This is a genomic window from Thiohalocapsa marina, from assembly GCF_008632335.1.
Lineage (GTDB): Bacteria > Pseudomonadota > Gammaproteobacteria > Chromatiales > Chromatiaceae > Thiohalocapsa > Thiohalocapsa marina.
In genome coordinates, this window is sequence record NZ_VWXX01000009.1 from 1 (window position 1) to 56,500 (window position 56,500).

The window sequence follows — 56,500 nt, forward strand, 5'->3', positions numbered from 1 at the left end:
GTTGTGGCCTGTGGCGGATGCGCTTCGCTTATCCGCCCTACCGTGCATCCGTGTAGGTTATTTCTGAATCGTGCCTAAGTATGTTGTCCCGGTGTTTTTACTGGGCGGCGCCGGCGCGCATCAGGTCTGCGAGATCGTCGTAGACTGATACCCAGGCGGCCCTGACTTTGGGGGTGAAGGCCTCTCCAAGCTGTTGCTGCAGGGCCCAGAACAAGGCCTCGCCGACCTTCTCGTAGTCCTCGTCGCGCACGCCGTAACCGCAATGGCGGGCACCCATCATCTTGATCACCCGATCCAGCGGCTCCAGGTCGTCCAGCGCCTGCACCGCGCGGCCGATCATGCGCATCAGTTTCAGGCCCTGCTCATCCATCTCACCCTTGAACAGAGGCTGCAGTTCCGGATAGAGCTGGAACAAGCGGTTGTATAACAGGCCGGCGGCCTGTTCCGGTGTCGACACGAGCCTGTTCCAGGAGTCACGAACAAGGGTGGTCTCTTCGGGGGTCATGTACGAATATCTCCGGTGCGTGGCCGCAGGCCCTTGCCCGTCCGGCCGTGGATGACGAAAGGCGTGTCGGAACCATCGCAGGCCGACCGCCGGACCGGCCAGGGTCCGTTGTGGCCGCCCCCAGTCGCTGTACTCAGCGGTTGCCCCAGTGACAATCCTGACTGACTGGCCTGACTGACCCGGCTGATCACCCTGCTGCTGGCCGGGCTCAGTGGCGCTCTGACGAATGGACCAGGCTCAGGGCCGCGCCGGCGCGCAGGCGGCAGGCGGCGGCGTATTCCTCGTCGGTCATCTGGCTGCCGACGATATTGCGCAGCAGGTCCGCATCGCGGTCGCCCTGGGCAATGGCCAGCGACAGCCAGTAGTGCGCCTGCGCCAGATCGATCTCCACGCCGCGGCCCTCGGCATAGATCAGACCCATGGCGTACTGGGCGTCCACCTCGCCGCGCAGGGCCGCCTCGCGCACGGCACCGACCTTGCTTGGGTCATTGCGCAGCAGGACCAGATCCTTCAGATAGCCGTTGTCGGGATAACGGTTGTTGTTCATTGGCTTGCGTCCTGATCGACGTCAGATTGATCGCAGTTCGACGGGGCGTCCTCGTGCCGGTACTGATCGAGCAGGGCATCGTAGGCATCAAAGCCGACGATGCCCCGCAGGGTCGCGAAATCCACCCGTGCGGCGGGCGTCTGCCCAAGCTGCAACTGTTGCAACGCCGCCTGCATGGCATGCACGGCACAGGACAGCAGGGTCAGCGGATAGGCGGCGATGCGGAAGCCGATCTCCGCCAGCCGGGTCGGCGGCAGCACCGGCGTGATGCCCTCCTCCAGCATGTTGGCCATGCGCAGTCCGGGCACCTCGCGGCAGATGCGCGCCATCTCCGCCTCAGAGCGTGGCGCCTCCAGAAACAGTACCTCGGCGCCCAGATCGGCAAAGGCCTGCAGGCGCCAGATCGCCTCGTCCAGCGCCCGACGCGGACCATGCACGGCCTCCAACGCGCTGCGGGCATCGGTGCGTGCCACGATCACCAGATCGGCGCCGGCGTCGCGGGCATCGACGGCGGCACGGATACGCCGCAGCGCCTCGGTGCGACTCACCACCTCCTTCACGCCGGTGTGGCCGCAGCGCTTGGGCGCCAGTTGATCTTCCAGCATGATGCCGGCAAACCCGGCCCGGGCGTACTGGGTCACCGTGCGCCGCACATTGGCCGGATTGCCATGGCCGGTGTCACCGTCACCGATGACCGGAATGGACACCGCATCGCAGATGGAGCGCCCCTGATCGAGCATCTCGCTCACGGACAGAAGCCCGGTATCCGGCAGCGCCGCCCGGGCGGCCGAGACGGCGAAGCCGCTCATGAACGTCAGCGGGAACCCGGCGTGCTCCACCAGCCGCGCGGACAGCGCATCGAAACAGCAAGGCATGACCCGACAGCCTGCGGGTTGCAACACCTTGCGCAGCTGTTGCGCCGGCGTCATGTCGCCTGGGCCGGCCGGATCGTCGACGGGCGTATCCGCAGGTGTGACTGGATGCATGACGGGATGTAAAAGGCGTGCTTGTCTGGAGACCTGTCTGGCGGCATGGCGCTGGCAGCATGCGAGAGAGGCATGTCCGCATCGGGCGGCACACCCTTGTGTGCGCGGCATTAAAAAAGGCGGGGTTGGCCCGCCTTTCCAGTCCTGGACGACCGCTGATTGGTTCAGCGCCCGCCGTGCAAGGCAGGATCTCCCCGCCCTGTGCGCCGGCTCAGGCCTTGGCCCACTTGGAGAAGTTGTCTGTGCTCTTCTCCTCGCCGTCGGTGTAGCCGGCCTCGTAGGCCTCGGTCAGACGTTGCTCCTCGCGTTTCGGGTTCTGCAGAAAACCGCACTGCCAGCCCTGGATGTACTCGTCATCGACACCCAGCTGTTCCATCTTGGTGACAGCGTCATAGTAGAACTGGTTCATATCCGCTCTCCAATCGTTCTCTCATCATTTGCTTCTATCGTTCACCAGTCGGCCGGCGATCAGGTGGCCGTCGTCGGCGCGCCGCGCGTCGCGACGATCCGCCTGCAAGAATGCGCCTCTGTGGCCTGCAACCGCATAAGAATACCGCTTTGTACTTATGCGTGCCAGTCCACGACCACCAATTCCGGCGGCCCACAGCGCTGGGCCTTGCCTATCGTGCGGACCGTTCCCAATTGATGCTGACAGGCTGGTATTCCAGGGTCACCAGCACAGATTTCGAGGAGACCAACCGCCGATGCGCCCCGCCCAACTGCTCCGCGTGCTTGACCGCGAATTCCTCAGCGCCGCCGAAGGTCATCACACGCCGGTGATGCTGTGGGGCCCCCCGGGCGTGGGCAAGTCGCAGATGGTGGCGCACATCGGCCAGCGCCATCAGGTGCCGGTGATCGACATCCGGCTGTCGCAGATGGAGCCGAGCGACCTGCGCGGCATCCCGTTTCGGGTCGACAACCAGGTGGAGTGGGCCATCCCGGCCATGCTGCCGGACGCGCGGCGACACGCCCCCGCCGGCGTGCTGTTTCTGGACGAGATTACGTCCGCGCCGCCCGCCGTCTCCGCCGCCGCCTACCAGCTCATCCTGGACCGGCGGCTCGGCGAATACCGCGTGCCCGAGCACTGGGCGATCTTCGCCGCCGGCAACCGCCAGGGCGACCGCGGCGTCACCTACAGCATGCCCGCACCGCTGGCCAACCGGTTCTCGCACTTCGAGGCGGACACACACCTGGACGACTGGGTGGCCTGGGCCTATGCCAGCGGCATCGACGAGCGCATCATCGCCTTCCTGCGGTTCCGCCCGGAACTGCTGTTCGACTTCGACCCGGCACACAACCCCGTCGCCTTTCCGTCACCGCGCTCCTGGGAGTTCGCCCACCGGGCGTTGCAGAAGTTCCAGGACAATGCCGATCTGCTGCAGGGCACGCTGCAGGCCTGCGTCGGCCCCGCCGCCGGCATCGAGGTCACGGCATTCGTCAACAGCCTGGACCAGATGCCGGACCTGGACGCCATCTGCCGCGGCGAGACCGTGCCGGTGCCGACGGAGATCGACCTGCAGTACGCCGTGGCCGCAGCCCTGGTGGGCAAGGCCATCCGCGCCCGCGACGCTGCCGATGCGCAGCAGGTCACCGGCCACATCCTGGACTACGCCGGACGCTTCCCCCAGCGCGAGATGGGGGTGATGCTGGTGTCGGACCTGCACCGCGCCATCGGCAACGCCCTGTTCGAGGTGCCCGCCTTCGCCGACTGGGCCAACGCCATCGCCGACGTCATGCTCTACGAGTGACGCCATGCCGGATTCCCCCGCCCCGGACCTGAGCGCCATCGAGACCAAACTGGCCTCGGCACGCACGCGCCTGATCCTGGACAAGCCCTTCCTCGGCGCCCTGGTGCTGCGCCTGCCCATGGAGCCCGCCCGAGCGGACTGGTGCCCCACCACGGCCACCGACGCCCGCGCCTTCTACTACAACCCCGACTACATCCAGGCCCTGTCGCTGGACGAGACCCAGTTCATGCTCGCCCACGAGGCGCTGCACTGCGCCCTGTCGCATTTCGCCCGGCGCCGGCACCGGGTGCGCCACCGCTGGGACCTGGCCTGCGACTACGCCATCAACCCGCTGCTGGTGGACGACGGACTGACGCCCCCGCCCAATGCCCTGCTGATGCCGATGTACAAGGGCATGACGGCGGAGGAGATCTATCCGCTGCTGGACGACAACGACCAGTCCGAGACCCTCGACACCCACGCCTACGACCGGGACAGCCAGGACCGGCAGGGTCGCGGCAGCGCCGACGGCAACCCGGACGGCAGTCCGAACGAACGCGACATCCAGCGCCGCCAACAAGCCGAGCGTCAGGCCGAGCGCCAGTCGCAACAGGACCGCCGAGACCCGGGCTCCGGACCGCCAACCCGGAGCGACGCCGCTGCCGACAGCGGCGGCCGCCCGGATCCCGATGACAGCCCCGACATGCACGCCGCCGGCCCGGATGAGCCGCCGCCGGACAAGGCGCCTGCCCCCGCGCTGGCCGACGCGCCCCAGCCGCTGACGCCGGACGAGCGCGAGACCCTGCAGGTGCAGTGGCAGCAACGCCTGGCCGGCGCCGCCCAGCAGGCCATGCAGGCGGGCAAGCTCGGCGGCGAACTGCGGCGCATGATCGACCACCTGCTGCAGCCGCAGCTGCCCTGGCGCATGCTGCTGGCGCGGTACATGAACAGCCTGTCGCGGGACGACTACAGCTGGTCGCGGCCGTCGCGGCGCGAGGGCGACTACCTGATGCCCAGCCTGCGCAGCCACCAGCTCGACATCATCGTCGCGCTGGACACCTCCGGTTCCATCCACGATGGCGAGATGCAGGAGTTCATCGACGAGATCGACGCCCTCAAGGGGCAGGTGCGCGCCCGCGTGACCCTGCTGCCCTGTGACGCCGCTCTCTGCCCCGGCGCGCCCTTCCGCTTCGAGCCCTGGGAGCAGTTCTGCCGCCCCCGGGACCTGGCCGGCGGTGGCGGCACCAGCTTCCGGCCGGTGTTCGACTGGGTGGAACAGGCCGGCCAGCGGCCGGACCTGCTGGTCTACTTTACCGACGCCGAGGGCGAATTCCCCCACACGGAACCGAACTATCCGGTGATCTGGCTGGTCAAAGGCAAGCACCAGGTACCCTGGGGTCAGCGCATCCAGTTGAACTGAGGCAGCAACACCGGGGCACTCCAACCGGCCGCAATCCCGCCGCGCACAGGTCGCGGCCCAGCCCATGCGACACATCCGCCCATCCGCGCCATTCATCCCGCTGCTGCTCTTCGTCCTGGTCGTCGGCACCGCCGGCCGGTCCAGCCAGGCACCGGCGGACAGCTTCGATCTGCCGGACATCGGCAGCAGCGCCGGCACCCTGATGAGCCCGGCCGAGGAACGCCAGCTGGGCCGCGAATTCATGAAATGGCTGCGCAAGGCACTGGAGGTCAGCGACGACCCGCTGCTGACCGACTACATCCAGAGCCTGGGCAAGCAGCTGGCCGCCGCGAGCGGCGAAGGCAGCGGCAACTACGACTTCTTCATCGTCGACGACCCGACCATCAACGCCTTCGCCGGCCCCAGCGGCCACATCGGCGTCAATGCCGGTCTGATCCTGGCCGCCGAGACCGAGTCGGAACTGGCCGCCGTGGTGGCCCACGAAATCGCCCATGTCAGCCAGGATCACCTGCTGCGCCGGTTCGAGTCGCAAAAACAGATGTCCATCCCGACCATCGCCATGATGCTGGCCGCGGCAGCGATCGGCGCCGCGCTGGACCCCCAGGCCGGCGTTGCCGCGATGATGGGTGTGCAGGGCATGGCGGCGCAGCAGCAGATCAACTTCACCCGCGCCAACGAGGAAGAGGCCGACCGCATCGGCATCGAGACCCTGGCGCGCGCCGGGCACGACCCCTACGCCATGCCGGGCTTCTTCCAGAAGCTGACCCGCGCCACACGCATCTACGAGAGCGGCGCGCCGGAACTGCTGCGTACCCACCCGGTGACCACCGACCGCATCGCCGACGCCGTGGCGCGGGCGGATCAGTACGGCCATCGCCAGCAGCCGGACAGCCTGCGCTTTCACCTGACCCGGGCCGATCTGCGCCAGCGCAACGAGTACAACCCCCAGCGCGCCGTCGACCGCTTCGAGGACACCCTGTCCCGCGGGCGCTACCGCAACGAACTGGCCGAGCGCTACGGCTATGCGCTGGCCCTGCTGCGCGCCGGGCGCACCACAGAGGCGGCGGCACAGACGCAGAAACTGCTGGCCAGTCACCCGAGCCAGGTGGAGTTCGTGGTGTTGCAGGCGCGTATCGATCGCCAGAACGGCAACGCCGCCAAGGCGGCCAGGGACCTCAAGGGCAGCGTCGGCCTGGCGCCGGGCAACTGGCCGCTGCGCCAGGCCTATGCCGAGGCCCTGCTGGACGCCGGCCGGCCGAAGGAGGCCCTGAACACGCTGGAGGGCTTCGTCGCCCTGCGCCCCGGCATCGCGCAGATCTACCGCCTCATGGCCGATGCCGCCGGCAAGTCCGGCCGCCGCACCGACACCCTGCGCTGGCGTGCCGAGGCCCTGTATGCCGAGGGCGACCTGGAACCGGCCATCCGGCAACTGGAATTGGCCCTGCGCCAACCCAATATCGATTTTCATCTGGCATCCAGGATCCAGGTCCGTTTGGACGAACTGCAGGCCGAACAACGCACCCTCGACAAGAAGGAGCGTGCCCGGGATTGACCCATGGCCGGACGCGTTTCACGGTTTGCAGTCTGTGACGGATGCGCTAAAGTACAAACGCGCTCAAGCGATGCCCGGATACACCGGACGCAGCGCCAGACGCAGATAGAACTAGAACAAGAACGAGAACGACATGATAGGAGGCATGCCCCGGGCGCCGTTTCCGCGCGCAGCCCAACGCAATGCGCAGGTTCCCTGACCGGATTCCGTCCCGGCCCGCCAAGGGGCCAGGCTCAGCGACCCGACATGCCGCCGGATCAACAACCACCGATCGCAACCTGAAACCGACACCTGGAACCACGGCCTGCGGTCAACACAGACCCGGTTCGATGACACGCAGCGAAACAACAGGCATCCGGTCGCGGTTGCCTTGGCACTAGAGCGGACACCAGGCACGGAGGCCGGCAGAAGCCGCACCACTCAACCGTCAATCCCTGCTCGATAGGAGAATCCCATGATCGACGCAAAACGCAGAATTCTGTTGAAGGGCTCACTCGGCGCCGGCGCCATCGGCGTTGCCGTCACCGCGGGTCTCATCACCCCGAGCACCGTGCTCGCCGCCTGGCCGGAGGCCGCCTTCAAGGCCACTGATCCGGCCAGCGCCCTGAAGGGGCTGCTCGGCACCGATGCCACCGAGACCAGTGATCAGGTCATGATCAAGGCCCCGGACATCGCCGAGAACGGCGCTGTGGTCCCGGTCACCGTGGAGAGCTCCGCCGAGGGGGTCAAGTCCATCTCGATCATCGCGTCCGGCAACGGCACGCCGCTGATCGCCTCCTTCGAGCTGGGCGAGAATGCCGCCCCGTTCGTGTCCACCCGCATCAAGATGGCCAAGACCGCCGACGTGGTTGCAGTCGTGCAGACGGACGCCGGCATTCTCAGCGCGGCCAAGCCCGTCAAGGTCACCATCGGCGGCTGCGGCGGCTGATTCGACACCGGACCACCCAGAGGGAGCACTAGACCATGAGCAATATCAAGATCCGCGCCAAGGCCAGCAACGGCGTCACCACCGTCAAGTCGCTGATGAGCCACGAGATGGAAACCGGTCTGCGCAAGGACAAGAAGACCGGCGAGGCGATTCCGGCGCACTTCATCCAGGAAGTCACCGCCAAGTGGAACGATCAGGTGGTGATGACCGCCCTGTGGAGCAGCGGCGTGTCCAAGAACCCCTATCTGTCGTTCAAGTTCAACGGCGGCGCTGCGGGCGACACCGTCGAGATCACCTGGGTCGACAACAAGGGTGCGAGCGAGTCTGCCACCGCCGAGATCAGCTGATCTTCGGCCGGGCGCGCACGAGGCCCGATTCCGGCCGGCTTCCGGCCGGCCTCCTGACCCGCCCTCCGGCGGGTTTCTTTTTTCCTCATCCGCACAGGCGAAGGCCACCATGATCGAGCTGCACATCGAAGGCATGAGCTGCCAGCATTGCGTCCGGGCCGTCACCGAGGCCATCGGCGCCGTTGCGGGCGTGAACGGCCCACCGGAGATCGACCTGGACACCGGCAGCGCCCGGATCGCCGGCAACGCAGACCCGGCGGCCCTGATCGCCGCCATCGCCGCGGCGGGCTACCAGGCGCGCCCGCGCGACTGACCCCGGCGGCAGGAGACGGTTGCATGTCCCATGCCCTGCGACTGCGCGTCGGCGGCCTGTCCTGCGCGGCCTGTGTGGCTCGGGTGGAACGCGCGCTGCAGGCCGTGCCCGGCGTCGAGCGCGCCACGGTCAACCTGAGCACTGGACGCGCCGACATCCGGTACCAGCCGGAGGCGGTCGGCGCCGAGCGCATCGCCCAGGCCATCCGCGATGCCGGCTACGAGCCCGCCCCGGTGGCAGCGGGCGCCGACCGCGCGGACGACACGCAGCGCGACACCGAAAGACGCGCGCTGGCGCGAGATCTGGGCATCGCCGCCGCCTTCACCCTGCCGCTGCTGGTGATCAGCATGGGGCCGATGCTGCTGCCCGCCATCGGCGAGGGCCTGCACCGGCTGGCCCCGGCGGCCATCTGGCATTGGGCCGAGCTGGCCCTGGCCGCTCCCGTGCTGCTGTGGGCCGGGCAGCGCTTCCTCACCAGCGGCTGGCGCGAACTGCGCCATCTGGCGCCGGGCATGAACAGCCTGGTCATGCTTGGCAGCTCGGCGGCCTTTCTCTACTCCAGCCTGGCCCTGACCATCCCGTCGCTGTTTCCGCCGGGTACCGCCAACCTGTATTTCGAGGCGGCGGCGGTCATCGTCACACTGATCCTGCTCGGGCGTTTTCTTGAGGCCCTGGCCAAGGGGCGCACCTCCGCCGCCATTCGCCGGCTGATCCATCTGCAACCCAAGACCGCCCGGGTGGTGTCCGACCAGGGCGAGCTGGAACTGCCGGTGGAGCAACTGGTCGCCGGCGATGTCATCGCCGTACGTCCGGGAGAACGCATTCCCGCAGACGGCATTCTGCTCCAGGGCACCAGCCATGTGGACGAGTCCATGCTTACCGGCGAGCCGGTGCCGGTACGCAAGGGACCCGACGACGCGGTGGTGGGCGGCACGGTCAACCAGACCGGTGCCTTTCGCTACCGGACCACGCGTGTCGGCGCTGAGACGGTGCTGGCGCAGATCATCCGTCTGGTGGAGGACGCCCAGGCCGGCAAGCCGCCGATCCAGCAGCTGGCGGACCGCATCGCGGCGGTCTTCGTGCCGCTGGTGCTGGCCATCGCGGCGCTCACCTTTGGCTTCTGGCTCTGGCTCGGCCCCACGCCGTCGCTCAGCTACGCCTTCGTCGCCGGCGTCAGCGTGCTGCTCATCGCCTGCCCCTGCGCCATGGGGCTGGCGGCGCCCACGGCCATCATGGTGGGCACCGGGCGCGGCGCGTCGCTGGGGGTGCTGTTCCGGCGCGGCGCGGCACTGGAGACCCTGGCCGGGGTCGACACCGTGTTGCTGGACAAGACCGGAACCCTCACCGAGGGTCGGCCGGCACTGACGGACCTGATCGCCTTCGACCGGCCGGACGCGGAGGCCCTGCGGCTGGCCGCCGCCGTCGAACAACACAGCGAGCATCCCATCGCCGCGGCCATCGTGCAGGCGGCGCAGACCCAGGGTCTGACCCTGCCCGAGGTGCAGGCGGTGCAGGCCCTGCCCGGGCTGGGGATGCAGGCCATGGACCAGTCCACGGGGCAACGCCTGGCCATCGGCAACGTGCGCCTGATGCAGCAACTGGGGGTATCCTTGCAGGCCGCCGGCGACGCCGCCCGAGGGCTCGCTGCCGCGGCCCGGGCGCCGCTCTATCTGGCGCTGGATGACCGCCTGGTCGCCGTGCTGGCGGTGGCCGATCCCATCCGCGCCAGCAGCCCGGCCGCCATCGAGCGCCTGCGCGGCCTGGGCCTGCGCACCGTGATGGTCACCGGCGACGGCCGCGCCACCGCCGAGGCCGTGGCGCGGCAGACCGGCATCGACCAGGTCATCGCCGAGGTGCTGCCCGCGGACAAGGCGGCGGTGGTCCGGCAACTGCAGGAAGAAGACCGACGGCTCGCCTTCGTCGGCGACGGCATCAACGACGCCCCCGCGCTGGCCCGGGCCGATGTCGGCATCGCCGTCGGCAGCGGCACCGACATCGCCATCGAGGCTGGCGAGGTGATCCTGATGTCCGGCGACCTGCGCGGCGTAGCCGACGCCATCCGGCTGTCCCGCCGCACCCTGCGCACCATTCGCACAAACTTCTTCTGGGCCTATGCCTACAACCTGGCGCTGATCCCGCTGGCCGCCGGCGCCTTCTATCCGCTGTTCGGCTGGCTGCTCAACCCCATGCTCGCCGCCGGCGCCATGAGCCTGTCCAGCCTGTTCGTCCTCGGCAACAGCCTGCGGCTGCAACGCGGCCGACTCTGAGTCGGACAAACTGGCCCCGACAAACTGGCCCGGACCAGCGCCGGTCTGCGCTACAATTGATGCACCGCAGCAAACCCCGTCTTCGCCATGCCTGCCCCCATGTCTGACCCTGCTTCCGTCCCCCAGCCAGCGCCCCGGCCCGCCGCAGAGCGCATCCGCGAGATCCCGTACAACTACACCTCCTTCTCCGACCGCGAGATCGTCATCCGCTTTCTCGGCGAGGACAACTGGCGGCTCATCGAGGCGCTGCGCGGCACGCGACGCACCGGGCGCTCGGCGCGCATGCTGTTCGAGGTGCTGGGCGACATGTGGGTGGTCACGCGCAACCCCTACCTGCAGGACGACCTGCTGGAAGACCCAAGGCGGCGCCGGCTGCTCATCGAGGCGCTGCAACACCGGCTGGACCAGTTCGAACAGCGCCTGAACGACAATGCCCAGGCCGCGCGGCTGCTGGCCGCGGCCCGCACCGCGGTGCAGCGCTTCGCCGAGCAGTTCGATCAGGACAAGGCCCTGCGCGCACGGGTGCGCAAGCGCCTGGCCGGCATCACGCGCAAGGACAACATCGACTTCGGCGGCCTGGCCCGCGTCTCCCATGCCACCGACGCCACCGACTGGCGCGTGGAGATGCCCTTCGTCGTCATCTCGCCGGACAGCGAGGCCGAGGTCGGCCCCATCGTCGCCGCCTGCATCGACTGCGGCCTGCCGCTGATCCCCCGCGGCGGCGGCACCGGCTACACCGGCTCGGCGGTGCCCCTGGACGCGCGCACAGCGGTGATCAACACAGAGAAGCTCGAAGACCTCTCCGGCGTCGAGCGCATCACCCTGCCGGGCGTCGAAGGCGCCGTGCCGACGGTACGCTGCGGCGCCGGCGTGGTCACGCGCCGGGTCTCGGACCTGGCCGATGCCAACGGCCTGGCCTTTGCCGTCGATCCCACCTCCCAGGACGCCTCCTGCATCGGCGGCAACGTGGCCATGAACGCCGGCGGCAAGAAGGCCGTGCTCTGGGGCACGGCACTGGACAATCTGGCCTCCTGGCGCATGGTCACGCCGGACGCAGACTGGCTCGAGGTGGAGCGCCTGGGGCACAACCTGGGCAAGATCCACGATGCCGAGCAGGTGCGCTTTCGCATCAGCCGCTTCGCCGCCGACGGCGTCACGCCGAAAGGCGAGCCGGAACTGCTGGAGATGCCCGGCAGCGCCTTCCGCAAGCTGGGCCTGGGCAAGGACGTCACCGACAAGTTCCTGTCCGGCCTGCCCGGGGTGCAGAAAGAGGGCTGCGACGGCATCATCACCTCGGCCCGGTTCGTGCTGCACCGGATGCCGGAGCATGTGCGCACCGTCTGCCTGGAGTTCTTCGGCACCGATCTGGACCAGGCCGTGCCGGCCATCGTCGAGGTCAAGGATTTCGTCGACGCCAGCCCGGACGTGCAGATCGCCGGACTGGAGCACCTGGACGAGCGCTATGTGCGCGCCGTCAACTACGCCACCAAGGCCAACCGGCCCGAGTTGCCCAAGATGGTGCTGATCGCCGACCTGGTCTCGGACGACGCCGAGGCCCTGGCCGGCATCGCCGATGAGGTCATCCGGTTGGCCAACGCCCGCGACGGCGAGGGCTTCATCGCCACCAGCCCCGAGGCGCGCAAGCGCTTCTGGCTCGACCGCGCCCGCACGGCGGCCATCTCGCGACACACCAACGCCTTCAAGATCAACGAGGACGTGGTCATCCCGCTGGACCAGCTCAGCGCCTATAGCCGCGGCATCGAGCGGCTCAACATCGAGCAGTCCATCAAGAACAAGGACGCCATCATGGCCGCGGTGCTGGACTATCTGGCCGGCCCCATGGTCGAGGCGCGACCGGCGGGGCAATACAGCACCTCGGAGGAGGCCGCCGCCATCCTGAGCACCAAGCGCGAGGCCGCGCGCGCGCTGGTGGAGCAGGCCCGCGCACGCTGGCAGCAGATCCTGCAGCGGCTGGACGCCCCCGCCATCGAACACCTGGAGCTGCTGCGCGAGCCGGAGCGCGAGCTCGTGCACGGCGGTGACAGTCTGCTCGACCTGATGCTGCGCCGCGACCTGCGCCAGCGCTACACCCGGGAGGTCGGTGGCCGGCTGTGCGAGCTGTTCGCCGGCCAGGACCTGAGCGCCGTGCGCGAGCGACTCGCCGAGATCCACCGCCAGACCCGCGACTCGCGGCTGTTCGTGGCACTGCACATGCACGCCGGCGACGGCAACGTGCACACTAACATCCCCGTGCACTCGGACAACTATGCCATGCTGCACGAGGCCGATCGCCTGGTGGACCGCATCATGGCGCTGGCCACCGGCCTGGGCGGCGTCATCTCTGGCGAGCATGGCATCGGCCTGACCAAGGTGCGCTATCTGGAGCCGGACAAGCTCGCGGCCTTCGCCGACTACAAGCGCCGCGTGGACCCGCACAACCGTTTCAACCCCGGCAAGCTCGCGGCCAGCTCCGGCCTGGAGGGCGCCTACACGCCGTCGCTGCGCCTGGTGGAGCAGGAGGCCATCATCCTCGAGGAGACCGAGCTCGGCGCGCTCAATGATGATGTCAAGCACTGCCTGCGCTGCGGCAAGTGCAAGCCCAAGTGCATGACCCATGTGCCCCGGGCCAACCTGCTCTACTCGCCGCGCAACAAGATCCTCGGTACCGGACTCATCATCGAGGCCTTCCTGTACGAGGAGCAGACCCGCCGCGGCCTGTCCGAGCGCCACTTCGACGAGATGAACGACGTGGCAGACCATTGCACCATCTGCCACAAGTGCCTGACGCCCTGCCCGGTGGACATCGACTTTGGCGACGTGACCATGCGCATGCGCCGTATCCTGGTGGACCGCGGCAAGAAACGCAGCAGCCCGGGCGCCATGGCCGCCATGCAGTTCCTCAACAGCCAGAGCCCCCAGGCCATCCATCTGCTGCGCAAGGGCATCGCCGGGCTGGGCTTCGCCGGGCTCAATGCGGCCCATGCCGTCGCCAAGGGGCTGCACCTGACCGAGGGGCCAACCAAGCACCCGGGGACCAGCACCGGCAAGCCCAATCCAATCGGCCAGGCGGTGAACCTGGTCAGCCGGCCGGTTCGGGTGGAGCTTCCCAAACGCACCTTCCGCCAGGAACTCGACCTGGAGGACAAGACCCAGGTGCCCATCCTGCGCGACCCGGCCAAGATCGGTGACGACACCGAGGCGGTCTTCTACTTCCCGGGCTGCGGCTCCGAGCGGCTGTTCTCCGACGTCGGTCTGGCCACGCTGGCCCTGCTGTTCGACCAGGGCGTGCAGACCGTGCTGCCGCCCGGCTATCTCTGCTGCGGCTATCCGCAGCGCGCCGCCGGGCTGGAGGCACGCGGGCAGCGCATCACGATGGAAAACCGGGTGCTCTTCCATCGCGTGGCCAATACCCTGAACTACCTGGACATCCGAACCGTCATCGTCTCCTGCGGCACCTGCATGGATCAGCTGCTGAAGTACGAGTTCCAGCGCATCTTCCCCGGCTGCCGGCTGCTGGACATCCACGAATACCTGATGGAGAAGGGCGTCGGCCTGGAGACGGTCAGCGGCGTCCGGTACCTCTACCACGACCCCTGCCACACGCCAATGAAGACCTACCAGCCGACCGCGGTGGCCTCGAAGCTGATGGGGGTCACGGTGCCGTTGTCCGATCGCTGCTGCGGCGAGGCCGGCACTCTCGGCACCGCGCGCCCGGACATCGCCAACCAGGTGCGCTTCCGCAAGCAGGAGGAACTGGAGAAGGGCATCCAGGCCCTGACCGGCAAGGCGCGTGTCGAGCACGGCGAGGTGAAGCTGCTGACCAGTTGCCCTGCCTGCCAGCAGGGTCTGGCCAAGTATGCCGACGACACCGGCCTCAAGACCGACTACATCGTCGTCGAACTGGCGCGCCGACTGCTGGGCGAGGACTGGCAGCAGCGCTTCATGGAACGGGTGCGCAACGGCGGCATCGAGCGGGTGCTGCTGTAGCCGCCGGACCCGATCCGGCGAGGGAAACGCTGATTTGTTCAGCGCCTCCCTAAGCCCCAAGCAGTTCCCGCGGCGTCAGGCCGCGCACATTGCTGGTGATCAGGTCCGGCGCATTCAGCGACACGATCACCGGCAGCTGGTGCTCGACGGCGGTCTGGATGGTGATCGCATCGTCCAGACGCAGAAAGTCGCCGGCGGCGGCGTTGCCGTTGCTGCGCGCGCACAGCGTCTGCAGCGCCTCGTCCAGCATGCCGTCGGTGGTCGGCACCACCCGCAGATAGCCGCGCAGTGCCGCCAGCCGCTGCTGGGCCAGGGCCTCGCCGCAATTCAGGGCCAGCTCCTCGATCGCCCGCTGCAACGCGCTGCCGCCGATGTGGCCGCGTAGTTCCCCGCGCTGCGCCAGGGCCAGAACGGTGTGGCAGTCGTCGCTGTCCGGCGGGTCCGCCAGCTCTGCACCGATAATGACCGTGCTGTCGAGCAGAATGTCTCTAAGATCCATGCATGCCTCCTGATGGATGGCCGTAACGGCCCTACGCCACGTCCTCCCGAGCCTCATACTGGCCGCGGATCATCGCCGCTGCCTTCGGCCAGCAGCAGGCCCTGACAGCCGCGATGATCGACGCCGAGGTTCGAAGACGCGTACTGCCGGGGATTCCGCTGCGGAGACCCGGCGCTAGCCGCTATCATGTAATGTCCGCCGCCGCCCGACCATCACACAAACCGGCTAGTACCCGATTAGACGAACTATTTCGTTTGGGTTAGCCGGTTTGGGTTACACTAGGCGGTGGAGCGTGCACGGTCGCCGCTAGAACACGAAAAGCAAGCGCGGAAGCCAGACTCAGCAGCGTCTCCCTGGGCGCTCCCGAACCAGGAACAATCCGGCAACCAGCCCTCCAGCGCCGCTGCAGACCTGCACGGGGCGGCCTGGGTCCTGTGGCGATACCGGACGCAGAGACGGCGCGCCATCGCGTCGGGAGATCTTTTCTTGCAAGTCATCGTGGCAGACGATCACGCGCTTTTGCGTCTGGGGCTGATCGATGCCCTGACGCAGATGGACCCGCAATTGCAGGCCCATGAGGCCGCGGACGCGACACAGGTGCTGGAACAGCTCGCCGCCGTGCCGGATGCGGACCTGATCCTGCTGGATCTGTTCATGCCCGGGGCCAACGGCTTCGAGTTACTGAGCCAGGTCTGCGAACGGAGTCCGGCGCCGGTCGTCGTGCTCTCCGCCAGCGAACTGGTGGCGGACATGCGCAGCGCGCTGGACTGCGGCGCCGCCGGCTACATCCCAAAGTCCACCCCGCGGGAGCTCCTGCTATCGGCGCTGCAGCTGGTGCTGGCAGGCGGCACTTATGCGCCGCCGGCACTGGTGCAGGCGGGAAAGCAGCCGGGCGCCAGCGGCAACGCCACGACGCCCACCGCCGACCCCGCGGCCCTGACCAGCAGGCAGCAGCAGATCCTGCGGATGATCGGGCGCGGCTACTCCAACAAGCAGATCGCCACGGAACTGCACCTGGCGGAAAACACCGTGAAGGTGCATGTGACCAACATCCTGCGGCAACTGGGCGTCGGCAACCGGACCGAGGCGGTGACCCTGGCCCGGGAACGGGGCTTCGGCCTCGACCCCTACTGACACCGACGAGCGAACCTGACCGTACCACATGAACACCCCTGCGTTGATCTCGCCCGCGGCGACGAGGCAACCGGTGCCGTCACCAAGGGCCGCGGCAACATCGGCCCTGACGCTGATACCAATACTGACTCTGGCCCTGATAACGGCACCGGCGCTCCTGACATCCGCTCCCGCCCGGGCCGAGGACCGGCCGCCACCGGCGGGCACCGAACTGGACTACCTGGCGGACATCCCGGTGGTGGTCTCGGCCACCCGCCTGGCCCAGCGCGTCACCGACACACCCACCGCCGTCACCGTGATCGACCGGGAGCTGATCCAGCAGTCCGGCGCCATCCACCTGGTGGACCTGCTGCGGCTGGTACCCGGGTTCCAGGTTGCCCATGTGTCCGGCAACCTGTTCACCGCCACCGCCCACGGCGCCAGTCCGCCCTGGTTCTCGCGGCTGCAGGTCCTGATCGACGGCCAGTCCCGCTACTACTCCACCTTTTCCGGCCTGGACTGGGCCAACCTCGGCATCGCACTGGCGGACGTGGAGCGCATCGAGGTGGTGCGCGGGGCGAACATACCCACCTACGGCGACAATGCCATCAGCGGCACTGTGAACATCATCACCCGCCAGCCGTTTCAGGATCAGGGGCTGTTCCTGCAGGCCTCCGGCGGCAGCCGCGACTGGGCGCAAGGCCTGGTGCGCTACGCCGGCCGGCTAGGCAATATGGACTACCGGCTGACGCTGGAGCACCGGCAGGACGACGGCTTTGCGGACGTGCACGACCACACGCGCCTGTTCAATCCGTCGTTCCGCGGTATCGTCGATCTGACGCCGCAGGACGAGCTCGACATCCACCTCAGCTACACCGCCAGCGACCTGGGCTCGGACCTGCAACTGCCGGATTATCCGCGTGACGATCGTACCCTGCAGAGTGATTTCCAGTTCCTGCGCTGGACCCATGCCGACGGCAGTGACCGCTCCTTCTACCTGCAGTTCACCCGGGACGCCTACGACAGTCACGAAGATACCCATATCACCCTGGGCGAATTGGCCGAAGACCTCGGCCTCCCCCCGGCCATCACCGAGTACCTGGGTCCGCTGGACCAGGCGTTGCGCTACAACTCCTACAACAGTGCCAGCGAACGCTATGAAGTGGAGTTCCAGCAATCTCTGCGGCTGTTCGACACCGCCCGCCTGGCCTGGGGTGGCAGCTACCGCTGGGACCGGCTGCGTCACGACCACCTGGGCTCCGACGACTGGGTCAGCGCCGAACGGGCACGGCTGTCCGGTAACCTGGAATGGCGACCGGCGCTCCGCATCGTGGCCAACATCGGCGCCGCACTGGAGTCGAACACCGTCACCGAGGGGCAGGCGTTCTCGCCGCGCATCGGTGTCAATGTCCGCCTCGCCCCAAACCAGACAGCGCGCATCGCGCTGACCCGGGCGCACAAGTTCCCGTCGCTGCTGGAAGAGCACTGGAACGAGGTCCTGGCCACGGACGATGGCACCGTCCTGTTCCAGAAGACCCGCTCCGATGGCGACCTGGCGCTGGAAACCCGGGACCAGGTCGAGCTGGGCTATCTGGCGGAGTTCTGGCGCGGGGCCCTGAGCCTGGACACCCGCCTCTACCACGAACGGATCGAGGATGCCGTCGACACCACCTTCGACCGCAACTGCCCCGAGCAGCCGTTCGTTGACGAGATACCCTGCCTGCGTATACAGAATGCCATGGACTATCGCGTCACCGGGCTGGAGGCCAGCGCCACGCTGCGCCCGCGGGCCGGGACCCTGGCACGGCTGACCTACGCCTACGCCGACGCCCGCAACCGCTCCCCGGACATGCCCGATTCCCTCAGCGCCGTTAGTCCCGTGGACACCATCCCGCGCCATTCCGGCTCGCTGCTGCTGAGCCAGACCTTCGGCCAGGGGTTCGAGGGCAGCGTCGCTGCCTATTACATGGACGACCTGATCTGGTCCATCTATGACAGATCCCCGCACGAACCCCTCAAGGACCACCTGCGCATCGACCTGCGGCTTGCCAAGCGCTTCGGCGGCAACACGCGGGCCGGCCTGGTGGAATTGCTGGTGCATGGCCTCGGCGGCGGTTACGACGAGTTCTTTCTGGACAACCGTTTCGAGCCCCGGGTCTATCTGCGCGCCTCGTTGCAATTCCGCTAGCCCGAATGACAAAGGTCCGCCATATCAGGCTGAGCCTGGGGCTCGGCATCGTCTTGTGGGCCAACGCCGCGCTGGCGCTGGCCACCGATGCGGCGGTGGACATCCTGCTCAGCGGCCCCGAGCGTCTGTACCGGCAGGTTGCCGACAGCCTGCAGCAATACCTGGCAGCGGACACTGCTGCGGTGGGCCTGGAACTGCGGCGCAGCCTGGTCGCCGACGGCGTGGCGCCGGGTGCCGCCCGGCTGACGGTGGCCGTCGGGCTGAACGCCTGCAAGCAGGCCCATGACAAAGGCACCCGGCGCCCGCTGCTGTGCGCGCTGGTGCCCCGGGAGGCGTTCCAGGCCCTCACCGGCAACGGCTCCGCGGCGGACGTCTCTGCGGTCTATCTGGATCAGCCCATCGACCGGCAGTTCCGGCTCGCGCGCGCCCTGTCGCCCGGGGCCCGCAAGGCCGGCCTTCTGGCAGGGCCGCAGATGCAGCGGGAGCGTGCCGGTATCGAACGCAGCGGCCGCAGCGCGGACTTCGCGGTCGACCTGGCACCGGCGGCGGACGAACGCAGCGCGGCCCGGGCCATCCAGCAACTGGTGGCCGACAACGACCTGATCCTGGCCGCCTATGATCCCGCCGTGCTGACGCCCACCAGCGCCAAATGGCTGCTGCATCTGGCCTATCAGCAGCAGCGGCCGGTGGTGGGCTTCTCCCGCGCCTATGTCGATGCTGGCGCCGTCGCCGCGGTATTCAGCACGCCGGAGCAGATCGGCCGGCAGACCGCACAGGCCGCGGCCGCCTTCCTGCGCGACCCGCGCCGCCTGCCCGCGCCAAGTTATCCGCGGGCATTCGAGGTGGCGATCAACCGTGACGTGGCCGCCGTGCTGGGGCTCGACCCGCCCTCAGAGGCCCAGCTCGCGCGGCAACTGATGCAGCCAGCCGGCGACCGATGAGGCAGGCCCCGCGATGAACAGCCGCCGTCGCCCACACATCTTCAGCCTGCGCACCCGCATGATCGCGCTGGCGGTGGTTCCGGTGCTGGTCATCGCCTTGTCCACCGGTGGCTACATGATCCATTCCAGGTTCATCGACCTGCACCAGGCGCTGCACGAGCGGGGCCAGATCATGGCCAACAACCTCGCCATGGCGGCCGAACTCCCGCTGCTGACCCGTGACCTGGCACACCTGGAGGCGCTGTGCGCATCGACGCTGCAGCAACCGGACGTATTCTCGGCCGCGATCCACGATGCCGACCGCAAGACAGCCCTGACGCAGTGCGGTCCGCCGGGGCACGCAGACCATTCCGACAGGTACGACGAGATCTTCTCGGCCGCCGTCGGCAGCGTCGGCGTTCAGGTCAGCGACTTCGATCCCGCCGCCCAGGGCCCACTCACACCCCTGGGCTGGGTCGAGATCCGCCTCTCCGGCGCCAACATCCTGCAACGCCAGCGCCAGATCCTGTCGACCAGCCTGCTCATCGTTTTCGGCGGCATCCTCACCAGCCTGTTCGCCGCCCTGCACATCGGTGGCGGCATCAGCCGCCCGTTGCTGGCCCTGAGCGACGCCATGCGCCGCTACCGCCGCGGCGAGCAAGGCGTGCGCATCCGCCCCGGTGCCCCGGACGAGATCGGCGAACTGGCGCGGGACTTCAACCGCATGGCCTGGGCCCTGGAGCAGTCCCAGACCCGGCTACGCAAGCAGGTGGATGCAGCCACGGAAGAACTGCGCCACACCGTGGCATCGCTCAAGGCCAAGAACGCCGAACTGGTGGTCGCACGCGAAGCGGCAGACCGCGCCGGGCGGGAGAAATACGACTTCCTGGCGCGCATGAGCCATGAGATCCGCACGCCGCTGAACGCCGTGATCGGCTTCAGCCGCCTGCTGCACGACAGCCCCAACGACGATTCCAGCGAGGAATACAGCCGCACCATCGACCAGGCCGCGAACCAGCTGCTGTGCGTGATCGACGGCGTGCTCAACTTCACCAAGCTGGAATCGGGCAACCTGGAACTGGAAACCCAGCCGTTCGACCCGCGCAGCTGCCTGGAAGACGTCATCGCCATGATCGGCCCCGCCGCCCGTGACCGCGGGCTCGAACTGGCCCTGGTGATCCAGTCGGACATGCCCCGAGGCCTGCAGGGCGACCGCCACCGCCTGTCGCAGATCCTGGTAAACCTGCTCGACAACGCGGTCAAGTTCACCAGCCAGGGCCACGTGCTGCTGGAGGCCTGCTACGACCACCACGGCCCCAATGCCGGACAACTCCGGCTGCTGGTGGAAGACACCGGCATCGGCCTCAGCGACGAGGCGCGCGAACGCCTGTTCCAGCCCTTCGTGCAGGCCGACAGCTCCATCACCCGCCGCTACGGCGGCACCGGACTCGGCCTGGTCATCTGCCAGCGCCTGGTCCGGCTCATGGGCGGCCGCATCCAACTGCACAGCCGACCCGGCCAGGGCAGCCGGTTCCAGATCAGCATCCCCTGCCCCACCGCAGAGCTGGCGCCCAACCCGAGCCCTGACCTGCCGACGGTCTTGCGACCAGCCCAGCAACCGGCGCCGCTGCCCGCCGCCCCCCTGGCCGGACGCAAGGTTCTGCTCTGCGAGCGCCGGCCGCTACAACGCAAGGCTGTGCTCAACGCCCTGCTGGGCTGGTCCATGCAGGTAGAACAGGCCACCGACCCCGACACTCTGCCCAACCTGTTGAGCCGAGCCGCAGCCGCCGGCAATGGCTTCGACCTGGTGGTGCTCGGACTCGATGCCGACCAGACCAACACAGATAGCGTGCAATCCCTGCTGGCCGGGATTCACCAAGGCTTCGACGGACCCCTGCTGGTGCTGGCCGGGTCCGGCCCCGGCGACCTGCCCGCACCCAATTTCATGCACCCAGACGTCGCCTGGGCCAGCAAGCCCATCCGACTCGCACGCCTGCATCGCAAACTGTGCCACCTGCTTGCGCCGACAGCCGCCAGTGCATCGCCAGCGCAACCCGACACCGCCCAGCCCCGCCACCAGGGCCAGCGAGTCCTGGTGGCCGAAGACAACGCCTTCAACCGACTGCTGCTGCAACGCCTGCTCGGCATGCGCTCCATCAGGATGCAGGAAGTCACCAACGGCCTCGACGCCATTGACGCCGCCCGGCAAGACACCTTCGACCTGATCCTGATGGACATCCACATGCCCGACCTGGACGGCATCGAAACCGCCCGGCGCATCCGCCGGCAACATAGCGAACAAGGCACCACCTGCCCGCCCATCGTCGCACTCACCGCCGACGTCTTCGCCCGGGACCGGCACAGCGCCGAAGACTGGCCCTTCGACGGCCTGATCCTCAAACCCATCAGCGAGACCATCCTGGACCAGACGCTGGCAGACATGCCCGCGCGCGACTCCGCCGCCGCCTCGGCCGCATCCGCTGCAAAAGCCGCCACATCCGCCGTAACCGCTGCGTCTGTTGCATCTGCCGCATCCGCCACGACCACGGCATCCACTGCGTCCGCCAAGTCAGCCACGAGCCCGCCGCCAACGGCCGGAAACCCCGGTCCGACAACACCCACCGCCCGCACCATCGATCTGCAGCAAGCCCTGCAACAGGAACTCCAGAACCTGCTGCAACGCCTGACCGATGCCGTCGACCGCGCCGACCGGCCCGCCATCCGCGACCTGGCCCATCAGCTCAAGGGCTGCTGCGGCTTCTTCGACCAGCGCGAACTCGAAGCCGCCGCCCGAACCCTGGAAGTCGCCGCGCCCGACGTCCACATGGACACACTGCGGCAGCATCTCCGCGAGTTGGAAGCGATGGTTGGGTAAAGAGGGGTCGGCGGCAAAAAGACAGCCTTCAGCCGCCAGCCGCCAGCCGCCAGCCGGACTGGACGATGTCGCCCTCCCTGGCATGGATTCCGGCTTCCCGGCCGGCACACCTACCGCCCTGCGGTCACCGCCTTGGGCTGATTCCAGGTGTAGACCGAGGTGACCGCATAATTCCAGACCGCGCCGACGATGATCCCCGCCGTGGCCGACAGCACCCACCAGGGACCGCCGGTCGGCGACACATTGAACAGATAGGTCGCAATGCCGACATTCGCCACCGCCCCCAGCGAACAGGCCAGCGTAAAGGACACCCAGCCCCGCAACAGGCCCCAACCCCGCAACCGCCGATCACGATACGTAAACCAATTGTTCAGGAAGAAATTGAACGTCATCGCCACCAGCGTCGCCACCGTCTGGCCGACAATGAAGGTCTCCTCCAGCCCCCGGAACACCAGCCACAACACCGCCATGTGCACAAAGACACCCAGCCCGCCGATGGACGCAAAGGCAATGAACCGCACCGGCACATAACGCCCGACAGACTTGTCCAGCAACATCGCGATGTACTGCCAGGCCACCACATTGTCCAGCTTGCTGTCACCCGCATGACGCAGGCGAAACTCATACGGCAACTCACGAAAACGCAATGGCCGCCCCGCCGTCACAAAGATATCCAGCAGGATCTTGAAGCCGATGGCCGACAGATCATGCACCACCTCATCGATCAGCGCCCGCCGCAACAAGAAAAACCCGCTCATCGGATCCTTCAGATCCGCCTTCAGCACCAGTCCGGACAGACGCGTCGCAAACCGGCTGGCCAGCTCCCGCTCCGAGCCCCAGTCGCCGATGCTGCCGCCCTCCACGTGCCGACTGCCCACCACGATCTCCAGATCCTCGGCCCGCAAGGTCGACAACATCTGCGGCAACAGCCGCTCGTCATGCTGCAGGTCTGCATCCATCACCGCCACAAAAGGCGCCGTCGAGGCCAGCATGCCCTCGATGCAGGCCGACGACAGCCCACGCCGGTGGATCCGATGCACCAGCCGCACCCGGGCATCCGCCTGCGCCAGCGTGCGCACCGCCGCCGCCGTGCCATCCGGCGAATCGTCATCGACGAAGATCACCTCCCAGCGCACGCCCCGCAGACACTGCTCCAGCCGCGCGACCAGGGCCTGCACATTGGGCTGCTCATTGAAGGTCGGCACCACCACCGACAACTCGACCACAGAAGACATGCTGGAGGCTTCCTGTATACCCTTAGGAGCAAGGAAAGGTGATCAACACGGCAAGGCCGCGACCGTCGCGATGCGCGCCGCCGCCTCGCGCAGGCGGGCCGGGCCCACCGTGTAGGCAAAACGCAGCATCCGCCCGCTGTCGTCGCCGCCGAAGTCCAGCCCCGGCGTCACCGCCACATTGGCCGTCTCCAGCAGCGTCTCCGCCAGCGTCGCCGCATCGGCGCAATGCGCCGGGATGCGCGCATAGATATAGAAGGCACCTTCCGGCGTGGCCGGAATGCCGAACCCCAGGTCCGACAGCAGATCGAGCAGCACATCGCGCCGCAGGCGAAAGGCGTCGCGCCGCTGATCCAGCAGCGACAGCGTCTGCGGCCGCAGCGCCGCCAGGGCCGCATGCTGGGACACCGTCGGCGCCGCCAGGTACAGATTCTGCGCCAGCCGCGACACCGTCTCGGCGAACGCCGGCGGCACCACCAGCCAGCCCAGACGCCAGCCAGTCATGCCGAAATACTTGGAGAAACTGTTCACGACGAAGACATTGTCGCCGCCGGCGCTGAGCGCGGTGTGGTCCTCGACCCCATAGGTCAGCCCCTGATAGATCTCGTCCACGATCAGCGCCGCGCCGCGCTCGCCCGCCAGCGCCTGCAGCTCGGCGATGGCCGCGGCCGACATCACCGCGCCGGTGGGATTGGACGGGCTGGCCAGCAGCAGCGCACGCACATCCGCCTGCCAGACAGCACGCGCATCCGCCGCGCTGAGCCGATAGCCAGTCTCCGGGCCCACCGGCACCACCCGGGGACGACCACCGATCAACGACACGATGTGCCGGTTGCAGGGATAGCCGGGCTCGGTCAGCAGCACCGAGTCGCCCACGTCCACCACCGCTGCCAGGGCCAGTTGCAGCGCCCCCGAGCCGCCGGGGGTGACGATGATCCGGGCCGGATCCACCGCGACACCGTAGCGGCGCCGATAATGGTCCGCGATGGCCTGGCGCAATCGCGGCAGCCCCGCGGCCGGGGTATAGCCCAGAGGCGCCGATGCCAGCGCCGCGCGCGCCTCGGCGATCACCGGCTCCGGGGTCGGAAAGTCCGGCTCGCCCACCTCCAGGTGGATCAGGTCGCGGCCGTCCGCCTCCAGCGCCCGGGCGCGCTCGAGGATGCGCATGACATGGAAGGGCGCCACCGCGGCGGCTCGGCGTGACGGGACGACGGCGGGACCGGCCATGGTCACCACAGCCCCGGGTTGGGCATCGGGCTGTTCACGGTATTGTTCACGGGATTGGGCACAGCACTGGTCATCGCATTGGTCACCGACTGGCACACCGGATCATTCATCAGAGGGCCAGCTCAAGGCATGGAATACGCGCGCCGGTGCATCGCGCGCAGGGCATCGAGGCTGATATGAGGAAAGCCTTGCAGAGTCCCCGCCAACGCCGTGCTGGGCGCGTCCGGCTCGCCGAGCCGATCCACCACCAGCGCCGCCCCGGTGAAGTCCTGCTGCTCGGTGTAAGAACTCACCGTGACCAGCAACGCCCGCAGATCGGCCCCAAGGGCCGAGCGGACGCCGTTGTCGGAGTCCTCCACCGCCGCACAGGCCGCCGGCGGCAGGTCCAGTTGCGCCAGGGCCAGTTGAAAGATGTCCGGTGCCGGCTTCTTGGCTGGCACCACGTCGCCGGCCGCAATCACCTCGAACCAGTGCTCAAGCCCCGGCTCCGGGGCGGACGCCAGCAGCGCGGTGACGTTCTCCGGCGTGGTGGTGGTGGCGATGGCCAGGCGCACGCCGGCGTCACGTGCCTCGCGCAGCAATCGCAGCACGCCGCTACGCAACGGAATCACGCCGTCGCGCATCATGGCCACGTAGTGCTCGGTCTTGCGCCGGTGCAGCTCGCGGACGAACGCGTCCAGAGACGGCGACGCCGACTCCGATCCCGATTTCGGCGGCGGCACGAAATCCGGCCGGAAGCGCCGCAGGTACTCGTGGATGCGCTCCTTGCCGCCAGTGACCCGCAGCAGCTCGCCGTAGAGCGGCACGGACCACTCCCAGTCCAGCCCCACATCAGCAAACGCGGCATTGAACGCGGGGCGATGGCCGTCGCGCTCGGTATCCGCCAGCGTCCCGTCGACATCGAAGATGATGGCCTGCAGCGGCGCCGTCATAGATCCCTCCTCCGAGGAAATGCTGATTTGCTAGCCTCTCTGCTGTCGAGCTCCCGGAGCGCCGACCCCCGACCCGCTCACGCTGTGGCCGGAACCTGATGCGCGTTGGCGATATGTCAGCGTTTCTTTCGGGTTCGGCATCAGATCGACCCGACAGGGTACCACAGGGATCGGCGCCGCCGGGCATGACACCGAGTATTGCCGTGCGGAAACACATCTGGTACAAACGCCGGCTTATCGTTGCCGACGTGTCGCCCCAACGGGGCTCGCGGGCGGCAGTTGCCACGACAGATTCCATTGTCCTAGGGAGCACAACAATGGCCGAGGCAGAAAATAGAGGCGCCAAGGCGTTCGGGTTCGAGCCCTACGAGGCCGGCAAGGACGAGGACTACATGAGCCCGGAGCAGGAGGAGCACTTTCGCGGCATCCTGCTCGAGTGGAAGCGCTCGCTGATGGAGGAGGTGGACCGGACAGTGCATCACATGCAGGACGAGGCCACCAACTTTCCGGATCCCAACGACCGCGCCACCCAGGAGTCCGAGTTCAGCCTGGAACTGCGCACCCGTGACCGCGAGCGCAAGCTGATCAAGAAGATCGACGAGGCGCTGGGCCGCATCGACGAGCACGAATACGGCTACTGCGAGGCCTGCGGGGTCGAGATCGGTGTGCGTCGTCTGGAGGCCCGCCCCACGGCCACCCTGTGCATCGACTGCAAGACCCTGGACGAGATCCGCGAAAAGCAGCGGGGCTGAGTCCGCCCCTCGCCCGGATCGTCCGCGCAACGCGACGCTGACCGGCATGCCCGCTCAGCCCCGCGACCGATGCTATCGGGGCCGCTTCGCGCCCTCCCCCACCGGCCCCCTCCACTTCGGCTCGCTGATCGCCGCCGTCGGCAGCTTCGCCGATGCCCGTGCCGCCGGCGGCGTCTGGCTGGTGCGCATGGACGACCTGGACCGCACGCGCGAGGTGCCAGGCACGGCCGACGCCATCCTGCGGGCGCTGGAGCGGTTCGGCCTCCACTGGGACCAGTCCGTGTGCTATCAGAGCCGACGCACGGATCGCTACGCCGCCGCGCTGGAACAGCTCCGCCGGCAGGGCCTGACCTACCCCTGCGGCTGCTCCCGCCGCGAGATCGCCGCCGCCGGCCGCGCCGGCCCCGAGGGTCCGATCTACCCCGGCACCTGCCGCAACGGCTTGCCCCGCAACCGCCAGGCCCGCGCCGAGCGGTTGCGGGTCAGCGACACACCGATCGCGCTGGAAGACCAGATCCACGGCCTCGTGCAGCAATGCCTGGCGGCCGATGTCGGCGACTTCGTGCTGCGTCGGGCGGACGGCATCCACGCCTACCAGCTCGCCGTCGTGGTGGACGACGCCGAACAGCGCATCAGCCACGTGGTGCGCGGCGCCGATCTGATGCTGTCGACACCGCGCCAGGTCTACCTGCAGCAGCTGCTGGGTCTGCCCCGCCCGGCCTACGCCCATCTGCCCCTGGCCCTGGACGCCCATGGCCGCAAGCTGTCCAAGAGCCTGGCCGCCGCACCGGTGGACCCCGCCGATCCGGTGCCGGCCCTGTTGCGCGCCTGGCGCTTTCTCGGCCAGCCCAGTCTGCCGGAGTGGCCCGGCTCCGCGGCGCAGTTCTGGCAGCTGGCGGTGCCCCGCTGGTGCCTGGCGCGGGTACCGCGCCAACCTGCCCTGCCCGCCGCCAGTGCGCGCTGACAACCAGACCCGTGGCCGAAAACCGCACCCCGATCCGCTCCAGAGACCAGGCACCGGAGATGCACCCATGAGCCAAGCAGCGAAACAAGACGCCAACGAGCCCACCCGCACCGGCCTGTCCCGGGGGGCGCTGAAGCGCGCCGTTCTGGACAACCTGTTCTATGTCATGGGCCGCTTCCCGGAGGTGGCCAGCGCCAGCGACCGCTACAGCGCCGTGGCCTACACCGTGCGCGACCGACTGCTGGAGCGCTGGATCCGAACCGCCCGCTACTACAAGGAGCGCAACTCGCGCACCGTCTGTTACCTGTCCGCGGAGTACCTGCCGGGGCCCCACCTGCTGAACAACATGCTCAATCTGGGCATCACCCGCACCGCCGGCGAGGTGGCCCGCGAGCTGGGCGCGGACCTGGCCGAAATCCGCGAGACCGAGGAAGAGCCGGGCCTGGGCAATGGCGGCCTCGGCCGCCTGGCGGCCTGCTACATGGACTCCCTGGCAACGCTTCAGATCCCGGCCATCGGCTACGGCATCCGCTACGAGTTCGGCATCTTCGACCAGGTGATCGTCGACGGCTGGCAGGTGGAAAAGGGCGACACCTGGCTGCGCAACGGCAACCCCTGGGAGATCCCCCGCCCAAAGCTGACCTTCCCGGTGGGCTTCGGCGGACGCGCCGAGCACTATACCGACAAGCATGGCGTGATCCGCCGACGCTGGCTGCCGGACCTGATGGTCAATGGCGTGGCCTATGACACCCCCATCATGGGTTACGGCGTCACCAACGGGAACCTGCTGCGGCTGTGGAAATCCGAGGCGCCGGAATCGTTCAATTTCCAGGCCTTCAACGTCGGCGACTACTACGGCGCGGTGCACGCCAAGATCGAGGCGGAGACCCTGTCCAAGGTGCTGTACCCCAACGACGAGCCCGTGGCCGGCAAGGAACTGCGGCTGAAGCAGCAGTACTTCTTCGTCTCCTGCTCGCTGCAGGACATGATCCGGCTGCAGTTGCGCAACGCCGGCACCCTGGACAGGTTCCACGAGAAATACGCCATCCAGCTCAACGACACCCACCCGGCGCTGGCCATCGTGGAACTCATGCGGCTGCTGGTGGACGAGCACTTCATGTCCTGGGAGCAGGCCTGGGAGATCACCCGCAACAGCTGTCACTTCACCAACCACACCCTGCTGCCGGAGGCGCTGGAGACCTGGCCGGTGGCGCTGTTCGAGCGCTTGCTGCCACGCCATCTGGAGATCCTCTACGAGATCAACCGCCGCTTCCTCGATGAGGTGCGGGTGCACTTCCTGAACGACGAGGAGCGGGTCGCGCGCATGTCCCTGATCGACGAGTCCGACGGCCGCAAGGTGCGCATGGCGCATCTGGCCGCCGTGGGCAGCCGGGCCATCAACGGCGTGGCGGAACTGCATTCCAGCCTGCTCAAGACCACCATCATGCGCGACTTCCACGACCTCTGGCCAGAGCGCTTCCACAACGTCACCAACGGCGTCACGCCCCGGCGTTTCATGGTGGTGAGCAACCCGCCCCTGGCGGATCTGATCAGCGACACCTGCGGCCATGCCGACTGGATCCGCGACATGCGGCGTCTGCGCGAACTTGAGGCCCATGCGGATGATGCGGGGCTGCAGGGCCGCTGGCGCGAGGTGAAGACCGCCGCCAAGGGCGCACTGTCCGACTGGCTGGGCCAGCACACCGGCTTCCGCCCGGACCCGGAGACCCTGTTCGACGTGCAGGCCAAGCGCATCCACGAATACAAGCGTCAGCACCTGAACCTGCTCCACATCGTTTGGCTGTACGAGCACCTGAAGCAGAACCCCAACGCCGAACTGACGCCGCGCACCTTCATCTTTGGCGGCAAGGCGGCGCCAGGCTATTTCATGGCCAAGCTGATCATCAGGCTGATCCACGCCATCGGCGAGGTGATCAACAGTGACCCGCAGGTCAACGGCTTTCTGCGCGTGGCCTTCATGCCGGATTTCAACGTCAAGAACGGCCAGCGCCTGTATCCGGCGGCGGACCTCTCGGAGCAGATCTCCCTGGCCGGCAAGGAGGCCTCGGGCACCGGCAACATGAAGTTCGCCATGAATGGCACGCTCACCATCGGCACCTTGGACGGGGCCAACATCGAGCTGCGCGACGAGGTGGGCCACGACAACTTCTATCTGTTCGGCATGACCGCCGAAGAGGTGCAGCAGCGCCAGGCTGAGGGCTATCGGCCCTGGGAGCTGTACCACGGCGATGCGCAACTGCGCTCGGCGGTGGACCTGATCGCGTCTGGCCTGTTCTCCCACGGCGACACCGAGCTGTTCCGACCGATCACGGAGAACCTGATCCACAGCGACCCGTTCATGGTGCTGGCGGACTTCCACGCCTACCAGGAGCGCCAGCAGGAGGTGGACCGGGCCTATCGCGATCCGAATCACTGGACGCGCATGTCGATCCTCAACACCGCCCGCATCGGCAAGTTCTCGTCGGACCGCGCCATCGCGGAGTATGCGAAGAAGATCTGGCAGATCGAGCCGGCGCCGGTGGAGCTGGCGGACTGAAGGAGACGGCGACCCGAGCGGGTCGGCGGCGACGATTCAGCCGGCCCGCCCGGGAGAATGCAACAGCGCCCGATAGCGCGCCCAGTCGAAGGCCGGCCCGGGGTCGGTCTTGCGCCCGGGCGCGATATCGCTATGACCGACGATCCGCTCCGGCGTGATGGCAGGAAAGCGCCGCCGGATCTCCGCCGTGACCGCCGCCAGACAGCGGTACTGGGCATCGGTGTAGGGGGTCCGGTCGGCGCCCTCCAGCTCGATGCCAATGGAGGAGTCGTTGCAGGCGGTGCGACCCTGAAAGCAGGACTGGCCCGCATGCCAGGCGCGCCGCCGCAGATCGACGAACTGCACCAGCTCGCCGTCGCGGCGGATCAGCAGATGCGCCGAGACGCGCAGCCCGGCCAGCGAGCGGAATGCCGCGTGGGCCCCAGGGTCCAGTCGGTTGCTGAACAGCTGCTCGATCCAGGGGCCGCCGAACCGGCCCGGCGGCAGGCTGATGTTGTGGATCACAAGCAGGTCGACCCGCGTGCCCGGCGGGCGCGCGTCCTGGTTGTCGCTCGGGGCCTTTCGTGCCCGGGCCAGCCAGCCCTCGGGCGGGATCGCGTCGCGCGTCTGCTGCATGAAAACCGCTCCTGACGGCGCGTCAGCCCACCGGCATCATGCCCTTGATCACCAGGTCCGTCAGACTGACGATGCCGATGACCTCGCCATTCTGCACCACCGGCGCGCGGGACAGGTCAAGGCGGGCGAACAGGCGGGCGCAGTAGCGGATGTCCATCTCCGGCGGCACGCTGATCAGGGGCTTGGACATGATCTCGTAGATGTTCACCCGGTCCGGGGCGCGGTCCCTGGCCAGCACCTGGCGCGCGATGTCGGAGATCAGCACCATGCCCAGTTCGTCGTCGTCGTGGCGCTTGCGCACGATCAGGCACTTGGTGTCCACATGACGCATCTGCTGCAGCGCCCGGGCAACCGTATCCATGCCATCGACGGTATCGAAGCTGCGTTTCATGACATCGCGCACGCGAATCAGCCGACGCTCGCCCATGATTCAGATCTCCTCCTGCACCTTCTCGGACAACACGCGAATCTGGTGGCTGATGCCCACGGCATCCTCCACGTCGACCTGAAAGGCAATGCCGCAACCGGCCTGTTCCTCGAAGCGCCCCACCCGGGCGATGGTCTCCAGGATGCCGCGGGCCAGATGCTCCTCGACCAGCAGCAACAGCACATCGCGCTGGGTCTCCAGGTTCAGGCCGAAGAAGGTCTTCTGCTTCTCCGCGCCCTCGCCACGGGCCTGGCTGATGACCGTGGAGCCGGTGGCGCCGGCGGCACGCGCCGCCTCCAGCACCGCCTCCGTCTCGGTGCGCTCCACCAGCGCGATGATGAGCTTGAAGTGCATGGTCAGTGATCCTCTGGTTGGGCCTTGCGGCGCTGTACAAGGCGAGTGTAGAACGCGCTCAGCTGCGCATAGCCCATGACGGACATGATCGGGAACAGGCTGGCAAAGGCAATCAGCCCGAAGCCGTCCAGCATCGGATTGCGCCCGGGGATGTTGCTGGACAGCCCGAGCCCCAGCGCGGCCACCAGCGGGACCGTGACCGTGGAGGTGGTGACGCCACCTGAATCATAGGCCAGGGCGACGATGCTGCGCGGGGCAAATGCGGTCTGGATCAGCACCACCACATAGCCGGTAATGATGTAGTAGTGCAGCGGCGTGCCGCTGACAATGCGGTAAGCGCCCAGCGCAATGCCCACCGCCACGCCGATGGCCACGGCGATGCGCAGGCCCCAGGCGTCGATGGCGCCGGCGGAGACCTGGTTCGCCTTGATGGCCACGGCGATCAGCGACGGCTCGGCGATGGTGGTGGCAAAACCGATGGAGAAGGCGAACAGATACAGCCAGAAGTAGGCGTGCCAGTGGGACTGCGAGTCCGCCTCGGCGTCGATGACCAGGAACTCCGGTGCCGTCAGTTGCGCCGCCATCAGCTTGCCCAGCGGAAACAGCGCCGTCTCCAGGCCCTGGATGAAGAAGGCCAGCCCCGCCAGCACCAGCAGCATGCCCGCCAGGACCCGTCGCAGGTTGGCGATGGGCCGGCGCAGCACCAGCACCTGGAAGCCGATGAGGATGGCCACGATCGGCAGTACATCGCCCAGGGTGGCGCAAAGCGGCAGGATGTGCTCGAACGGGCAGAGGGTGTCCATGCGGCGCAGCAGATCCAGTAAGCGGGTCAGATGAGGATGCCGTAGCCCATGACGAAGATCATCGGCGTGAGGGAGGCGAAGGCAATCAGGCCAAAGCCGTCGGTGACCGGGTTGCGCCCCTCGATGCTGGAGGCCAGACCGACCCCCAGGGCGGTGACCAGCGGCACGGTGATGGTGGACGTGGTCACGCCGCCGGAATCATAGGCGATGCCGATGATCTCGGCGGGGGCGAACGCGGTCATGATCACCACCCCCAGATAGCCGCCGATGATCAGGTACTGGATGGGCCAGCCCCGCAGGATCCGCAACACGCCGATGACGATGGCCAGCCCCACGGCCAGGGCCACCGTGAGGCGCAGCCCCTCGGCATAGTCGGCCTTGGCCTCGTCCGCCGCATCGATCATGCCGCCCCGGGCCGCCACCTCGGCCGCCTCGGCGGCCACCGCGATCAGGGCCGGCTCCGCCACCGTGGTGCCGAAGCCGAGACTGAAGGCAAAGGCAAGCAGCCAGAACAGGCTGCCCTTGCGGGCAAAATCCCAGGCCATGGCCTCGCCGATGGGAAACAGGCCCAGCTTGAGCCCCTGTACGAACAGCGTCAGCCCGATGAGGACCAGGAAGGTGCCGAGCAGCAGGTCGGCAAAGTCCGGCACCGGCGCCCGCAGCACCACGAGTTGGAAGAAGGCGATGACCAGAATGATGGGCGCGAGATCCCGCGCACTGTCCAGCAGCGCCCGGATGGCCTGCCACAGCAGCGTCTTCAACGGCGCCGGGCCCGAACGCACCGCAGGCCGGCAAGCGGACCGCGGACCGCGGAGGCCTTGCCAGCATCGTTGCCGCGGCAGGCGTGGCGCCGAGGCAGCCGGTCTGTGCGTTTTTCGTTACCCGACATCGGCTCAATGTTACTAAACTGGGGGCACAATACCCAGCGCGACCGGCCTCGGCCGGTTCGCGTGCCGCACCAACCTTCGCAATGCCCACAGGCAGGTCCGCCCCATGACCGTTGATCCCCATTTCCTGGCCGAACATCGTCCATCCGCCGCCCTGATCCGGCAGCATGTGCAAAGCGCCCTGGATGAAGACCTGGGTGCGGGCGATGTCACCGCCGCCCTGCTGCCGAGCGGGCAGGCCCGCGCCGCGATCATCACCCGGGAGCACGCGGTGCTGAGCGGACAGGCCTGGGTCGATGCGGTGTTCCATCTGCTGGACCCCGGCATCGAACTGGACTGGCACTGCCACGACGGCGAGCGCATCGCCCCGGACCAGGTGCTGTGCCGGCTGCGCGGGCCGCTGCGGACCCTGCTCACCGGCGAGCGCACGGCGCTGAACTACCTGCAGACCCTGTCCGGCACCGCCACCCTGACCCGCGGCTACACCGATCGGGTCGCGGACCTGCCGGTGCGCATCCTCGACACCCGCAAGACCCTGCCTGGCCTGCGCCGCGAACAGAAATATGCCGTGCTGTGCGGCGGCGGTCACAATCACCGCATGGGGCTGTTCGACGCCATCCTGATCAAGGAGAACCACATCATGGCGGCGGGCTCCATCAAGGCCGCCGTGGACGCGGCCCGACGCACGGGACGGGCGCTGCCGGTGGAGATCGAGGTGGAGTCACTGGACGAACTGGAGCAGGCCCTGGCGGCGGGGGTAGAGCGCGTGCTGCTGGACAATTTCGACCTGGACGGTCTGCGCGAGGCGGTGCGGCTGGCCCGGGGCCGGACTCGCCTGGAGGCCTCTGGCGGCATCACCCTGGAGCGCCTGCGTGACGTCGCCGCAACCGGCGTCGACGACATCTCCATCGGCGCCCTGACCAAGGACGTGCGCGCGGTCGACCTGTCCATGCGGCTCGATGCCGAGCCGACATCCTGAGCCGGACTGCACAGCCGTTCCGCCCGGCCCACCGGCTCACCAGATCCGCTCGGCGCCCCCCGGATCCGGTCTCCGGCACCCCGGATCGCTGCTCGGCGGATGGCATTGGCGTGGAAGTCGCCTCAGCCGATGTCGCGTCTGCCGACTGCATCCTGCAGGATCATCGGAAAAAGTAATTGCAAATTTTAGTAAATGCTAATATAGTAACACTCGTTGGTTGCAGATCGCGCCAACGCTTGCCAACCCAGAACAATGATTTCGGAGACTACAACATGAAAAAGCTTGCTACTGCCGCGGCCGTTGCCGCCCTCCTCGGTGTGTCCGCCTCCGCCAGCGCCTGGTGGGGTCCGGGTTGGGGTGGTCCAGGCTACGGCTCCGGTTGGGGCGACGGCATGGGCGACATGTTCAGTGACATGTTCGGTGATGGCTACGGCGACTTCAACATGAGCATGTCCGGTGGTGGTCGCGGCTGGGGTCGTGGTCGCGGTTATGGCTACGGTCGCGGTTACGGCTACGGCTATGAAAACCCGTACTACGGCTACGGCTACCCCTACTACGGCGCCCCCTACGGCGGTTATGGCTATCCGTACGGCGCTCCGGTTGCCCCGGTTGCTCCCGCTGCACCGGCCCAGCCAGAAGCGAAGTAAGCAGTCATCCGGCGCGCGCCCCGACCCTGTCGGGGACCACCGCACTGCCCAAAACGCCCGGGATCCTCATGGATTCCCGGGCGTTTTTTGTTTCGGTCTCGTGCAGATCAGATCACCAGCAGCAGGCTGGACCAGCCGAGGGCCAGCCCGACCACGGACGCGACCACCACGTCACTGGGATAGTGCAGGCCGAGCACCACCCGCGACGCCGCCACCAGCAGCGTGAAGGGCACCAGCAGCCAGGCCAGGGCGGGATAGTAGAACAGCGCTACGGTGGAAAAGCTCACCGCGTGCAGAGTGTGGCCGGATGGGAAACTATAGCGATCCAGCGGCGGCACGCCGGCGGTGATGTCCAGGTCGTAATGGCACGGGCGCACGCGCTGGGTCATGCCCTTCAGCCGCTTGTACAGCAGCAGCGCCACACCGCCGGTGAGCAGCATGTGCAACGCTGCCTCCAGCCCGTAGAGGCCATCGACCAGGGGCATCACCGCCATCAGGCTATACCAGAAGACGCCGTTTCCGAGCCGACTCACAAGCGCAAACGGCCGGAAAAACCAACGCTGCCGCGTCGACTGGCTCCAGCGCCGGCACACCGGCGTCTCAAGTTCATTCAGCAGCCGCAGCCATGCTTTCATGCTTGCCTCCGCTCCCGGCATGATGCCGTATCGCCTCCAGCAGTCGCCGCTCGACCGACTCGATGACGCGATCCCAACTCAAGGTTTCTGCCGTTGCCCGCGCCGCCCTGCCCAGGCGCCGCAAGCGGTGGCCGTCTGCGGCGACGGCCACCGCCGCATCGACGAAGGCCTGGTCGCAGCCCATGGGCACCACAACGCCATTGCACCAGGATGAAACATACTCGTGCGCGGCCGCATCATCAAACGCCACCACCGCGAGACCGCTCGCCATGGCCTCGGTGACCACGTTACCGAAGGTCTCCGTCAGGCTCGGAAAGATAAAGCAGTCTGCCGAGGCATAGTGGCGGGCGAGCTCCGCCCCGACCCGGGCTCCGGCAAAGACGTGCTCCGGGTGCTCCCGGCGCACCGCCTCCAGCGCCGGCCCGTCGCCGACGAAGACGCATCGGGTCCCGGGCTGGCGCTGCGTGATGGCGGCAAAGGCACGCACCGCCAGACCGATGTTCTTCTCGGCGGCGATGCGGCCTACGTACAGCGCCACCACGGAATCCTCATCGCAGCCCCAGGATCGACGCAAGGCTGCGCAGCGTCGCGCCGGCGAAAACAGCTGCGTATCCACCCCGCGACCGAATACCCGCACATTGCGGAAACCGTCGTCATGCAGCCGGTGCTCCAGCGTCCGGGTCGGCACCAGGGTACCGTCGGAACGGTTGTGGAACTGCCGCAGGGCACGCATGATCGGCCGCATCAGCAGACCGAAGCCGTAGTGCCGGCTGTATTGATGAAACTGGGTGTGGAACCCGGTCAGCACCGCGATGTCGAGGGTGCACGCCGCATGCAGCGCCGCATGTCCCAGGGGCCCCTGCGTCGCGACATAGACCACGTCCGGCCGGCATCGGCGCCAACGCCGGCGCAGTCGCCGGTACACCGGCAGGCCGAAACGCAGGCCGCGATATCCGGGAATCGGCAGGCCGGGCACCAGCAGCTGCTCCGCTTCCGGTCCGGGCCCGGCAACCACCCGCTCGACGCCCTGCCGCGGGCGAATGACCGATACCGAATGGCCCCGGGCCACCAGTCCATCGGCCAGTTGACGCATGGTATTGGCAACGCCGTTGATCTCCGGCGGATAGGTCTCGGTGACCACGGCAATGGCCAGCCGCCTGCGCCCCTCGACCGCCGGGCAAGACAGCTCACGCGGCATCGCGCCACCGCCCCGATGGCAACGCATCTGCCATCATGCCGAACTGCGCCGGGCGCGCCGCCTGGATAGTGGCCGGAGCCGGCCCCTGGCAGCCCGCCGGAGGCAGTCCGAGTTGCGCGCCAATGGCATCGCGCGCCGCCTCGGCCAGACCCCGCCGGTCGCGACCCGCGGAGTCGATGGGCGCGAGCCAGGTCACCCGAACAGACAAGCCCGGGTGCCGCAGGACCCGCAGCAGGTGACGCAACAGGTTGTCGTCGCCGACAAAGGGGGCCACCGCGTCCGGCGCCCCGTCATCGCCATAGCGGATCGCCACCGGCTGCACCCAGGGCGCGCCCGGCACCAGGGCCGCGGCGAACAGCCGGGGATGGAACGGCAACAGGCGTCGTCCGTCTGTGGTCGTGCCTTCCGGAAACATCACCATCGACCGCCCGGACCGGACCACCGCGGCCAACTGCTGACCCGCCGCTGCCGTCTGGTGCGCGCCGCGGCGCAGGAAGACAGTGCCGGCCAGCAGCGACATCCGGCCGACCAGCGGCCAGCGTCGCACCTCCGCCTTGGACAGGAAACCGACCTCGCCCAGGGCGCCGAGCACCGGGATGTCCAGCCAGGAGACGTGATTGGCCACCAGCAGCGCCGGATGAGCCGGTTCGCCCCGCGCCTCGACCCGCAGCGCCAGACATCGACACAACCGGCGATGCCACCAGCACACCAGGCCCGGCAGCCAGTCGCACCGCAGCCCCAGGCGACGCAGCAGGGCGACGCCAAGGCCGACGACGGCGCCGGCCGCCAGATGCTCCGCCACGCGCAGGGCGCGCCAGAGGGCGACGGCGGGATTCAGCCCTGAGCTTCGCATGCCGGGTTCGCGCTCAGCATTCCGGCACGCGGGTGAGGAAATGCCGGGCATAGACCGGATCGATGCGATTCACGTCCAGCAGCATGAGCACATCGGCAACCTTGAAATCGGGATCGCGACAGGGCTCGCCGCAGGCCCGGGCGCCAAGTCGCAGATAGGCCTTGAGCAGCGGCGGCAGCGGCGCGTCAAGCACATCCTCGCAGACGCCGGAGTGTAACAGTGGCCGCCGCGGCGTAACACGCATGGAAGGCGGGGCCATCCCCTGCCGTCGCAAGCGGTTCATGATGGCCGCGGCCTGATAGTCACTCTCGCCCAACGGCACAGAGGCGCAGCCGAACAGATGGTCGATACCATGCAGCCGGATATAGCCGGCGATTCCCGACCAGAGCACCGCAATGGCGGACCCCTGCCGATAATCCGGGGCGATGCAGGTGCGCCCCACCTCGAGCACCCGGCCAGGGAGCGAGGGAATGGGCCCGAGGTCGAACTCGCTCTCGGAGTAGAAGCGCCCCAGCCGGCACGCGACGGCCCCGCTGAGCAGCCGCGTGCAACCCACCACCTGCCCGCTCTGGGTCTCGCGCACCAGCAGATGATGGCAGTGGTCGTCGAATGCGTCGACATCCAGGCCCTGGGCCGCGCTTGGCAACGCCGCGCCGAGTTCCAGCGCGAATACCCGATAACGCAGGGCCTGCGCCTCGCGCACCGCGTCCGGCCCGTCGGCCAGTTCAACGAACAGACGCTGACCGCGTTTCGCGGGCAGCGCCGATACCGATGCTCCCATCCGCTCACCCCTCTGCCTGTTCTTTCCGTCGCCAGAACCTGCCAGCCGACGGCAATCTCCGCGGCGACCGGCATGCGCGGGACACCCCGGCGCATCGAGGGGGAAGCATAGAGAAGGTTTGTGTCAGTGCGGTTTGGGGCCGGTGACGAAATCGTGAATCCGCGCGCCGGCGCTCAGCGCAGCGACAGGATCGGCCAGCCACGCTCCCGGGCCACGTCGGCCAGGTGCGGATCGGGATCCACCGCCACAGGGTTGTCCACCGTCTCCAGCAGCGGCACGTCGTTGATCGAGTCGCTGTAGAAATGGCTGTCGCGCAGGTCTTCGTCGCGCTCCTCGAGCCATTGCCGCAGCCGCTCCACCTTACCCTGCTGAAAGGCCGGCGTACCGGCCACGGCCCCGGTGTAGCGGCCGTCGGCGAATTCGGGCTCGGTGGCGATCAGGTGCGGCACGCCGTAGCGTTCGGCGATGGGGGTGGTGACGAAGGCATTGGTGGCGGTGATGATCAGCAGCGTATCTCCCGCCTCGCGGTGCCGGGCGATCAGCGCATGTGCCGCCGCCAGCATGATTGGCTCGATGCGCTGGCGCACGAACTCGGCCCGCCACTGCAGCAGGTCATCCAGCGTATGCTCGCTCAACGGCCGCAGGGCGAAACGCAGAAAGGCATCGATGTCCAGCCTGCCTTCCCGGTAGTCGGCGTAGAAGCGGGCATTCGCGGCCTCGTAGCCCTCGCCATCCACCACGCCGCGCTCGACCAGGTGCTGCCCCCACAGGTAATCGGAATCACCGGCGATCAGGGTGTTATCGAGATCAAAGATGGCGAGGGCCATGCTCCACTCCAGGGTAAGTATTGGTACGGAAGGCGGCGCCGGCCAGTATAGCAGCTCGCGCTCCGGGCCGATTCCGAGCCGATTCCGGGCCAGCCGGGCCGAGAGCACCGGATCGCTCGAGGACGACGCTGATTTGCCGAGGGCGCGCCGGTTGTGGAAAAATGTCGACAAGCTCAATGAGGTACGTCACCTTGATAGACCGGGACGGTTTCAGGCCAAACGTCGGCATCATTCTCAGCAATGCCGAACGCAGACTCTTCTGGGGTCGGCGCGTGGGCCAGAATGCGTGGCAATTCCCCCAGGGCGGCATCAAGACCGACGAGAGCCCGCTGGAGGCCATGTACCGGGAGCTGGAAGAAGAGGTCGGCCTGCGCCCCCGCCAGGTCACCGTGCTGGGCTCCACCCGGGGCTGGTTGCGCTACCGTCTGCCCAGACGCTACATCCGGCGCCACTGCGGTCCGATCTGCATCGGCCAGAAACAGGTCTGGTACATGCTGCGCGTGGACTGCGCCGAGGGCGACTTCTGCCTCGACCGGTCCGAAAAACCGGAATTCGACGCCTGGCGCTGGGTGCGCTACTGGTATCCGCTGCGAGAGGTGGTCTACTTCAAGCGGCGGGTCTACGAACAGGCCTTGCAGGAACTGGCGCCACTGCTCTATCCGGAGGGGGCGCCGCCAGCTGCCGAGCCGGACGCCGGCGCCCCCCCACAACAACGACGCGAGGCCCATCGTGCCGGTTACCTGCGCCGACGCTGAAGCGCTGCCGATGCCCGTCGCGGACCGCCGCCCCGCACCACGGCCGGCCGCAAGGATCCCATGATGTACCGCCTTAGGCCGGTTCCGCGAGCAGCAACCGCGGGCCTGGAGCCTCCATGCTAGAGCCCCTGCGCCGGATCGTCCAAGCCGTCAATCGTGCCGGCTCCCTCGAAGAAGCCCTGCAGATCATTGTCAGCGGCGTCAAGCAGGCCGTCGGCGCCGATGTCTGTTCCGTCTATCTCACCGACGACGACAGCCGCGAGCACGTGCTGCGCGCCACCGACGGCCTGGAGTCCGACGCCGTGGGCCTGGTGCGACTGCCGCTGAACCGCGGCCTGATCGGCTGGGTGGCGGAACGCGCAGACATCGTCAACGTAGACGACGCCGACTCCCACCCCTGCTACCTGTACGTGCCCGACACCGGCGAGGCCAGCTTCCACGGCTTTCTCGGTGTCCCCATCCTGCAGAACCGGCGCGTGCTCGGCGTGCTGGTGCTGCGCCAGCGCCAGGCCAGGTGCTTCGACGACGACACCGTCAGCTTCGTCATCACGCTGGCGGCGCAACTGGCCGCCGCCATCGCACTGGCGCGCAGCACCGGCGAACTCGCCGTGGTGCCACAACAGCCCAGGCTGCCGAACCGCTTCCTCGCCGGCCTGTCCGCATCGCCCGGCATCGGCTTCGGCCATGCCTACGTGGTCTATCCCACCGCCGATCTCGATGCGGTGCCGGACAAGCCGGTCGCCGATCCGCAGGCGGAGGCGGAGGCGTTCGTCACCGCCGTGGCGGATGTGGCCCGCGACATCGACGCCTTTGCCACGCGCATCGGCAGCGCGTTGCGCGACGAGGATCGCGCCCTGTTCGATGCCTGGCGGCTGATGCTGGAGAGCGAATCACTGATCGACGATACCCTGGCGCGCATCCGTGCCGGCAACTGGGCCCAGGGCGCGCTGCGGGCCACTATCGCGGAACACGTGGCCATCTTCGACCAGATGGACGACCTCTACCTGCGCGAGCGCGGCTCCGACGTGCGCGACCTCGGCCGCCAGGTGCTGATGCGGCTGCAGAACCGCAAGGCCACCGACAATCCCTATCCGGAGCGCACCATCCTGGTGGGCGACGAGATCAGCGCCATGCAGATCGCCGAGGTGCCGCGGGAGCGCCTGGCCGGCATCGTCAGCACCACAGGCTCTGGCTCGTCGCACATGGCGATCCTGGCCCGGGGCATGGGCGTGCCGGCGGCCATGGGCGTGGCCGAACTGCCGGTCAGCCGCATCGAGGGCCGCGAGATGATCGTGGACGGCTACCGCGGCCGGGTCTATGTGTCGCCATCGCCATCGATCTGCGCCGAATATGAGCGGCTGGCCAAGGACGACCGCGACCTGTCGGCAGAACTCGACGCCCTGCGCGGACTGCCGTCGCAGACCACCGACGGCGTTCGCCTGCCGCTGTTCCTCAACACCGGCCTGGTGTCGGAGCAACGCCCCCTGGGCATTGAGGAGTCCGCCGGCATCGGCCTCTACCGCACCGAGCTGCCGTTTCTGGTGCGCGACCGCTTCCCCAGCGAGAACGAGCAGTTACGCAACTACCGCGCAGTGCTGGAGACCTTTGCCCCGCGCCCGGTGACCATCCGCACCCTGGACATCGGCGGCGACAAGCCGCTGCCCTATTTTCCGGTGCAGGAGTCGAACCCCTTCCTCGGCTGGCGCGGCATCCGCATCACCCGCGACCACCCGGAGATCTTCATCACCCAGGTGCGGGCCATGCTGCGCGCCGCGGTGGGGCTGGGCAACCTGCGGCTGTTGCTGCCCATGGTGACCACGGTGGAGGAGGTCGACGACGCCCTGCTGCTGATCCAGCGCGCCTGCGACGAACTGGCGGACGAGGGTATCGACGCCGCGATGCCGCCGGTGGGGGTCATGATCGAGGTGCCGGCGGCCGTCTACCAGGCCGACGCCATCGCCCGCCGAGTGTCCTTCCTGTCGGTGGGTACCAACGACCTCACCCAGTACCTGCTGGCGGTGGACCGCAACAATGCCCACGTCGCCTCGCTCTACGACGAACTGCACCCGGCGGTGCTACGGGCACTGATGACCATTGTCGCCGGTGCCCGGCTCTACGGCTGCGAGGTCAGTGTCTGCGGCGAGATGGCCGGCGACCCACTGGCGGCCGTGCTGCTGCTCGGCATCGGCGTGCACAACCTCAGCATGAGCGCCGGCAGCCTGCTGCGCGTCAAGGGCGTGATCCGCAGCATGAGCCGGGCCCGCTCCCGCGAACTGCTGCGGGTGGCGCTGCAATGCGAGACCGGCCAGGCCGTGCGCCACCTGCTCACCGACGCCCTGGAAGAGGTCGGCCTGGGCGGCCTGGTGCGGCCGGGGCGTTAGGCCGCCGAGGCCCTGGCTCGCCTGCTGCCCCCTTTTGGAAAGACGCTGGTGTATGCGGCATGTTCCGTGCGGGGCAGGACGCCCCGAGACGCGCTCTCCCCATCATCACACTCAACTCAGGAATCCCTCATGAGAATCCTCCACACCATGTTGCGCACCGGTCACCTCCAGCGCTCCATCGACTTCTACACCCAGGTGCTCGGGATGCACCTGCTGCGCCAGAAGGACTACCCGGACGGCGAGTTCACGCTCGCCTTTCTCGGCTATGGCGAGGAGTCGGAGCACAGCGTCATCGAGCTGACCTACAACTGGGGCGTGGATCACTACGAGCGGGGCACGGGCTACGGCCACATTGCGATCGAGGTCGAGGACGTCTACGCCGCCGTGGACCGGATCAAGGCGCTGGGCGGCACGATCCTGCGCGAAGCCGGCCCGATGAACGCGGGCACGACGATCATTGCGTTTGTCGAGGATCCCGACGGCTACCCGATCGAACTCATCGGCGCCAGACAGGTGGCGGGCGAGGGATGAGCGAGCACTGCCAGGGGATGGCCACGTCGAACGATCCCCATGACCTGAACCGTTTCGTCGAGGCCCGGCGCGATCGCTACACCCAGGCGCTGGCGGAACTGCGCGACGGTTGCAAGCGCTTGCACTGGATGTGGTCCATCTTCCCGCAGATCGCCGGACGACCTGAAACTGTGCGCCAGCGCGGCGCTCTTCGCCCGCGTCTCGCCGCCGGGATCCGTATTCCACCAACTGCTGGAGCGGTATTCTGGCAATCGGCCTGATCAGCTGACGCTGGAGCGCCTATCGGCTGACTGCGGGCATGTCGCGCAGTGATCGGTGCATCTATCCGGCCCGGCTGATCGCCGCGCGGGCGCGGGCGTTTCAGTAGCGGGATCGAGGTGCCTGAGTCACCCACAGGCAACTTGCCGATCAGTGCCTGCCTGCTTCATCATGAGCGGAGCCGCTTGTTTGCCATCAGAACTCGAATCAGGAGTCCAGTCCCCGTGATTACAGCCATCATTCTGATCAACGCCGAACGCACCAAGGTGAACGAAGTCGCGGAGCGTCTCGCCGATATGCCTGAGATCTCGGAGGTCTTTTCGGTCAGTGGCAATTATGACGTGGTAGCTGTGGCGCGCGTGGCCTACAACGACGCGCTCGCCGAGCTGGTCACGAACTGCCTGCAGAAGATCGAGGGTATCGAGCAGACGAACACGATGCTCGCCTTCAAGGCGTACTCGCGCCATGACCTGGAGGCCATGTTCTCCCTGGGAGGCACCGAGGATTAGGGAAACGCTGATTGATTCAGCATTTCCCGTGCGGGGCAGGATGCCCCGCCATATTCAGTGGCAGAAGCCACTGAATATGAAGCGATGCGGAAACCGCGTTTTCGAATCGCGTGCCGATCTTTGGCCAGGAGGCCAATAAATCAGCGCCTCCTTAGCGGCGCTCGCCGCTGACGAGGCATCCCGGATGAGGCCACATCACCGTCCAGCCCCCTGCCACAGCTGCCCGAATGCCGTGATCAGGCCGCCGGGTGATACGGGCGGCTGAGTTCATGCACGGCCTGCACCAGCGCGGCGGCATGCTCCGGGTCGACGTCCGGATGGATGCCGTGGCCCAGGTTGAACACATGGCCGCTACCGGCGCCATAGCTGGCAAGCACCCGGCCCACCTCGCGGCGGATGCGCTCCGGCGAGGCGTACAGCGCACAGGGGTCCAGGTTGCCCTGCAGGGCCACCTTGTCGGCGACCATGCGCCGGGCGTCCGACAGGTCGGTGGTCCAGTCCACGCCCAGGGCATCGCAGCCGGTCTCGGCCATGCGGTCGAGCCATTGGCCGCCGCCCTTGGTGAACAGGATCACTGGCACGCGACGGCCGTCGGCCTCGCGCGTCAGCCCGTCGACGATGCGCTCCATGTAGCGCAGCGAGAATTCGCGATAGTCGCCGGGGGTGAGCACGCCGCCCCAGGTGTCGAAGATCATGGCCGCTTGCGCACCGTTGGCGATCTGCGCGTTGAGATAGGCGGTGACGGTATCCGCCACCTTGCCCAGCAGGCTGTGCATCAGGTCCGGCCGGTCGAACAGCATGCCCTTGCTGCGGGCGTAGTTCTTGGTGCCGCCGCCTTCCACCATGTAGGTGGCCAGGGTCCAGGGGCTGCCGGAGAAGCCGATCAGCGGCACCCGGCCGCCGAGTTCCTTGCGGATCAGCGCCACGGCATCCATGACATAGCCCAGGTCCGACTGCATGTCCGGCATGCCGATGCGCTCGACATCCGCGGCGCTGCGCACCGGGCGCTCGAAGTGCGGCCCTTCCCCCTCGGCGAAGTACAGTCCAAGGCCCATGGCATCGGGCACCGTGAGGATGTCGGAGAACAGGATGGCGGCGTCCAGCGGGAAGCGATCAAGGGGCTGCAGCGTGACCTCGCAGGCCAGTTCCGGGTTGCGGCACAGGTCCATGAAACTGCCGGCCCTGGCACGGGTCTCGCGGTACTCGGGCAGGTAGCGGCCCGCTTGCCGCATCATCCAGACTGGGGTGTAGTCGACGGGCTCGCGCATCAGCGCGCGCAGGAAGGTATCGTTCTTGAGTTCGGTCACGAGGGGGATTCCGCTGCGTTGGAGGTGGGACGTTGCCAATCGGACCGAAAAGAATACTACAGACCAGGTGGCGACGGACGAAGTTTGAAGTCCGAAGGCTCGGGCCGGGTGGCCGAAGTGTGAAGTGTGAAGTGTGGAGTGTGAAGGCTCGGGCTGGGGGCTGGGGGCTGGGGGCTTCAGGTTCTGGAGGTCGGTCTGCCGGGCTGGGTAGCGGCGGTCGGGGGACGCCGTGAATCCGTCCCTGGAGGCTTGACGATCGCGTCCTGCGATCGACACCCCCGACCGCCGCCACCCAGCCCGGCAGCCCTGCGCAACCCTCTGCTGGTGGCGCTGGATTGTCGCTGACGGCTGGAGGCTGGAGGCTGGAGGCTGGCGGCTGGCGGCTGGCGGCTGGCGGCTACAGTAAAGAATCCTGTCCTGCCTCTGCGTTCTCCGCGCCTCCGTGGTTAATCGAGCCGCGTCCGTTGGCGATCGGTTATCGGCTGGCGGCTGGCGGCTTCGGCGGCCCGAACATGCGATACAATCCCCGCATGGACGACGTTTCCCACATTCTCGACCCCCTGAACGCGCCCCAGCGCGACGCCGTGACGGCGGAATCCGGCAACCGGCTGGTGCTGGCCGGCGCCGGCTCCGGCAAGACCCGCGTGCTGGTGCATCGCATCGCCTGGCTGATCCAGAAGGAGCAGGCCCAACCCTGGTCGCTGCTGGCGGTGACCTTCACCAACAAGGCCGCCCGCGAGATGAAGACCCGCATCGAGGAGATGCTGGGCAGCCCCATTGGCGGCATGTGGGTGGGTACCTTCCACGGCCTGGCGCACCGGTTCCTGCGCGCCCACTGGCAGGACGCCGGACTGCCGCAGCAGTTCCAGATCCTGGACGGCGACGACCAGTTCCGGCTGGTGCGCCGTACCCTCAAGGCGCTGGAACTGGACGAGGCCCGCTGGCCCCCGCGCCAGGTGCAGGGGTTCATCAACCGGCAGAAGGACGAGGGCCGGCGCCCCGAGCACATCGACACCGCCGGCGACTTCTACCTGCAGCAGATGGTGGCGCTGTACCGGGCCTACGAGCAGGCCTGCCAGCGCGGCGGCGCGGTGGACTTCGCCGAACTGCTGCTGCGCGCCCACGAGGTGCTGCGCGACCGCCCGGACATCCTGCACCACTACAGCCAGCGCTTTCGCCACATCCTGGTAGACGAGTTCCAGGACACCAACGCCATCCAGTACGCCTGGCTGCGGCTGCTGTCCGGCGGCAACGACAACCTGTTCCTGGTCGGCGACGACGACCAGTCCATCTACGGCTGGCGCGGTGCCAAGGTGGAGAACATCCAGAGCTTTCAGCGCGACTACCCCAACACCGAGGTGGTGCGGCTGGAGCAGAACTATCGCTCCACCGGCAACATCCTCGGCGCGGCCAACGCCCTGATCGCCAACAACCCTGTGCGTCTGGGCAAGAACCTGTGGACCGACGGCAGCGCCGGCGAGCCCATTCGCCGCTATGCCGCCTTCAACGAGGTGGACGAGGCCCGCTTCGTGGTCGAGCGCATTCGCCGCTTCTGCCAGGACGAGGGCCTGCTCCGCGCCGACTGCGCCATCCTCTACCGCACCACGGCGCAGTCGCGGCTGTTCGAAGAGGCCCTGATCCAGGCGGCCATCCCGTACCGGGTCTACGGTGGTCTGCGCTTCTTCGAGCGCGCCGAGATCAAGGACACCCTGGCCTATCTGCGCCTGCTGGCGCACCCGGACGACGACACCGCGTTCGAGCGCGTGGTCAACCTGCCCGCCCGCGGCATCGGCCCGCGCACCGTCGACCTGCTGCGTGCGCAGGCGCGCGAGCGCGGGGTCAGCCTGTGGCAGGCCGCGCTGGAGGCGGTTTCAACCGCCATGCTGCCGGCCCGTGCCACCAGCGCGCTGGGCCGTTTCATCGACCTGGTGCGCAGCCTGGAGCGCGACCCGGAGCGCGACGACGACACCGCGCTGCCAGACCTGATCCAGGACGTGATCGAGGCCAGCGGCCTGCCCGCCCATTACGAAAAGGAAAAGGACGGCCGCGGCGTCGACCGGCTGGAGAACCTGGAGCAGCTGGTGGAGGCCGCCCGGCGCTTCGCCGGCGAGGCCAGCGAGGACGAAGGCGACCTGCTGGCAAGCTTTCTGGCCCATGCCGCGCTTGAGGCGGGCGAGGCCCAGGCGGACGGCAGCACCGACAGCGTGCAGCTGATGACGCTGCACAGCGCCAAGGGGCTGGAGTTTCCAGTGGTGTTCATCACCGGCGTGGAAGAGGGCCTGTTCCCACACAGCATGTCCGCGGACGATCCGGATCGGCTGCAGGAAGAGCGGCGCCTGTGCTACGTCGGCATGACTCGCGCCAAGGAGCAGCTCTACCTCACCCACGCCGAGAGTCGCCGTCTGCACGGGCGTGAAGAATATCCGATGCCGTCGCGCTTCCTGCGCGAACTCCCGCCAGAACTGCTGGAGGAGGTTCGCGGCGGCGGTCTTTCTCGCCCCAGCCCCCGGGGCCGCTCCGGCTACGGCTCCGGCCCGGGCGCGTCGGCCCGGGGTCCCGCGGCCGGCGGTCCGGCCGCCGGCGGATTCCATCTCGGCCAGCACGTGGTGCATCCCAAGTTCGGCCCAGGGGTGGTGCTGAACAGCGAGGGCAGCGGCGCCAGCGCCCGCATCCAGGTCAATTTCGAGGCCGTCGGCGCCAAGTGGCTGGTGCTGGCCTATGCGCGCCTGGAGCCCCAGGGCTGACACACAGCCGACGCCGCCCATGCGCAACCGCACGCTGTTTACGCTGACGCTGCTGCTGGTGCTCGGCTGGACCCTGACCGAACTGCTGCTGCGCCAGTTCGCCGGCCCCCTGCCCGGCGGCCTGCGTCTGCCGGGGCTGGTGATCGCTATCGTCTCCACCCCCTGGTCGCTGTTGGCGCTGGAATTCTTCCGCGCCACCGACAGCCTGCCCGCACAGGTGCTCCGGGACCTCGGATTCATCCTGGTCATGGCCTTCGGCACCGCCTTCAACGTCGTGCTGCTGAATTCCCTGCTCGGCTGGGCCCTGGACCGGGTACGCCGACGCTGAACCGATCCGGATGGAACAGGGGCCGAAACATCGACCGGATCATCGAACAGCACATGGGTCGGCACATCGAACGCCGCAGACCATGAGCGCCCGGGTCAGACATTTCGTCGACGGCGCGCCCCCGCTCGCACTCTACGTGCATGTGCCCTGGTGCGTGCGCAAGTGCCCTTATTGCGACTTCAACTCCCATGCGTTGCGCACGGACATCCCCGAAGCGCGTTACATCGACGCGCTGCTCGCGGACCTGGACGGGCAACTGGACGCGCAACGGGACGCGCAACGGGACGCGCCATCGGCGGGCGCCGCCGCCAACCGGCCGCTGGTGTCGATCTTCATCGGCGGCGGCACCCCGAGCCTGCTGTCCGGCGCGGCGGTGCAACGGCTGCTGCACGGCATCCGGCAACGCTGTGCGCTTGCCGATGACGCCGAGATCACGCTGGAGGCCAACCCCGGCGCCATCGACGCCGGCCATTTCGAGGGCTATGTCCGCGCCGGCGTCAACCGCCTGTCCATCGGCGTGCAGAGCCTGCACGCGGCGCATCTGGCGCGCCTGGGCCGCATCCACACGCCGGCGCAGGCCCTGGCCGCGGTGAAAACGGCCCGGGCGGCGGGCATCGACAACCTGAACCTGGACCTGATGTTCGCACTGCCGACGCAGACCCTGGCACAGGCCCGCGAAGACCTGCAGCGGCTGCTGGCGCTGGAACCGGAGCATGTGTCCTACTACCAGCTGACGCTGGAGCCGAATACCGCCTTCGCCCGGCAGCCGCCGGCCCTGCCGGACCACGAGCTCGCCTGCGACATGCAGGAGCAGGGCCTGGAACGGCTGGCGCAGGCCGGCTTCCGGCGCTATGAGGTCTCCGCCTTCAGCCGGCCCGGACGACGCTGCCGGCACAACCTCAACTACTGGCGTTTCGGCGACTACCTGGGCATCGGCGCCGGCGCCCACGGCAAGCTCAGCGACCCATCCAGCGGCCGGGTGGAACGCCGCACCCGCCCGCGCCACCCCAACGCCTATCTCGACGCGTTGGCGCCGTCGATGCCATCCCTGAGCGGACGGCCGTCGACAGGACAGCCGACAGCCTGTCTGACATGCTCCCCGACAGCGTCCCGCCCGCTGGATGACGCCGACCTGATCCTGGAGTTCGCCCTCAACGCCCTGCGCCTGACCGACGGCGTCGAAGCCGCCGTCTTCCAGCGCCACACCGGCCTCCGGCCGGAACGGCTCGACGCCATCCTCCAGCAGGCCCGCCGCGACGGCCTGCTGCAACCCGACGACGCGCGCATCGCACCCACGGAGCTGGGGCAGCGCTTCCTCAACGATCTGATCTGCCGTTTCACCGTCTGACCCGGATGTGAAGGCCACGTAGACCGCCAAACGATCCGTCGCAGCCCTTGCGGTCTGTTGGCGTATGCGCTATTGTGCCGTGTTTCCTGCTGATTATCGTCCCGCCACGTTGCGGAAGAGGACCTGAAGATGAAAGAGGGAATCCATCCCCAGTACGGCGATGTGAAGGTCGTTTGCAGCTGCGGCAACGAATTCACCACCCGCTCCACCCTCGGCAGTGACCTGCACGTGGAAGTCTGCTCTGCCTGCCACCCGTTCTACACCGGCAAGCAGAAGATTGTCGACTCCGGTGGCCGGGTCGATCGCTTCCGTCGCCGCTACGGCCGATGACCATCAGCGCGGCGGGGTGGCGCCCGGACGCCCCCGCCAGCGCCTGCCCGGCCTGACTCGCCCCCCAGCACTTCCCCCTGGCCCTCCCCCCCTAGCACTCTCCCCCTGGCGCCCTACCTCATGACGGCCCGTTCCTGACGCGCCCGGCCTGCCCTCTTCTGGCCTGCCCCTGACTGACGCCGCCCCATAAGACCTCGGTCACTGCCGAGATTGCCGATATCCCACCCGTGAAGGCCTCTGTTCGCTACAGAGACCGGATATCCCTCCGTCAGCAAATACTGCAAATTGCGTTCCGTACGCTTGCCGTCAGGGTGAAATACGGAAATACTGCGCGCCAGTACCACGCCCCACCGCGATCCGGCATCGACCGGATGCACGCCCGAGACCCGGATGCCCGGGTTCCATCCGGGGTGCGGGCGGCACCTGACCGGAAGCAGCCGAGCGATCCCACCATGTCCAATCCCGAGAGCCATGCCTACGCCGACGCGGAAGTCAACGACGCGGCATTGCGCTATCACGCCGAGCCATCCCCCGGCAAGACCGCCATCCAGATCAAGAAGCCGACCCGAACCCAGCGCGACCTGTCCCTGGCCTATACGCCCGGAGTAGCAGAGCCGGTGCGACGCATCGAACAGGATCCGGACGCGGCCTACCGCTACACCAACAAGGGAAATCTGGTGGCCGTCATCACCGACGGCAGCGCCGTGCTCGGGCTGGGCAAGGTGGGTGCCCTGGCAGGCAAGCCGGTGATGGAGGGCAAGGCGGTGCTGTTCAAGCACTTTGCCGACATCGATGTGTTCGACATCGAAGTCTACGCCCGGCACCCGCAGGAGTTCATCGACACCGTGCGGCGCATCGCGCCCACCTTCGGCGGCATCAACCTGGAGGACATCGCGGCGCCCCACTGCTTCGAGATCGAGCAGATCCTGATCGACGAACTGGACATCCCGGTGTTCCACGACGACCAGCACGGCACCGCCATCATCATCGCCGCCGGTCTGCTGAACGCCCTGGAACTGCAGGGCAAGCGGCTGGAAGACGCCCGCATCGTGGTGCTCGGGGCCGGTGCCGCCGGGATCGCCTCCATCCGGCTACTGATCACCCTGGGCGCCCATCGCAACAACATCTTCGCCGTCGACCGCCAGGGCGTGATCCACACCGGCCGGCGCGACCTGAACCCGTTCAAGTTCGGCATCGCCGCCGACACCGAGCGGCGCACCCTGGCCGACGCCATGCAGGACGCGGACATCTTCATCGGCGTCTCGGGTCCGGACCTGATCAGCCCTGAGATGCTTGCCGCCATGGCCCCACGGCCCATCGTGTTCGCGCTGTCCAACCCGGTGCCGGAGATCCGCCCGGAACTGGCGCGCACAGTGCGCGACGACCTGATCATGGCCACCGGCCGCTCGGACTACCCGAATCAGGTCAACAACGTGCTGGGGTTCCCGTATATCTTCCGCGGCGCGCTGGACGTGCGCGCGTCGCGCATCAACGAGGACATGCAGATCGCTGCCGTGCATGCCCTGCGCGACCTGACCCACGAGCCGGTCCCGGCAGAGGTGCTGGAGGCCTACGGTTTAGAGCAACTGGCCCACGGCCCGGACTACATCATCCCCAAACCGCTGGATCCGCGCCTGCGGGAGCGCGTCTCCTCCGCCGTGGCACGGGCGGCCGTGGAGAGCGGTGTGGCGCGCATCCCGTACCAGCCGGACTGAGCCCGGCGCCTGCGTCCGGCACCAGCGTCCGGCACAGGCCCCGCGTGCGGCGCGGATGCCGGCGGCAGCCGGTATGCGTGCGCCGGCGCATCGATCACGAGTGGAGGAGTAACAATGAACAAGATCAGTATCATCGGCGCCGGTCGCGTCGGCGAGACCACCGCCCAGATCCTGGCGGAAGAGGAACTGTGCCGGGAAGTGGCCCTGTACGACGTCCGCGAGGATGCCGCCGCCGGCATTGCTCTGGACATCTTCCAGACCGCGCCCTTCTTCGAGTTCGACTGCCGGCTGCGCGGCAGTCATGACCCCGCCGTCATCGCCGGCTCCGACCTGGTGGTTGTCACCGCCGGCTTTCCGCGCAAGCCCGGCATGTCGCGCTCCGACGTGCTGGCTGCCAATGTGCGCATCATCGACGAGGTCACCGACCACATCCTGGCCCATGCACCGGACGCCATCGTGCTGGTGGTCTCCAACCCCGTCGATACCCTGACCTACCGCATCGCCCAGCGCACCGGCTGGCCGCGGCAACGCGTCTTCGGCCAGGCCGGCGTGCTGGACGCCTCGCGCATGGCGGCGTTCATCGCCGAGGAGACCGGCTTCTCGGCGCTGGACATCACCACGCTGGTGCTGGGCGGCCATGGCGACACCATGGTGCCGATGCCCCGCTACTGCACCATCAACGGGGTACCGGTGAGCCATTTCATCGCCCCGGACCGGCTGGCGGCCATCATCGACCGCACCCGTCAGGGGGGCGCAGAGATCCTGGCCCTGCGCAAGAATTCCAGCGCCTACGATGCGCCGGCCGCCGCCGTCGCGGCCATGGTCGACGCCATCAGCAACAACCGTCGCCGCCTGATGCCGTGCGTAGCCATGCTGGACGGCGAATACGGCGAGCGCGACATCGCCATGGGCGTGCCCTGCGTGCTCGACGAACAGGGCCTGGCCCAGGTGGTGGAACTGGAGCTGAACGACGAAGAGCGCGCCAATTTCACTCAGTCCGCCGCCTCCGTCCGCGCCGACATCGGCCGACTCGCCGAGCTGGATCACTAACCACCAAATCCGGGAGGAATGCCCATGTCCAATCCCACCATTACCATCACCCGCGACACCGACGGCGCACGCTTCGAGTACCCCCTGAAACAGGGCAGCCTCGGCCCCGGCGCCGTGGACATCTCCACCCTGTACCGGGACGCTGGCTTTTTCACCTACGACCCCGGCTTCATGGCCACCGCAAGTTGCCACAGCGCCATCACCTACATCGATGGCGAGCAGGGCATCCTGCTCTATCGCGGCTATCCCATCGAACAGCTCGCCACCAAGGCCAGCTTCCTGGAGGTGGCCTACCTGCTGTTCTACGGCGAGTTGCCGACCAAGGCAGAACTGGCAGAGTTCGAGCGCGTCATCATGACGCACACCATGCTCAATGAGAACCTCAAGGACTTTCTCAACGGCTTCCACTACGACGCCCACCCCATGGCCATTCTGTGCGGCGTGGTCGCCTCGCTGTCCGCCTTCTATCACGACTCCATCGACGTCCACGACCCCCGCTATCGCGAGATCTCGGCCCACCGGCTGATCGCCAAGGTGCCCACCATCGCCGCCGCCGCATACAAGCACAACGTCGGCGAGCCGATCATGTATCCGCGCAACGACCTGCGCTACGGCGCCAACTTCCTGCACATGATGTTCGCCACCCCGTGCGAGCACTACAAGCCGACCCTGCTGGCGGAGAAGGCCCTCAACCTGCTGTTCATCCTGCACGCCGACCACGAGCAGAACGCCAGCACCTCCACGGTGCGGCTGGCCGGCAGCTCCGGCGCCAACCCGTTTGCCTGCGTCGCCGCGGGCGTCGCATCCCTGTGGGGTCCGGCCCATGGCGGCGCCAACGAGGCGGTGCTGGACATGCTGACCGAGATCGGTGACGTGGCCAACGTGCCCAAGTACATCGAGAAGGCCAAGGACAAGGACGACGCCTTCCGGCTCATGGGCTTCGGCCACCGCGTCTACAAGAACTACGATCCGCGCGCCAAGATCATCCGCGAGGTCTGCCACCAGCTGCTGGACGAGATGTCGGGCACGCTGGACAACCCGATGTTCGAGCTGGCCCTGAAACTGGAAGAGATCGCCACCAACGACGACTACTTCGTCGAGCGCAAGCTGTACCCCAACGTGGACTTCTACTCCGGCATCATCTACAGCGCCCTTGGCATCCCGCGCAACATGTTCACGGTGATGTTCGCGGTTGCGCGCACCGTTGGCTGGGTGTCGCACTGGATGGAGATGATGAGCGACCCCAGCACCCGCATCGGGCGCCCGCGGCAGATCTATCATGGCCCGGCGGCACGGGACTACGTGCCGATCTCACAACGCTGAAGCCCCGGCCTCCAGCAGCGCGCGCACCTGCGCCGGCCCGGCGCCCCGCTCGGGCTGCTCGGAGACCGGGCTCAGGGGCGGGTTGCGGCGCGCCTGGGGCGGCAGCACCGCCAGACTCACCGGCACCTCGCCGGCGATGAACGTCAGCACCGGATGGGTCTGCTGCTCGCCGCCGGCATAGCGGAACGCCTCGTCGCTCTGGCGCCAGGGGATGTGCTGCTCAAGCAGTGACAGCACCACGTCCTCCGGCCGGTCGGCGAACAGCAGCAGATCGACCCCCTGCTCGCGGGTGGCAGTGCCGTCAAGGGCCGGGCCCACCAATCGCGGCTCGAAGGCCTCGAAGGCCTGCATCGCCGCCAGCGCCTGCCGTCGCAGCTCGGCCAGGTCCGCCGCATGGCCGGCGCCGTTGAACAGCCGCTGCTGCTGCAGCAAGGCCTGCTGGATCTCCGCATTGTCCGGCCAGCAGCGCCGGTTTCCCAGCCCCAGCCGGGCGGCAGCCTTGCGCCGGGCCCGATCCAGTTCCGCGCCGCCGGCATCCGCCAGCAGACGCGCCGCCTCGTAGGCGATGCGCTGCCGCTGCGCCTCACAGCCGTCACGCGGGGCGCCCTGGTCCGCCGTTGCGCGCCGTCCCGGATGACGCCCCGCGGTCTGGGTGGCCGATCGCCGGCCATTACGCCTTGGCATCGTCTGTCCTCCTGCCTGAAAACCGCAAGGGTCTATGGTATACCCACCGCTGGACCCGGGTTCGGCATTCACAACCCCTTGCATCTATACTCGCAAGATCCCTTACCGGTGGTGGTCCGCCATGTTCACCCTGCGCAGAAAACCCAGACGACTCCTTGGCATCGATATCGGGGCCAGCTCGGTCAAGCTGCTCGAACTGTCGCAGACCACGGGCAGCAGCGCGCCACTGTATCGCGTCGAAGCCTTCGCCATCGAACCGCTGCCGCCGACCACCGTGGTGGACAGCCAGATCTCCGATGTCGAGGACGTCGGGCGAACCATCAAGCGCGCCGTCGGCCGCAGCGGCAGCCGCACCAAACAAGCAGCCGTCGCCGTCTCGGGCTCCGCCGTCATCACCAAGACCATCGTACTGCCCGCAGAGCTCTCCGATGCCGAGATGGAGGCGCAGATCCAGCTCGAGGCCGATCAGTACATCCCCTACCCGCTGGAAGAGGTCAATCTGGACTTCGACGTGCTCGGCAGTTCGGCGCGGAATCCGGGCATGGTCGACGTGCTGCTCGCCGCGTCGCGCCGGGAGTACGTCGACGGACGGGTCGCGGCCTTGCAGATCGCCGGACTCCAGGCCAGCATCGTCGACATCGAGGCCTATGCACTGGAGAACGCCTTCGTCATGCTTTGCCGCGACCCGGACGACCTGAACCCGGACCACACCGTCGCCATTGCCGACGTCGCCGCCAACACCACCTCGCTGGAGGTGCTGCGCCAGGGCGAGATCGTCTACACCCGCGAGCAGAACTTCGGCGGCAACCAGCTGCTGGACGACCTCCAGCAACGCTACGGACTGAACCGCGACCAGGCCCTGGAGCAACTGCAAGACGACGCGCTGCCGCGCGACTTCGCCGACAGCGTGCTGCGGCCGTTCGCCGACGCCCTGGCCCAGCAGCTCGGGCGTGCGCTGCAGTTCTTCCACTCCGCCACCCATCTCAAGCGCATCGACCGGCTGATCCTCACCGGCGGGCCCGCGGGCATTGCCGGCATCGACCAGCCGGTCCGCCAGCGCCTGAGCCTGCCGGTCGTCGTCGCCGACCCGTTCGCGCACATGGCCCTGGCACCCGGCATCGACAGTCGCGCCATCGCGCACGCGGCACCGTCGATGATGATCGCCACCGGCCTCGCCCTGCGCGCCTTCGACTGACATGGCCCGGATCAACCTGCTGCCGTGGCGCGACCAGGCGCGCCGACTCCGCCGGCGCCAGATGTTCGGCGCCGTGCTGGCGGCGGTGGCGCTGGTGCTGCTGGTCGGCCTGGGCACGCGGCACTGGATCGAGACCATCATCGCCGACCAGAATCTGCGCAACATGCGCCTGCAACAGGAGATCTCCCGGCTCAATATCCGCATCCGCGAGATCCGCGATCTGGAACAAAAGAAGGCAGACCTGCTCTCGCGCATGAACGTCATCCAGCAGTTGCAGGAGAGCCGGCCGGAGGTGGTGCACCTGTTCGACGAACTGGTGCTGACCGTGCCCGATGGCGTCTATCTGACCCGGGTGGAGCAAAAGGAGTCCCGCGTCGAGGTGGAGGGGCGCGCCCAATCCAACGCCCGGGTGTCGGCCTTCATGCGCAACATCGCCGCCTCCGCCTGGGTCGACGACCCGCAGCTGCTGGTGATCGAGAACAAGGATCAGACCGGCACCGGTCTGAGCCATTTTCGGCTCGGCTTCAGACAGGTCCGCCCGGACGAAGAGGCCACCGACACATGAACCTCAACGAGCTGAACGAACTCGACTTCAGCAACATGGGCGAATGGCCGCTGCTGGCCAAGGTGGTGCTGATCCTGTTTCTGTGCGGCGCGCTGGGCTTCGGCTGGTACTATGTGGTGATCAAGGATCAGCTGCTGCGCCTGGACGCGGCCCGGGCGCAGGAGCTGGAACTGCGCGAGAGCTTCGAACAAAAGCAGGAAAAGGCCGCCAATCTGAACGCCTACCGGCAACAACTGGCGGAGATGGAGGAGTCCTTCGGCACCATGCTACGCCAGTTGCCGGACCAGACCGAGGTGGCGGCCCTACTGGTGGACGTCTCCCAGACCGGCCTCGCCGCCGGGCTGGAGTTCGAGCTGTTCCAGCCCGCCGGGGAGCGGATGATGGACTTCTATGCCGAACTGCCGGTGCGCATGCGCGTGAACGGCCAGTTTCATGACTTCGGCCGCTTCATCAGCGGCCTTGCGGCGCTGCCGCGTATCGTCACCATCCACAACGTTCGCATCACCGCACCGGGCAAGGCGTCGGCGGGCGCCGCCGGGCAGCGCCTGACCATGGAGGCCTCGATGAAGACCTACCGTTACCTCGAAGATGCAACGAAGAAGCGATGAGGACCCATGACCATCCGGCGCCACT

Annotated in this window: 51 protein-coding genes and 2 pseudogenes (1 of these 53 cut by a window edge); 34 read left to right on the forward strand and 19 right to left on the reverse strand. The window is 67.9% G+C overall.

Going from position 1 to position 56,500, the window contains the following annotated elements; genetic code table 11:
• Positions 1–97 precede the first annotated feature (97 nt).
• The 4 genes from F2Q65_RS08275 to F2Q65_RS08290 all read right to left on the reverse strand — a co-directional run bounded on the left by F2Q65_RS08275 (position 98) and on the right by F2Q65_RS08290 (position 2,447).
• Positions 98–505, reverse strand: a complete 408-nt coding sequence (locus tag F2Q65_RS08275) for a globin domain-containing protein (protein WP_150092302.1) — start codon at positions 503–505, stop codon at positions 98–100.
• A gap of 208 nt (positions 506–713) precedes the next feature.
• On the reverse strand, positions 714–1,052 hold the full coding sequence (locus F2Q65_RS08280; RefSeq protein WP_150092304.1) for an SEL1-like repeat protein: 339 nt from the start codon (positions 1,050–1,052) through the stop codon (positions 714–716).
• A complete protein-coding gene (locus F2Q65_RS08285) occupies positions 1,049–2,038 on the reverse strand; it encodes an isocitrate lyase/PEP mutase family protein (RefSeq protein ID WP_246156074.1) in 990 nt (329 codons plus the stop codon). Before F2Q65_RS08285 ends, F2Q65_RS08280 begins: the two co-directional genes overlap by 4 nt.
• 211 nt (positions 2,039–2,249) lie before the next feature.
• The gene (locus F2Q65_RS08290) at positions 2,250–2,447 is read right to left on the reverse strand and encodes an Alvin_2107 family globule sulfur oxidation protein (RefSeq protein WP_150092306.1); all 198 of its coding nucleotides are present in this window, start codon (positions 2,445–2,447) and stop codon (positions 2,250–2,252) included.
• Between the two features lie 295 nt (positions 2,448–2,742).
• Between F2Q65_RS08290 and F2Q65_RS08295 the strand changes: the two genes are divergently transcribed.
• The 8 genes from F2Q65_RS08295 (at position 2,743) to F2Q65_RS08330 (ending at position 14,579) form a co-directional block, all read left to right on the forward strand.
• Complete coding sequence (locus tag F2Q65_RS08295) at positions 2,743–3,786, forward strand: AAA family ATPase (protein WP_150092307.1); 1,044 nt, start codon at positions 2,743–2,745, stop codon at positions 3,784–3,786.
• Between the two features lie 4 nt (positions 3,787–3,790).
• Positions 3,791–5,185, forward strand: coding sequence for a vWA domain-containing protein (locus F2Q65_RS08300; RefSeq protein ID WP_150092309.1), 1,395 nt, complete (start codon positions 3,791–3,793; stop codon positions 5,183–5,185).
• A 64-nt stretch (positions 5,186–5,249) separates the two neighbouring features.
• The gene (locus tag F2Q65_RS08305) at positions 5,250–6,737 is read left to right on the forward strand and encodes a beta-barrel assembly-enhancing protease (protein WP_150092311.1); all 1,488 of its coding nucleotides are present in this window, start codon (positions 5,250–5,252) and stop codon (positions 6,735–6,737) included.
• 454 nt (positions 6,738–7,191) lie between these two features.
• A complete protein-coding gene (soxY, locus tag F2Q65_RS08310) occupies positions 7,192–7,665 on the forward strand; it encodes a thiosulfate oxidation carrier protein SoxY (protein ID WP_150092313.1) in 474 nt (157 codons plus the stop codon).
• 35 nt (positions 7,666–7,700) lie between these two features.
• The gene (gene soxZ, locus F2Q65_RS08315; protein ID WP_150092316.1) at positions 7,701–8,012 is read left to right on the forward strand and encodes a thiosulfate oxidation carrier complex protein SoxZ; all 312 of its coding nucleotides are present in this window, start codon (positions 7,701–7,703) and stop codon (positions 8,010–8,012) included.
• A gap of 109 nt (positions 8,013–8,121) precedes the next feature.
• The gene (locus F2Q65_RS08320) at positions 8,122–8,325 is read left to right on the forward strand and encodes a heavy-metal-associated domain-containing protein (RefSeq protein ID WP_150092318.1); all 204 of its coding nucleotides are present in this window, start codon (positions 8,122–8,124) and stop codon (positions 8,323–8,325) included.
• A gap of 23 nt (positions 8,326–8,348) precedes the next feature.
• Positions 8,349–10,592 carry a heavy metal translocating P-type ATPase gene (locus F2Q65_RS08325; protein ID WP_150092320.1) on the forward strand — a complete coding sequence of 748 codons (2,244 nt, stop codon included), beginning with the start codon at positions 8,349–8,351 and terminating at the stop codon, positions 10,590–10,592.
• 99 nt (positions 10,593–10,691) lie between these two features.
• A complete protein-coding gene (locus F2Q65_RS08330) occupies positions 10,692–14,579 on the forward strand; it encodes a DUF3683 domain-containing protein (RefSeq protein WP_211354001.1) in 3,888 nt (1,295 codons plus the stop codon).
• Between the two features lie 49 nt (positions 14,580–14,628).
• Here F2Q65_RS08330 and F2Q65_RS08335 read toward each other — a convergent pair whose 3' ends face one another.
• Positions 14,629–15,078: a type II toxin-antitoxin system VapC family toxin gene (locus F2Q65_RS08335; protein WP_150092324.1), complete on the reverse strand. Its 450-nt coding sequence runs from the start codon at positions 15,076–15,078 to the stop codon at positions 14,629–14,631.
• A 498-nt stretch (positions 15,079–15,576) separates the two neighbouring features.
• On the opposite strand from F2Q65_RS08335, the gene F2Q65_RS08340 reads away from it, so the two are divergent.
• Genes F2Q65_RS08340 through F2Q65_RS08355 form a run of 4 tightly spaced genes read left to right on the forward strand, consistent with a single transcriptional unit; the run spans position 15,577 to position 22,174 of the window.
• Positions 15,577–16,212, forward strand: coding sequence for a LuxR C-terminal-related transcriptional regulator (locus F2Q65_RS08340; protein WP_211354002.1), 636 nt, complete (start codon positions 15,577–15,579; stop codon positions 16,210–16,212).
• A 28-nt stretch (positions 16,213–16,240) separates the two neighbouring features.
• The gene (locus F2Q65_RS08345; protein ID WP_150092326.1) at positions 16,241–18,379 is read left to right on the forward strand and encodes a TonB-dependent receptor plug domain-containing protein; all 2,139 of its coding nucleotides are present in this window, start codon (positions 16,241–16,243) and stop codon (positions 18,377–18,379) included.
• A 5-nt stretch (positions 18,380–18,384) separates the two neighbouring features.
• A complete protein-coding gene (locus F2Q65_RS08350; RefSeq protein WP_150092327.1) occupies positions 18,385–19,320 on the forward strand; it encodes an ABC transporter substrate-binding protein in 936 nt (311 codons plus the stop codon).
• Positions 19,321–19,333: 13 nt separating this feature from the next.
• Positions 19,334–22,174, forward strand: coding sequence for a hybrid sensor histidine kinase/response regulator (locus tag F2Q65_RS08355; protein ID WP_150092329.1), 2,841 nt, complete (start codon positions 19,334–19,336; stop codon positions 22,172–22,174).
• A gap of 110 nt (positions 22,175–22,284) precedes the next feature.
• On the opposite strand, the gene F2Q65_RS08360 is transcribed toward F2Q65_RS08355, so the two are convergent.
• The 3 genes from F2Q65_RS08360 to F2Q65_RS08370 all read right to left on the reverse strand — a co-directional run bounded on the left by F2Q65_RS08360 (position 22,285) and on the right by F2Q65_RS08370 (position 25,565).
• Complete coding sequence (locus F2Q65_RS08360; RefSeq protein WP_150092331.1) at positions 22,285–23,409, reverse strand: glycosyltransferase; 1,125 nt, start codon at positions 23,407–23,409, stop codon at positions 22,285–22,287.
• A 42-nt stretch (positions 23,410–23,451) separates the two neighbouring features.
• Positions 23,452–24,633 (reverse strand): aminotransferase class I/II-fold pyridoxal phosphate-dependent enzyme, encoded by a 1,182-nt coding sequence (locus F2Q65_RS08365; RefSeq protein WP_150092333.1) that lies wholly within the window; start codon positions 24,631–24,633, stop codon positions 23,452–23,454.
• 122 nt (positions 24,634–24,755) lie between these two features.
• Positions 24,756–25,565, reverse strand: coding sequence for an HAD-IA family hydrolase (locus tag F2Q65_RS08370; protein WP_150092335.1), 810 nt, complete (start codon positions 25,563–25,565; stop codon positions 24,756–24,758).
• A gap of 317 nt (positions 25,566–25,882) precedes the next feature.
• Between F2Q65_RS08370 and dksA the strand changes: the two genes are divergently transcribed.
• The 3 genes from dksA to F2Q65_RS08385 all read left to right on the forward strand — a co-directional run bounded on the left by dksA (position 25,883) and on the right by F2Q65_RS08385 (position 29,838).
• Positions 25,883–26,317: an RNA polymerase-binding protein DksA gene (gene dksA / locus F2Q65_RS08375; RefSeq protein ID WP_150092337.1), complete on the forward strand. Its 435-nt coding sequence runs from the start codon at positions 25,883–25,885 to the stop codon at positions 26,315–26,317.
• Between the two features lie 46 nt (positions 26,318–26,363).
• Positions 26,364–27,281, forward strand: coding sequence for a tRNA glutamyl-Q(34) synthetase GluQRS (gluQRS, locus tag F2Q65_RS08380; protein WP_150092339.1), 918 nt, complete (start codon positions 26,364–26,366; stop codon positions 27,279–27,281).
• A 67-nt stretch (positions 27,282–27,348) separates the two neighbouring features.
• Positions 27,349–29,838 (forward strand): glycogen/starch/alpha-glucan phosphorylase, encoded by a 2,490-nt coding sequence (locus F2Q65_RS08385; protein WP_150092341.1) that lies wholly within the window; start codon positions 27,349–27,351, stop codon positions 29,836–29,838.
• A 36-nt stretch (positions 29,839–29,874) separates the two neighbouring features.
• Here F2Q65_RS08385 and ampD read toward each other — a convergent pair whose 3' ends face one another.
• The 4 genes and pseudogenes from ampD to F2Q65_RS20410 all read right to left on the reverse strand — a co-directional run bounded on the left by ampD (position 29,875) and on the right by F2Q65_RS20410 (position 32,789).
• Entirely contained in the window at positions 29,875–30,453 is a 579-nt protein-coding gene (ampD, locus tag F2Q65_RS08390; protein WP_150092343.1) for a 1,6-anhydro-N-acetylmuramyl-L-alanine amidase AmpD, read from the reverse strand.
• Positions 30,454–30,475: 22 nt separating this feature from the next.
• Entirely contained in the window at positions 30,476–30,880 is a 405-nt protein-coding gene (locus F2Q65_RS08395) for a CBS domain-containing protein (RefSeq protein ID WP_150092345.1), read from the reverse strand.
• Between the two features lie 3 nt (positions 30,881–30,883).
• A complete protein-coding gene (locus tag F2Q65_RS08400; protein WP_150092347.1) occupies positions 30,884–31,234 on the reverse strand; it encodes a P-II family nitrogen regulator in 351 nt (116 codons plus the stop codon).
• Between the two features lie 2 nt (positions 31,235–31,236).
• A pseudogene (locus tag F2Q65_RS20410) lies at positions 31,237–32,789 on the reverse strand (DUF1538 domain-containing protein).
• A gap of 241 nt (positions 32,790–33,030) precedes the next feature.
• On the opposite strand from F2Q65_RS20410, the gene nadC reads away from it, so the two are divergent.
• Entirely contained in the window at positions 33,031–33,903 is an 873-nt protein-coding gene (nadC, locus tag F2Q65_RS08415) for a carboxylating nicotinate-nucleotide diphosphorylase (protein WP_150092351.1), read from the forward strand.
• A gap of 272 nt (positions 33,904–34,175) precedes the next feature.
• On the forward strand, positions 34,176–34,550 hold the full coding sequence (locus F2Q65_RS08420) for a sulfur globule family protein (protein WP_150092353.1): 375 nt from the start codon (positions 34,176–34,178) through the stop codon (positions 34,548–34,550).
• Positions 34,551–34,657: 107 nt separating this feature from the next.
• On the opposite strand, the gene F2Q65_RS08425 is transcribed toward F2Q65_RS08420, so the two are convergent.
• The 5 genes from F2Q65_RS08425 to F2Q65_RS08445 form a co-directional block, all read right to left on the reverse strand.
• Positions 34,658–35,185, reverse strand: coding sequence for a phosphatase PAP2 family protein (locus F2Q65_RS08425; RefSeq protein ID WP_150092355.1), 528 nt, complete (start codon positions 35,183–35,185; stop codon positions 34,658–34,660).
• Positions 35,157–36,383 carry a glycosyltransferase family 4 protein gene (locus F2Q65_RS08430; protein WP_150092357.1) on the reverse strand — a complete coding sequence of 409 codons (1,227 nt, stop codon included), beginning with the start codon at positions 36,381–36,383 and terminating at the stop codon, positions 35,157–35,159. Before F2Q65_RS08430 ends, F2Q65_RS08425 begins: the two co-directional genes overlap by 29 nt.
• The gene (locus F2Q65_RS08435) at positions 36,373–37,236 is read right to left on the reverse strand and encodes a lysophospholipid acyltransferase family protein (protein ID WP_170265606.1); all 864 of its coding nucleotides are present in this window, start codon (positions 37,234–37,236) and stop codon (positions 36,373–36,375) included. The genes F2Q65_RS08430 and F2Q65_RS08435 overlap by 11 nt, the downstream gene beginning before the upstream one ends.
• Positions 37,237–37,249: 13 nt before the next feature.
• Positions 37,250–38,017, reverse strand: a complete 768-nt coding sequence (locus tag F2Q65_RS08440; protein ID WP_150092361.1) for a GNAT family N-acetyltransferase — start codon at positions 38,015–38,017, stop codon at positions 37,250–37,252.
• A 173-nt stretch (positions 38,018–38,190) separates the two neighbouring features.
• The gene (locus F2Q65_RS08445) at positions 38,191–38,844 is read right to left on the reverse strand and encodes a histidinol-phosphatase (protein WP_150092363.1); all 654 of its coding nucleotides are present in this window, start codon (positions 38,842–38,844) and stop codon (positions 38,191–38,193) included.
• Positions 38,845–39,035: 191 nt separating this feature from the next.
• On the opposite strand from F2Q65_RS08445, the gene F2Q65_RS08450 reads away from it, so the two are divergent.
• The 6 genes and pseudogenes from F2Q65_RS08450 to F2Q65_RS08470 all read left to right on the forward strand — a co-directional run bounded on the left by F2Q65_RS08450 (position 39,036) and on the right by F2Q65_RS08470 (position 43,278).
• On the forward strand, positions 39,036–39,599 hold the full coding sequence (locus F2Q65_RS08450) for an RNA pyrophosphohydrolase (protein ID WP_150092365.1): 564 nt from the start codon (positions 39,036–39,038) through the stop codon (positions 39,597–39,599).
• Between the two features lie 116 nt (positions 39,600–39,715).
• Positions 39,716–41,980: a phosphoenolpyruvate--protein phosphotransferase gene (gene ptsP / locus F2Q65_RS08455; protein WP_150092367.1), complete on the forward strand. Its 2,265-nt coding sequence runs from the start codon at positions 39,716–39,718 to the stop codon at positions 41,978–41,980.
• A 129-nt stretch (positions 41,981–42,109) separates the two neighbouring features.
• Entirely contained in the window at positions 42,110–42,511 is a 402-nt protein-coding gene (gene gloA, locus F2Q65_RS08460) for a lactoylglutathione lyase (RefSeq protein ID WP_150092369.1), read from the forward strand.
• Positions 42,512–42,528: 17 nt separating this feature from the next.
• Positions 42,529–42,607: pseudogene (locus F2Q65_RS19910) on the forward strand (DUF1810 domain-containing protein); the annotation flags it as partial.
• A gap of 72 nt (positions 42,608–42,679) precedes the next feature.
• A complete protein-coding gene (locus tag F2Q65_RS19915) occupies positions 42,680–42,823 on the forward strand; it encodes a hypothetical protein (RefSeq protein WP_246156084.1) in 144 nt (47 codons plus the stop codon).
• A gap of 170 nt (positions 42,824–42,993) precedes the next feature.
• Positions 42,994–43,278, forward strand: coding sequence for an Lrp/AsnC family transcriptional regulator (locus tag F2Q65_RS08470; RefSeq protein WP_150092371.1), 285 nt, complete (start codon positions 42,994–42,996; stop codon positions 43,276–43,278).
• A 236-nt stretch (positions 43,279–43,514) separates the two neighbouring features.
• Here F2Q65_RS08470 and hemE read toward each other — a convergent pair whose 3' ends face one another.
• Entirely contained in the window at positions 43,515–44,585 is a 1,071-nt protein-coding gene (gene hemE / locus F2Q65_RS08475; RefSeq protein ID WP_150092373.1) for a uroporphyrinogen decarboxylase, read from the reverse strand.
• 512 nt (positions 44,586–45,097) lie between these two features.
• On the opposite strand from hemE, the gene uvrD reads away from it, so the two are divergent.
• From uvrD to F2Q65_RS08510, 7 genes are all read left to right on the forward strand, one after another.
• Positions 45,098–47,329, forward strand: a complete 2,232-nt coding sequence (gene uvrD / locus F2Q65_RS08480) for a DNA helicase II (protein WP_246156078.1) — start codon at positions 45,098–45,100, stop codon at positions 47,327–47,329.
• 19 nt (positions 47,330–47,348) lie between these two features.
• Entirely contained in the window at positions 47,349–47,657 is a 309-nt protein-coding gene (locus tag F2Q65_RS08485; RefSeq protein ID WP_150092375.1) for a hypothetical protein, read from the forward strand.
• Positions 47,658–47,739: 82 nt separating this feature from the next.
• The gene (hemW, locus tag F2Q65_RS08490) at positions 47,740–49,005 is read left to right on the forward strand and encodes a radical SAM family heme chaperone HemW (protein ID WP_150092377.1); all 1,266 of its coding nucleotides are present in this window, start codon (positions 47,740–47,742) and stop codon (positions 49,003–49,005) included.
• A 129-nt stretch (positions 49,006–49,134) separates the two neighbouring features.
• Positions 49,135–49,335: a 50S ribosomal protein L31 gene (gene rpmE / locus F2Q65_RS08495; protein ID WP_150092379.1), complete on the forward strand. Its 201-nt coding sequence runs from the start codon at positions 49,135–49,137 to the stop codon at positions 49,333–49,335.
• 452 nt (positions 49,336–49,787) lie between these two features.
• Positions 49,788–51,050 (forward strand): malic enzyme-like NAD(P)-binding protein, encoded by a 1,263-nt coding sequence (locus tag F2Q65_RS08500; RefSeq protein WP_150092381.1) that lies wholly within the window; start codon positions 49,788–49,790, stop codon positions 51,048–51,050.
• A 114-nt stretch (positions 51,051–51,164) separates the two neighbouring features.
• Positions 51,165–52,100: a malate dehydrogenase gene (gene mdh / locus F2Q65_RS08505; RefSeq protein ID WP_150092383.1), complete on the forward strand. Its 936-nt coding sequence runs from the start codon at positions 51,165–51,167 to the stop codon at positions 52,098–52,100.
• Positions 52,101–52,124: 24 nt separating this feature from the next.
• Positions 52,125–53,423, forward strand: a complete 1,299-nt coding sequence (locus F2Q65_RS08510; RefSeq protein WP_150092385.1) for a citrate synthase — start codon at positions 52,125–52,127, stop codon at positions 53,421–53,423.
• Here F2Q65_RS08510 and F2Q65_RS08515 read toward each other — a convergent pair.
• On the reverse strand, positions 53,412–54,107 hold the full coding sequence (locus tag F2Q65_RS08515) for a hypothetical protein (RefSeq protein WP_246156080.1): 696 nt from the start codon (positions 54,105–54,107) through the stop codon (positions 53,412–53,414). The genes F2Q65_RS08510 and F2Q65_RS08515 overlap by 12 nt on opposite strands.
• 121 nt (positions 54,108–54,228) lie before the next feature.
• Here F2Q65_RS08515 and F2Q65_RS08520 point away from each other — a divergent pair, with 121 nt between their 5' ends.
• The 4 genes in view from F2Q65_RS08520 to F2Q65_RS08535 are tightly spaced (at most 6 nt apart) and all read left to right on the forward strand, a layout consistent with a single transcriptional unit that may run on beyond the window.
• Entirely contained in the window at positions 54,229–55,302 is a 1,074-nt protein-coding gene (locus tag F2Q65_RS08520) for a pilus assembly protein PilM (protein ID WP_150092387.1), read from the forward strand.
• Position 55,303: 1 nt separating this feature from the next.
• Complete coding sequence (locus tag F2Q65_RS08525) at positions 55,304–55,867, forward strand: PilN domain-containing protein (protein WP_150092389.1); 564 nt, start codon at positions 55,304–55,306, stop codon at positions 55,865–55,867.
• Positions 55,864–56,475: a type IV pilus inner membrane component PilO gene (locus F2Q65_RS08530; protein WP_150092391.1), complete on the forward strand. Its 612-nt coding sequence runs from the start codon at positions 55,864–55,866 to the stop codon at positions 56,473–56,475. The genes F2Q65_RS08525 and F2Q65_RS08530 overlap by 4 nt, the downstream gene beginning before the upstream one ends.
• A 6-nt stretch (positions 56,476–56,481) precedes the next feature.
• On the forward strand, positions 56,482–56,500 hold the 5' end (the start) of the coding sequence (locus tag F2Q65_RS08535) for a pilus assembly protein PilP (protein ID WP_150092393.1). 500 nt of this gene lie beyond the right edge of the window; only the first 19 of its 519 coding nucleotides appear in the window; it begins with the start codon at positions 56,482–56,484; its stop codon lies beyond the right edge, outside the window.

Coding starts and splice junctions, on each gene's coding strand:
- F2Q65_RS08275 (WP_150092302.1), bottom strand. CDS start 505: ATGACCCCCGAAGAGACCACCCTTGTTCGTGACTCCTGGAACAGGCTC.
- F2Q65_RS08280 (WP_150092304.1), bottom strand. CDS start 1,052: ATGAACAACAACCGTTATCCCGACAACGGCTATCTGAAGGATCTGGTC.
- F2Q65_RS08285 (WP_246156074.1), bottom strand. CDS start 2,038: ATGCATCCAGTCACACCTGCGGATACGCCCGTCGACGATCCGGCCGGC.
- F2Q65_RS08290 (WP_150092306.1), bottom strand. CDS start 2,447: ATGAACCAGTTCTACTATGACGCTGTCACCAAGATGGAACAGCTGGGT.
- F2Q65_RS08295 (WP_150092307.1), top strand. CDS start 2,743: ATGCGCCCCGCCCAACTGCTCCGCGTGCTTGACCGCGAATTCCTCAGC.
- F2Q65_RS08300 (WP_150092309.1), top strand. CDS start 3,791: ATGCCGGATTCCCCCGCCCCGGACCTGAGCGCCATCGAGACCAAACTG.
- F2Q65_RS08305 (WP_150092311.1), top strand. CDS start 5,250: ATGCGACACATCCGCCCATCCGCGCCATTCATCCCGCTGCTGCTCTTC.
- soxY (WP_150092313.1), top strand. CDS start 7,192: ATGATCGACGCAAAACGCAGAATTCTGTTGAAGGGCTCACTCGGCGCC.
- soxZ (WP_150092316.1), top strand. CDS start 7,701: ATGAGCAATATCAAGATCCGCGCCAAGGCCAGCAACGGCGTCACCACC.
- F2Q65_RS08320 (WP_150092318.1), top strand. CDS start 8,122: ATGATCGAGCTGCACATCGAAGGCATGAGCTGCCAGCATTGCGTCCGG.
- F2Q65_RS08325 (WP_150092320.1), top strand. CDS start 8,349: ATGTCCCATGCCCTGCGACTGCGCGTCGGCGGCCTGTCCTGCGCGGCC.
- F2Q65_RS08330 (WP_211354001.1), top strand. CDS start 10,692: ATGTCTGACCCTGCTTCCGTCCCCCAGCCAGCGCCCCGGCCCGCCGCA.
- F2Q65_RS08335 (WP_150092324.1), bottom strand. CDS start 15,078: ATGGATCTTAGAGACATTCTGCTCGACAGCACGGTCATTATCGGTGCA.
- F2Q65_RS08345 (WP_150092326.1), top strand. CDS start 16,241: ATGAACACCCCTGCGTTGATCTCGCCCGCGGCGACGAGGCAACCGGTG.
- F2Q65_RS08350 (WP_150092327.1), top strand. CDS start 18,385: ATGACAAAGGTCCGCCATATCAGGCTGAGCCTGGGGCTCGGCATCGTC.
- F2Q65_RS08355 (WP_150092329.1), top strand. CDS start 19,334: ATGAACAGCCGCCGTCGCCCACACATCTTCAGCCTGCGCACCCGCATG.
- F2Q65_RS08360 (WP_150092331.1), bottom strand. CDS start 23,409: ATGTCTTCTGTGGTCGAGTTGTCGGTGGTGGTGCCGACCTTCAATGAG.
- F2Q65_RS08365 (WP_150092333.1), bottom strand. CDS start 24,633: ATGGCCGGTCCCGCCGTCGTCCCGTCACGCCGAGCCGCCGCGGTGGCG.
- F2Q65_RS08370 (WP_150092335.1), bottom strand. CDS start 25,565: ATGACGGCGCCGCTGCAGGCCATCATCTTCGATGTCGACGGGACGCTG.
- dksA (WP_150092337.1), top strand. CDS start 25,883: ATGGCCGAGGCAGAAAATAGAGGCGCCAAGGCGTTCGGGTTCGAGCCC.
- gluQRS (WP_150092339.1), top strand. CDS start 26,364: ATGCCCGCTCAGCCCCGCGACCGATGCTATCGGGGCCGCTTCGCGCCC.
- F2Q65_RS08385 (WP_150092341.1), top strand. CDS start 27,349: ATGAGCCAAGCAGCGAAACAAGACGCCAACGAGCCCACCCGCACCGGC.
- ampD (WP_150092343.1), bottom strand. CDS start 30,453: ATGCAGCAGACGCGCGACGCGATCCCGCCCGAGGGCTGGCTGGCCCGG.
- F2Q65_RS08395 (WP_150092345.1), bottom strand. CDS start 30,880: ATGGGCGAGCGTCGGCTGATTCGCGTGCGCGATGTCATGAAACGCAGC.
- F2Q65_RS08400 (WP_150092347.1), bottom strand. CDS start 31,234: ATGCACTTCAAGCTCATCATCGCGCTGGTGGAGCGCACCGAGACGGAG.
- nadC (WP_150092351.1), top strand. CDS start 33,031: ATGACCGTTGATCCCCATTTCCTGGCCGAACATCGTCCATCCGCCGCC.
- F2Q65_RS08420 (WP_150092353.1), top strand. CDS start 34,176: ATGAAAAAGCTTGCTACTGCCGCGGCCGTTGCCGCCCTCCTCGGTGTG.
- F2Q65_RS08425 (WP_150092355.1), bottom strand. CDS start 35,185: ATGAAAGCATGGCTGCGGCTGCTGAATGAACTTGAGACGCCGGTGTGC.
- F2Q65_RS08430 (WP_150092357.1), bottom strand. CDS start 36,383: ATGCCGCGTGAGCTGTCTTGCCCGGCGGTCGAGGGGCGCAGGCGGCTG.
- F2Q65_RS08435 (WP_170265606.1), bottom strand. CDS start 37,236: ATGCGAAGCTCAGGGCTGAATCCCGCCGTCGCCCTCTGGCGCGCCCTG.
- F2Q65_RS08440 (WP_150092361.1), bottom strand. CDS start 38,017: ATGGGAGCATCGGTATCGGCGCTGCCCGCGAAACGCGGTCAGCGTCTG.
- F2Q65_RS08445 (WP_150092363.1), bottom strand. CDS start 38,844: ATGGCCCTCGCCATCTTTGATCTCGATAACACCCTGATCGCCGGTGAT.
- ptsP (WP_150092367.1), top strand. CDS start 39,716: ATGCTAGAGCCCCTGCGCCGGATCGTCCAAGCCGTCAATCGTGCCGGC.
- gloA (WP_150092369.1), top strand. CDS start 42,110: ATGAGAATCCTCCACACCATGTTGCGCACCGGTCACCTCCAGCGCTCC.
- uvrD (WP_246156078.1), top strand. CDS start 45,098: ATGCGATACAATCCCCGCATGGACGACGTTTCCCACATTCTCGACCCC.
- F2Q65_RS08485 (WP_150092375.1), top strand. CDS start 47,349: ATGCGCAACCGCACGCTGTTTACGCTGACGCTGCTGCTGGTGCTCGGC.
- hemW (WP_150092377.1), top strand. CDS start 47,740: ATGAGCGCCCGGGTCAGACATTTCGTCGACGGCGCGCCCCCGCTCGCA.
- rpmE (WP_150092379.1), top strand. CDS start 49,135: ATGAAAGAGGGAATCCATCCCCAGTACGGCGATGTGAAGGTCGTTTGC.
- F2Q65_RS08500 (WP_150092381.1), top strand. CDS start 49,788: ATGTCCAATCCCGAGAGCCATGCCTACGCCGACGCGGAAGTCAACGAC.
- mdh (WP_150092383.1), top strand. CDS start 51,165: ATGAACAAGATCAGTATCATCGGCGCCGGTCGCGTCGGCGAGACCACC.
- F2Q65_RS08510 (WP_150092385.1), top strand. CDS start 52,125: ATGTCCAATCCCACCATTACCATCACCCGCGACACCGACGGCGCACGC.
- F2Q65_RS08515 (WP_246156080.1), bottom strand. CDS start 54,107: ATGCCAAGGCGTAATGGCCGGCGATCGGCCACCCAGACCGCGGGGCGT.
- F2Q65_RS08520 (WP_150092387.1), top strand. CDS start 54,229: ATGTTCACCCTGCGCAGAAAACCCAGACGACTCCTTGGCATCGATATC.
- F2Q65_RS08525 (WP_150092389.1), top strand. CDS start 55,304: ATGGCCCGGATCAACCTGCTGCCGTGGCGCGACCAGGCGCGCCGACTC.
- F2Q65_RS08530 (WP_150092391.1), top strand. CDS start 55,864: ATGAACCTCAACGAGCTGAACGAACTCGACTTCAGCAACATGGGCGAA.